The sequence below is a fragment of the Streptomyces mutabilis genome, from assembly GCF_014649815.1.
GTDB classification, from domain to species: domain Bacteria; phylum Actinomycetota; class Actinomycetes; order Streptomycetales; family Streptomycetaceae; genus Streptomyces; species Streptomyces mutabilis.
The window spans coordinates 1-56,401 of sequence record NZ_BMTT01000008.1 but is presented as its reverse complement, the minus strand read 5'-3'; the positions used below and the strand labels follow the sequence as shown (position 1 = coordinate 56,401).

Annotated in this window: 51 protein-coding genes (1 of these 51 cut by a window edge); 23 read left to right on the top strand and 28 right to left on the bottom strand. The window is 71.6% G+C overall.

Translation table 11 applies throughout. From position 1 onward, the window contains the following. From IE142_RS18130 to IE142_RS18120, 3 genes are all read left to right on the top strand, one after another. A protein-coding gene (locus IE142_RS18130) for a 3-hydroxyacyl-CoA dehydrogenase family protein (RefSeq protein ID WP_191886753.1) crosses the window boundary here: on the top strand, window positions 1-282 show its 3' end. Its footprint begins 567 nt before the window's first position; the window shows 282 of its 849 coding nt (coding positions 568-849); its start codon lies off the left edge, out of view; the stop codon is at window positions 280-282. A gap of 210 nt (window positions 283-492) precedes the next feature. Next, on the top strand, window positions 493-816 hold the full coding sequence (locus IE142_RS18125; RefSeq protein WP_087807203.1) for an STAS domain-containing protein: 324 nt from the start codon (window positions 493-495) through the stop codon (window positions 814-816). Window positions 817-1,091: 275 nt separating this feature from the next. Next, a complete protein-coding gene (locus IE142_RS18120; RefSeq protein ID WP_191886752.1) occupies window positions 1,092-3,749 on the top strand; it encodes an ATP-binding protein in 2,658 nt (885 codons plus the stop codon). Between the two features lie 96 nt (window positions 3,750-3,845). Here IE142_RS18120 and nucS read toward each other — a convergent pair whose 3' ends face one another. Next, complete coding sequence (nucS, locus tag IE142_RS18115) at window positions 3,846-4,517, bottom strand: endonuclease NucS (protein WP_043379825.1); 672 nt, start codon at window positions 4,515-4,517, stop codon at window positions 3,846-3,848. Window positions 4,518-4,797: 280 nt separating this feature from the next. Here nucS and IE142_RS18110 point away from each other — a divergent pair, with 280 nt between their 5' ends. Then, entirely contained in the window at window positions 4,798-5,190 is a 393-nt protein-coding gene (locus tag IE142_RS18110; RefSeq protein WP_019326839.1) for an SCO5389 family protein, read from the top strand. Between the two features lie 76 nt (window positions 5,191-5,266). Here IE142_RS18110 and IE142_RS18105 read toward each other — a convergent pair whose 3' ends face one another. Beyond that, window positions 5,267-6,295, bottom strand: coding sequence for an LLM class flavin-dependent oxidoreductase (locus IE142_RS18105; protein ID WP_191886751.1), 1,029 nt, complete (start codon window positions 6,293-6,295; stop codon window positions 5,267-5,269). A gap of 253 nt (window positions 6,296-6,548) precedes the next feature. Here IE142_RS18105 and IE142_RS18100 point away from each other — a divergent pair, with 253 nt between their 5' ends. Then, window positions 6,549-6,881 (top strand): Rv1322 family protein, encoded by a 333-nt coding sequence (locus IE142_RS18100; protein ID WP_191886750.1) that lies wholly within the window; start codon window positions 6,549-6,551, stop codon window positions 6,879-6,881. Window positions 6,882-6,888: 7 nt separating this feature from the next. On the opposite strand, the gene IE142_RS18095 is transcribed toward IE142_RS18100, so the two are convergent. The 7 genes from IE142_RS18095 to mce all read right to left on the bottom strand — a co-directional run bounded on the left by IE142_RS18095 (window position 6,889) and on the right by mce (window position 16,741). Beyond that, window positions 6,889-7,758 (bottom strand): ABC-2 transporter permease, encoded by an 870-nt coding sequence (locus tag IE142_RS18095; RefSeq protein WP_191886749.1) that lies wholly within the window; start codon window positions 7,756-7,758, stop codon window positions 6,889-6,891. Next, the gene (locus IE142_RS18090; RefSeq protein ID WP_191886748.1) at window positions 7,755-8,984 is read right to left on the bottom strand and encodes an ABC transporter ATP-binding protein; all 1,230 of its coding nucleotides are present in this window, start codon (window positions 8,982-8,984) and stop codon (window positions 7,755-7,757) included. The genes IE142_RS18095 and IE142_RS18090 overlap by 4 nt, the downstream gene beginning before the upstream one ends. A 133-nt stretch (window positions 8,985-9,117) precedes the next feature. Beyond that, window positions 9,118-9,894, bottom strand: a complete 777-nt coding sequence (locus tag IE142_RS18085; protein WP_191886747.1) for an ABC transporter permease — start codon at window positions 9,892-9,894, stop codon at window positions 9,118-9,120. Continuing rightward, entirely contained in the window at window positions 9,891-10,877 is a 987-nt protein-coding gene (locus IE142_RS18080; protein ID WP_191886746.1) for an ABC transporter ATP-binding protein, read from the bottom strand. The genes IE142_RS18085 and IE142_RS18080 overlap by 4 nt, the downstream gene beginning before the upstream one ends. A 95-nt stretch (window positions 10,878-10,972) precedes the next feature. Next, entirely contained in the window at window positions 10,973-11,908 is a 936-nt protein-coding gene (locus IE142_RS18075) for a coiled-coil domain-containing protein (RefSeq protein WP_043379810.1), read from the bottom strand. Between the two features lie 206 nt (window positions 11,909-12,114). Further along, entirely contained in the window at window positions 12,115-16,065 is a 3,951-nt protein-coding gene (gene scy / locus IE142_RS18070) for a polarized growth protein Scy (protein WP_191886745.1), read from the bottom strand. A gap of 235 nt (window positions 16,066-16,300) precedes the next feature. Beyond that, on the bottom strand, window positions 16,301-16,741 hold the full coding sequence (gene mce, locus IE142_RS18065) for a methylmalonyl-CoA epimerase (RefSeq protein WP_191886744.1): 441 nt from the start codon (window positions 16,739-16,741) through the stop codon (window positions 16,301-16,303). Window positions 16,742-16,890: 149 nt separating this feature from the next. On the opposite strand from mce, the gene IE142_RS18060 reads away from it, so the two are divergent. Together IE142_RS18060 and meaB are read left to right on the top strand one after the other, a co-directional pair. Continuing rightward, a complete protein-coding gene (locus IE142_RS18060) occupies window positions 16,891-18,123 on the top strand; it encodes an acetyl-CoA C-acetyltransferase (protein ID WP_191886743.1) in 1,233 nt (410 codons plus the stop codon). Window positions 18,124-18,177: 54 nt separating this feature from the next. After that, entirely contained in the window at window positions 18,178-19,134 is a 957-nt protein-coding gene (meaB, locus tag IE142_RS18055; RefSeq protein WP_191886742.1) for a methylmalonyl Co-A mutase-associated GTPase MeaB, read from the top strand. 155 nt (window positions 19,135-19,289) lie between these two features. On the opposite strand, the gene IE142_RS18050 is transcribed toward meaB, so the two are convergent. Beyond that, complete coding sequence (locus tag IE142_RS18050) at window positions 19,290-20,018, bottom strand: PepSY domain-containing protein (protein ID WP_191886741.1); 729 nt, start codon at window positions 20,016-20,018, stop codon at window positions 19,290-19,292. 134 nt (window positions 20,019-20,152) lie between these two features. Between IE142_RS18050 and IE142_RS18045 the strand changes: the two genes are divergently transcribed. After that, window positions 20,153-20,821 carry a response regulator transcription factor gene (locus tag IE142_RS18045; RefSeq protein WP_043379800.1) on the top strand — a complete coding sequence of 223 codons (669 nt, stop codon included), beginning with the start codon at window positions 20,153-20,155 and terminating at the stop codon, window positions 20,819-20,821. Next, window positions 20,818-22,275 (top strand): ATP-binding protein, encoded by a 1,458-nt coding sequence (locus IE142_RS18040; protein WP_191886740.1) that lies wholly within the window; start codon window positions 20,818-20,820, stop codon window positions 22,273-22,275. Before IE142_RS18045 ends, IE142_RS18040 begins: the two co-directional genes overlap by 4 nt. Window positions 22,276-22,289: 14 nt before the next feature. Here IE142_RS18040 and IE142_RS18035 read toward each other — a convergent pair whose 3' ends face one another. The 4 genes from IE142_RS18035 to IE142_RS18020 all read right to left on the bottom strand — a co-directional run bounded on the left by IE142_RS18035 (window position 22,290) and on the right by IE142_RS18020 (window position 24,925). Next, window positions 22,290-22,766 (bottom strand): MarR family winged helix-turn-helix transcriptional regulator, encoded by a 477-nt coding sequence (locus IE142_RS18035; protein WP_100048255.1) that lies wholly within the window; start codon window positions 22,764-22,766, stop codon window positions 22,290-22,292. A 101-nt stretch (window positions 22,767-22,867) separates the two neighbouring features. Then, window positions 22,868-23,644, bottom strand: coding sequence for an AIM24 family protein (locus tag IE142_RS18030; protein WP_191886739.1), 777 nt, complete (start codon window positions 23,642-23,644; stop codon window positions 22,868-22,870). Then, window positions 23,641-24,291, bottom strand: coding sequence for an AIM24 family protein (locus tag IE142_RS18025; protein ID WP_191886738.1), 651 nt, complete (start codon window positions 24,289-24,291; stop codon window positions 23,641-23,643). Before IE142_RS18025 ends, IE142_RS18030 begins: the two co-directional genes overlap by 4 nt. A 1-nt stretch (window position 24,292) precedes the next feature. Then, window positions 24,293-24,925 carry an AIM24 family protein gene (locus tag IE142_RS18020; RefSeq protein WP_043379793.1) on the bottom strand — a complete coding sequence of 211 codons (633 nt, stop codon included), beginning with the start codon at window positions 24,923-24,925 and terminating at the stop codon, window positions 24,293-24,295. Window positions 24,926-25,101: 176 nt separating this feature from the next. Here IE142_RS18020 and IE142_RS18015 point away from each other — a divergent pair, with 176 nt between their 5' ends. From IE142_RS18015 to icmA, 5 genes are all read left to right on the top strand, one after another. Continuing rightward, complete coding sequence (locus IE142_RS18015; RefSeq protein ID WP_191886737.1) at window positions 25,102-25,446, top strand: DUF3817 domain-containing protein; 345 nt, start codon at window positions 25,102-25,104, stop codon at window positions 25,444-25,446. Further along, entirely contained in the window at window positions 25,443-25,736 is a 294-nt protein-coding gene (locus tag IE142_RS18010; protein WP_191886736.1) for an MTH1187 family thiamine-binding protein, read from the top strand. The genes IE142_RS18015 and IE142_RS18010 overlap by 4 nt, the downstream gene beginning before the upstream one ends. 76 nt (window positions 25,737-25,812) lie before the next feature. Continuing rightward, the gene (locus tag IE142_RS18005; protein ID WP_043379788.1) at window positions 25,813-26,322 is read left to right on the top strand and encodes a MarR family winged helix-turn-helix transcriptional regulator; all 510 of its coding nucleotides are present in this window, start codon (window positions 25,813-25,815) and stop codon (window positions 26,320-26,322) included. A gap of 56 nt (window positions 26,323-26,378) precedes the next feature. Beyond that, on the top strand, window positions 26,379-26,720 hold the full coding sequence (locus tag IE142_RS18000; protein ID WP_043379786.1) for a DUF3817 domain-containing protein: 342 nt from the start codon (window positions 26,379-26,381) through the stop codon (window positions 26,718-26,720). A 93-nt stretch (window positions 26,721-26,813) separates the two neighbouring features. After that, window positions 26,814-28,514, top strand: coding sequence for a coenzyme B12-dependent isobutyryl-CoA mutase large subunit (gene icmA, locus IE142_RS17995; RefSeq protein ID WP_191886735.1), 1,701 nt, complete (start codon window positions 26,814-26,816; stop codon window positions 28,512-28,514). Here the strand turns inward: icmA and IE142_RS17990 are convergent. Then, a complete protein-coding gene (locus IE142_RS17990) occupies window positions 28,511-28,714 on the bottom strand; it encodes a hypothetical protein (RefSeq protein WP_191886734.1) in 204 nt (67 codons plus the stop codon). The genes icmA and IE142_RS17990 overlap by 4 nt on opposite strands. A 711-nt stretch (window positions 28,715-29,425) precedes the next feature. Continuing rightward, complete coding sequence (locus tag IE142_RS17985; protein ID WP_191886733.1) at window positions 29,426-30,073, bottom strand: TetR/AcrR family transcriptional regulator; 648 nt, start codon at window positions 30,071-30,073, stop codon at window positions 29,426-29,428. 247 nt (window positions 30,074-30,320) lie between these two features. On the opposite strand from IE142_RS17985, the gene IE142_RS17980 reads away from it, so the two are divergent. The 4 genes from IE142_RS17980 (at window position 30,321) to IE142_RS17965 (ending at window position 34,674) form a co-directional block, all read left to right on the top strand. After that, window positions 30,321-31,298 (top strand): tetratricopeptide repeat protein, encoded by a 978-nt coding sequence (locus IE142_RS17980; protein ID WP_191886732.1) that lies wholly within the window; start codon window positions 30,321-30,323, stop codon window positions 31,296-31,298. Between the two features lie 654 nt (window positions 31,299-31,952). Next, window positions 31,953-32,585, top strand: coding sequence for a DUF6230 family protein (locus tag IE142_RS17975; RefSeq protein WP_043379772.1), 633 nt, complete (start codon window positions 31,953-31,955; stop codon window positions 32,583-32,585). Between the two features lie 117 nt (window positions 32,586-32,702). After that, window positions 32,703-33,290, top strand: coding sequence for a DUF6114 domain-containing protein (locus IE142_RS17970; RefSeq protein WP_191886731.1), 588 nt, complete (start codon window positions 32,703-32,705; stop codon window positions 33,288-33,290). Next, on the top strand, window positions 33,280-34,674 hold the full coding sequence (locus tag IE142_RS17965) for an ICP22 family protein (protein WP_191886730.1): 1,395 nt from the start codon (window positions 33,280-33,282) through the stop codon (window positions 34,672-34,674). Before IE142_RS17970 ends, IE142_RS17965 begins: the two co-directional genes overlap by 11 nt. A 96-nt stretch (window positions 34,675-34,770) precedes the next feature. On the opposite strand, the gene pyk is transcribed toward IE142_RS17965, so the two are convergent. From pyk to pta, 3 genes are all read right to left on the bottom strand, one after another. Beyond that, the gene (gene pyk, locus IE142_RS17960) at window positions 34,771-36,201 is read right to left on the bottom strand and encodes a pyruvate kinase (RefSeq protein ID WP_043379764.1); all 1,431 of its coding nucleotides are present in this window, start codon (window positions 36,199-36,201) and stop codon (window positions 34,771-34,773) included. 85 nt (window positions 36,202-36,286) lie between these two features. Next, the gene (locus IE142_RS17955; RefSeq protein WP_191886729.1) at window positions 36,287-37,501 is read right to left on the bottom strand and encodes an acetate kinase; all 1,215 of its coding nucleotides are present in this window, start codon (window positions 37,499-37,501) and stop codon (window positions 36,287-36,289) included. Next, the gene (gene pta / locus IE142_RS17950) at window positions 37,498-39,588 is read right to left on the bottom strand and encodes a phosphate acetyltransferase (protein WP_191886728.1); all 2,091 of its coding nucleotides are present in this window, start codon (window positions 39,586-39,588) and stop codon (window positions 37,498-37,500) included. The genes IE142_RS17955 and pta overlap by 4 nt, the downstream gene beginning before the upstream one ends. A 219-nt stretch (window positions 39,589-39,807) precedes the next feature. Between pta and IE142_RS17945 the strand changes: the two genes are divergently transcribed. Then, a complete protein-coding gene (locus IE142_RS17945) occupies window positions 39,808-40,833 on the top strand; it encodes an ATP-dependent 6-phosphofructokinase (protein ID WP_043379758.1) in 1,026 nt (341 codons plus the stop codon). Between the two features lie 35 nt (window positions 40,834-40,868). Here the strand turns inward: IE142_RS17945 and IE142_RS17940 are convergent, their stop codons facing one another. From IE142_RS17940 to IE142_RS17915, 6 genes are all read right to left on the bottom strand, one after another. Continuing rightward, window positions 40,869-41,582, bottom strand: a complete 714-nt coding sequence (locus IE142_RS17940; protein WP_191886727.1) for a helix-turn-helix domain-containing protein — start codon at window positions 41,580-41,582, stop codon at window positions 40,869-40,871. Between the two features lie 89 nt (window positions 41,583-41,671). Further along, a complete protein-coding gene (locus tag IE142_RS17935; protein WP_191886726.1) occupies window positions 41,672-42,538 on the bottom strand; it encodes a carbohydrate ABC transporter permease in 867 nt (288 codons plus the stop codon). A gap of 4 nt (window positions 42,539-42,542) precedes the next feature. Then, window positions 42,543-43,496, bottom strand: a complete 954-nt coding sequence (locus tag IE142_RS17930) for a carbohydrate ABC transporter permease (RefSeq protein ID WP_191886725.1) — start codon at window positions 43,494-43,496, stop codon at window positions 42,543-42,545. After that, the gene (locus tag IE142_RS17925; RefSeq protein ID WP_191886724.1) at window positions 43,493-44,872 is read right to left on the bottom strand and encodes an extracellular solute-binding protein; all 1,380 of its coding nucleotides are present in this window, start codon (window positions 44,870-44,872) and stop codon (window positions 43,493-43,495) included. Before IE142_RS17925 ends, IE142_RS17930 begins: the two co-directional genes overlap by 4 nt. A gap of 106 nt (window positions 44,873-44,978) precedes the next feature. Continuing rightward, window positions 44,979-45,680 carry a response regulator gene (locus IE142_RS17920; RefSeq protein WP_191886723.1) on the bottom strand — a complete coding sequence of 234 codons (702 nt, stop codon included), beginning with the start codon at window positions 45,678-45,680 and terminating at the stop codon, window positions 44,979-44,981. Continuing rightward, window positions 45,677-47,371 carry a sensor histidine kinase gene (locus IE142_RS17915; RefSeq protein WP_191886722.1) on the bottom strand — a complete coding sequence of 565 codons (1,695 nt, stop codon included), beginning with the start codon at window positions 47,369-47,371 and terminating at the stop codon, window positions 45,677-45,679. The genes IE142_RS17920 and IE142_RS17915 overlap by 4 nt, the downstream gene beginning before the upstream one ends. A gap of 154 nt (window positions 47,372-47,525) precedes the next feature. Here IE142_RS17915 and IE142_RS17910 point away from each other — a divergent pair, with 154 nt between their 5' ends. From IE142_RS17910 to IE142_RS17895, 4 genes are all read left to right on the top strand, one after another. Next, on the top strand, window positions 47,526-48,914 hold the full coding sequence (locus tag IE142_RS17910) for a cation:dicarboxylate symporter family transporter (RefSeq protein ID WP_191886721.1): 1,389 nt from the start codon (window positions 47,526-47,528) through the stop codon (window positions 48,912-48,914). 130 nt (window positions 48,915-49,044) lie between these two features. Then, window positions 49,045-49,443, top strand: a complete 399-nt coding sequence (locus tag IE142_RS17905; RefSeq protein WP_191886720.1) for a MerR family transcriptional regulator — start codon at window positions 49,045-49,047, stop codon at window positions 49,441-49,443. Between the two features lie 14 nt (window positions 49,444-49,457). Further along, window positions 49,458-49,772: a thioredoxin family protein gene (locus IE142_RS17900; protein WP_191886908.1), complete on the top strand. Its 315-nt coding sequence runs from the start codon at window positions 49,458-49,460 to the stop codon at window positions 49,770-49,772. A gap of 120 nt (window positions 49,773-49,892) precedes the next feature. Continuing rightward, window positions 49,893-52,157: a HelD family protein gene (locus IE142_RS17895; protein ID WP_191886719.1), complete on the top strand. Its 2,265-nt coding sequence runs from the start codon at window positions 49,893-49,895 to the stop codon at window positions 52,155-52,157. Here the strand turns inward: IE142_RS17895 and glgB are convergent. The 3 genes from glgB to IE142_RS17880 all read right to left on the bottom strand — a co-directional run. Further along, a complete protein-coding gene (gene glgB / locus IE142_RS17890; protein ID WP_191886718.1) occupies window positions 52,154-54,634 on the bottom strand; it encodes a 1,4-alpha-glucan branching enzyme in 2,481 nt (826 codons plus the stop codon). The genes IE142_RS17895 and glgB overlap by 4 nt on opposite strands. Window positions 54,635-54,683: 49 nt before the next feature. After that, window positions 54,684-56,072 (bottom strand): maltokinase N-terminal cap-like domain-containing protein, encoded by a 1,389-nt coding sequence (locus tag IE142_RS17885; RefSeq protein ID WP_191886717.1) that lies wholly within the window; start codon window positions 56,070-56,072, stop codon window positions 54,684-54,686. A 98-nt stretch (window positions 56,073-56,170) separates the two neighbouring features. Next, a partial coding sequence (locus IE142_RS17880) for an alpha-glucosidase C-terminal domain-containing protein (protein ID WP_191886716.1) occupies window positions 56,171-56,401 on the bottom strand: 231 nt, incomplete at its 5' end.

Below are 56,401 nucleotides of genomic sequence, written 5' to 3'. Positions count from 1 at the left end.
ACCCGGCTCATCTCCGCCCTCGTCGTCGAGGCCGCGAAGCTGTACGAGTCGGGCGTCGCCACCGCCGAGGACATCGACCTCGCCTGCAAGCTGGGCTTCGGCCACGCCATGGGACCGCTGGCCACCGCCGACCTCACGGGCGTCGACATCCTGCTGCACGCCACCGGCAACATCTACACCGAGTCCCAGGACGAGAAGTTCGCCCCGCCGGAGCTGATGCGCCGGATGGTGGACGCCGGTGACATCGGCCGCAAGAGCGGGCAGGGCTTCTACAAGCACTGAGGTCGCATCAGCCCCTGGGGACATCACACGGCGGGGTGAATTCGGTATCGGTTCGCTTACAGGCGGCAACCTCCGATCGTTTCGGCCAGTCAGAGGTTGCAACACCTGCTACCGCCGAGAGATCACGACGTACGGCCGCGACGCACAGCCGCGACGCGCAGAGCGCAACGCAGACGAGACGACGAAGAAGACGCACGCCGGGGAGCGCATATGCACATCAGGGGCGACCACGTCGAGCTGGTCGTCGGGGGCCGCCTCGACGTCCGCAGCGCGGCGGACGCCCGTACGGTCCTGCACTCGGCCGTCGACGACGGAGCCGGCGACCTGGTGCTGGACCTGTCCGAACTGGACTCCTGGGACGCCACCGGACTCGGAGTGATCATGGGAGCCCACCGGCGGGCCGGCCGCTGCGGCCGACGGCTGGTGCTGCGCGGTGTACCGCCGCAGATGCAGCGCCTCCTGGTCGCGACCCGGCTGCACCGGATCCTCGCCATCGAGGGCGGCATCGGCGTGGAGACCCTGCCCCGGGTGTGACGCCGCTGACCCGTGTGGCCCGGTGGGCCGGGGAGGCCCGGACACCGCTCGGCGAACCCCCGGCACACGCAATCCTCACGAGACCGTGACGTCTCGGACGGGTCGGTACCCCGGACTGTCGGAGATACTGAGCGAAGGTTTAAGGTCTGGCTGCCCGCCCTTTCGCGACCCACCGGCGGGCCCGGACCAGAAGCGACAGCGCGGTGTGCGGCAAGGCCGGGAGGGTGGTCCCGACCGGGGGACCGGCACACGACGCTTTTGGGGGGCTTGAACCCATGGACCCGAACAACCGGGGACCCGAGGAGCACGGCCACGACGGCGACACGCCGCGCCCGCGCCCGCCCAGGGACTCCCTGACAGCCGACTTCGGACAGCACGCGCCCGCGCTCGCCCGTACGGTGCAGCTCGTCTCCGGCGACTTCCTGCTCACCGTCAACCCCGTCGACGGCAGCGAGATCGAGGTCTGCCCGCCCGCCGAGCGCCCCGCCCGGCCCGAGAAGCTCACCGCCGCCGAACGCGCCGAGGTGAGCCGCAACGCCCGGCCGCCCGTCCCGCCGGGCCCGACCCGCACCGTACTCGGGCTGCTGGCCCGCGACGACGAGCGCGAACGCCTGGTGCGGCTGCTCGCCCGCGGCCGTTCCGTCCGCCTCACCGGCCCGGCGGGCTCCGGCCGCAGCAGCCTCCTCGACGTCGTCGCCGAGGACTGCGCGGGCATCGCGCCCGACGGCGTCATCCGTCTGAGCGGCTTCCACCGCACGGCCGACGACCTCCTCCACGACCTCTTCTACGCCGTCCACCGCGCCCCCCTGCACCGCCCGGACCGCGAGGAACTGCTCGGCCGGCTCCGGGAGGTCGGCGCCGTCGTCGTCCTGGACGACGTCGAGTTCGGCGGCTCCGCCCTGGACGAGCTGCTGGACGCCACCCCCGAGTGCGCCTGGATCTTCGGCGCCACCCCGGACGTGCCCGCACCCTCCACCGACTCGTCCGTCGAGGAGGTCTTCCTCACCGGCCTGGACCGCGCGGACGGCGTGGAACTGCTGGCGCGCGCCGCCGGCCGGACCCTCACCGAGGACGAGGCCAACTGGGCCGGCGACCTCTGGTTCGAGTCCGAGGGCCTGCCGCTGCGCTTCGTCCAGGCCGGTGCCCTGCTGCGCCGGCGCGACCGGCAGCGGGCCGGCGCCGACGCCGTCGACGAGTTCGGCGTCTTCACCGACGCCCGCCCCGACGACGCCGGCCCGGCCGACGACACGCCCTACGACGCCGCCGAGAGCGACGACGCACCCCTGCCGTCCCTCGGCGAGGCCGCGGCGCCCGCCCCGCTGCTAGCCTCCCGGCTCAGCGCCTCGGCCCGCACCGCCCTCGAGCTCGCCGTCGCGCTCGGCGGCGAGGTGCCGCACCAGGCGCACCTGCCCGCACTGGTCGGCGACACCCACGCGGACGCCGCCCTCGGTGAGCTGGCCGACTGCGGACTGGTCTCGCCGGTCGGCTCCCGCTACCGGCTCGCCGCCGGGGTGCTCACCCAGCTGGAGGGCGCCGGGTACGGCGACGGCGCGGGGGAGCGGGCGTCGACCGCCGCCCAGCACTACGCCTGGTGGGCCGGGCACCCCTCGGTCGCCCCGGAGCGGGTCTGCGCCGAGGCCGACGCGGTACTGGCCGCCCTCGCCGTGCTGGTGCCGACGACCACCCCGCCCGCGGACGGCGAGGAGAGCCCTGCCGTCCAGCTGGCCCGCGCCGCGGCGCCCGCGTTCGCCGCCGGGCTGCACTGGAGCGCCTGGGAGCGGGCGCTGCGCTCCGGCGCCGAGGCGTCCCGGCTCGCCGGTGACGTCGCCGAGCAGGCCTACTTCCACCATGAACTCGGCGTCCTCGCGCTGTGCGAGGGACAGCTCGACCGGGCCCGCGCCGAACTGGAAGCCTCCATCGGGCTGCGCGGTGCCCTGTCCGACAAGCGGGGAGCCGTCGCCGGCCGCCGTGCCCTGGCCCTGGTCGCCGACCGCTCCGGGGACACCCCCGGACCGGGCATCGGCGCGGGGGCGTTCGGCGCCCCGGGGGCCGCTGCCGGACTCGGCGTCGTCGGTGTGGGCCTCGGCCTCGGCCCGACCGCGGGGGAGGAGGTGCCCGACGCCCGCAACGAGGAGTCGGTGTCGCCGTCCGCGGGCGTCCCCGCGCCCTTCCCGCCGCTGAAGCCCTCCCCGCAGTCCCCGACCCTGGTCACCAGCCGGGAACCCGCCACGGAGCGGTCCCGGACGGTCGGCGGCGGCATCAAGGGCTTCGCACGGCGCAACCTCGTGGCCGCCGGAGCCGGCGCACTGCTCGTCGCCGTGCTCGGCACGGTGGTGACGCTCGGCGCCACCTCCGAGAACGACGCCGGCAAGCCCTCCGACGAGGTCGGCGTCAACCCGTCGGCCAGCCAGGGCGTCGACGACGGCAGCCTGGGCGCCGACCGGCCGTCGGACGACGGCGCCGCCCCGGGGGACACCGACCGGCCCACCGACCCGGGCCCGGACGGCACCCCCGGCACGTCGGACGACCCGACCCCGAGCGAGTCGGCGCGGCCTTCGGACGACTCGAGTGCCTCGGGCGAGCCCGACGACCCGAGCTCGCCGGACCCGGGCGACTCGGACGAGCCGGACGCCCCGTCGTCGTCCTCCAAGCCGCCCACGACCAGCGACCCGGACCCGGACCCGACCACGCCGAAGCCCACTGACACCGAGCCGGACCCCGACCCCACCACGCCGACCGAAGAGCCCAGCAGCCCCGGCACGCCCACCGAAACGGACCCGCCGGCCCCCTCGACACCGGAGACGTCCAACAGCGCAAGCGGCCCGGGCACACCGCCCGCAGCCGCCGGTTCCCCCGCCGGCAGCCCCTCCACCGCCACGCAGAGCAGCACCGCGAGCACCGGCACGGGATCGGCGACGGGTCAGATCATCTGAGACGGCCCGGACGGGTCGGATCACCTGAGACGAACATCGGGAGGGTTGGGTCCGCTCCGCGGACCCAACCCTCCCGATGTGGTACGTGACGCCCGCTCAGAACAGCCGCAGCTTGTCGTCCTCGATGCCCCGCAGGGCGTCGTAGTCCAGCACCTGGCAGCCGATCCCGCGGTCCGTGGCGAGCACGCGGGCCTGCGGCTTGATCTCCTGGGCGGCGAAGACGCCGCGCACCGGGGCGAGGTGGGGATCACGGTTCAACAGCTCGAGGTAGCGCGTGAGTTGTTCCACGCCGTCGATCTCGCCGCGCCGCTTGATTTCGACCGCGACGGTCCCGCCCTCGGCGTCCCGGCACAGGATGTCGACGGGGCCGATGGCGGTCATGTACTCGCGGCGGATGAGGGTGTAGCCCTCGCCGAGCGTCTCGATGCGGTCGGCGAGCAGCTCCTGGAGGTGCGCTTCCACGCCGTCCTTGATCAGGCCCGGGTCGACGCCCAGCTCGTGCGAGGAGTCGTGGAGGACCTCCTCCATCGTGATGATGAGCTTCTCGCCCGCCTTGTTGACGACGGTCCAGACGCCCTCCTCGTCGCCCGTGCCCTCCTTGAGCGTGCAGGGCGGCGACATCCAGTTGAGGGGCTTGTAGGCCCGGTCGTCGGCGTGGATCGAGACGCTGCCGTCCGCCTTGACCAGGATCAGGCGGGGAGCCGAGGGAAGATGGGCGGTGAGCCGCCCGGCGTAGTCGACCGAGCAGCGGGCAATGACGAGACGCATGGTCGGCAACGCTACTCGACGCGCCCCGCCCGACGCGATTCGCCCGTGCCGGGGCGACCGCGCGCTCCGTCCCACTTGCCCTATTGGCACCGTCTTGCTCACTGGCCGATTGTGTGCCTATCGGGTGGTGCCCATCTAGGCATTCTCCTAGTGCGGTCACGATCGGTTGCTTACGGTATTGAACGGGAGGTCGCGAGGTGTGTACGCAGCGTGTTCGGAATCGCGCACTCCCCTAACTGTCCGGCAACCCCTGTCAGTCGGGGGTGCGAGAGGAGAACCCATGTCGCTCGACGTCTCACCGGCCCTACTCGAACAGGCCGAGCGAGGCGAGGTCGACGAAGCAGCATTCGTCGACTGCGTCCGGACTTCCCTGCCTTACGCATGGGAGATGGTCAGCTCCCTGGTGGCACAGCTGAAGGTCGACGGCGGTGCGTTCGCCGACAACCAGACGCCCCCGCCGGACGAGCAGGCGCGCGGCCAGCTGCTGCGTGCGCTGGCGAGTGACGCCATACGCGGTGCACTGCAGCGGCACTTCGGTGTGCGGCTGGCCTTCCAGAACTGCCACCGGGTGGCGGTGTTCCCGTTGGACTCCTCCGTCGACGAGACGCTGACCCGTTTCACCTCGGTACGCAGCCAGGTGCTGAACCAGTCGCCCGAGTTCCGCGACTGCTGACGACGATCGTTCGCTTGCCGCTCCGTACGCGGGAGGTGCTGTTCGTACCGGAGCGGCAGGCTCGCCGCCGGCTCCCTCAGCCGAGCTGGGGGAGCACCTCGACCCCGAGCCGCCGTACGTTCTCCTCGGTCGCGGCGAGGTCCCCTGACCCCTCGACGAGGAGGGCGAAGCGGTCGATGCCGGTGCGCTCGCCGGTCGCCGCGAGCCGGTCGGCGCACAGGCGGGGCGTGCCGACCGGGTGCAGTCCGCAGAGGAGTTCGGTGTAGGCGTACGGGTCGCGCATCCGCCGGGCGCGGCCGTCCACCGTGACGTGGGCGCCCAGCCCCTGACGCAGCCAGCCCGGCATGGCCTTGAGCAGGGTCTCGGCCGCGTCCGTGCGCCGGTCGGCGATCTGGCAGACGCCGGCCGACACATGGGCGGCGCCGTGGATCTCGTCCGACGGCCGCCCGGCGGCCCGGGCGTGCTGCCGCCACAGGGCGATCATCTCGGCCTTCTCTTCGTCGCCGACGTGCATCCCGAGCAGCATCGGCAGCCCCCGCTCGGCCGCCGTGCGCACGCTCGAGGGGGACGTGCAGGCGACGACGACCTCCGGACCCGGTTCCTCCGTCAGGGACTCCGAGGGGCGCGGGACGACGGGCACTTCGCGGAACCGGAAGCGGTCCCCGCAGGCGCCGACGGCCGGTTCGCGCAGCCAGCGCACCAGCAGATCGAGTGACTCCGGGAACTGCTTCTCGTACGCCTCGAGGCTCGCGCCGAACACCTCCAGGTCGACCCACGGGCCACCCCGGCCGACGCCCAGCGTGAACCGGCCGCCGGACGTGACGTGCAGCAGCGCGGCCTGTTCGCCGAGCGCGACGGGGTGGGCGGTGGGCAGCACGCTGACCGCGGTGCCGACCCGGATGCGGCGGGTGCGTCCCAGCAGCAGCGCGGCCAGGGTCACCGCCGATGGGCAGGTGCCGTACGGGACGAAGTGGTGTTCGGCCAGCCAGACCGCGTCCAGCCCCGCCTCCTCGGCGACCTCGGCCGAGCGGACCGCGCGGTGCAGCGCCTCCCCGTGACCCTGGCCCGGGAACTGGGCGCCCAACACGAAACATCCAACGCGCATTGCTCTTCCTGCTTCCTCGGCTCCGACACGGAGCTCCCCCGGAGGGCATAACCGTCTGACACGTGCCGAGGACACGGTCGGGCGAAGGGATTTGCGGATTGTCTGCAGAATCGGCCGTCATGGTGGACGCCGACGGCCCCCGCGGGGATCCGCACGGGGCAGTTGTGATGATTGGCGCCGTACGCGTACCCCGGCCCGTCCCGCGTAGGCTGGACGCGGCCCCTACTCCCTGTATAGCTCCGTGAGGTGTCCTGTGTCCCCGCGTCGCAACCGACCCAAGGGAACCGGTTCGTCCGGCCGCAGCGCCGAGGACGACGGCTCCGGGCGCTACGGCGGCTGGCAGTCGTCGGAGAGCTGGCGGGGCGAGGACTGGAGCGTACGGCACGTGGCGGGCGCGAGCGCACAGGGGAAGTCGTACCGTTGCCCGGGCTGCGACCAACTGATCCCGGACGGCGTCCCGCACGTGGTGGCCTGGCCGGCGCACTCGGGCGTCGACGAGCGCCGCCACTGGCACAAGTCCTGCTGGAACGCGAAGGACCGCCGCACCACGCGGGTGCAGCGGTCCCGTAACGCGCCGAGGTTCTGAGGGCCGGCTACACGTCCCGCTTCTCCAGCAGGGCGAAGGCGCCGGCGAACGCGACCGCCGTCACGCCGAGCATGATCCACAGCGGGTCCCAGCCGGACGGGCCGGAGTCGCTGAGCGAGTTGGCGTAGAAGACGCTCATCTGGTTCGGGATCGAGTACTCGAACAGCGCCTGCTGCACGTCCCTCAGGGACTCCGAGAACATGAACAGCGCGATCACCAGCGGGGCGAGCAGGGCCCCGATCATGATGGTGATGGCGCCCGCCGAGTGGCGGATGATCGAGCCGATGGCCAGCGACAGCATGCCGAGCAGCGCCACGTAGAGCGAGACGCCGACGGTGCCTTTCAGCCACTCGCTACCGGTGGGCTCGCCGGCCCCGCTGCCCTCCAGCATGGTCACGTGCATCAGGCCGACGAGTGTGGCGGACACCAGGGTCACCACGAACGCCACGAGGAAGAACACGATCGCCTTGGCCGCGAGGACCCGGCCGCGGCTCGGGCATGCGGTCATCGTGGTGCGCACCATGCCGGTGCCGTACTCCGAGGCGGTGGTCAGCACACCGAGGGTGATCAGGCAGATGCTGCCGAGCAGCAGTCCGAAGAAGCCGAGGGCGAGCGGGCTCTCGCCGTCCACGACGGTGTCCGAACTGGCCACCACCGCGCCGGTGAGCAGGCCCAGGCCGAGGACCAGGAGGACGAACACGCCCAGCGTCCACATCGTCGAGCGCACCGACTTGATCTTCGTCCACTCGGAGGCGATCGCGTGCCCGAGGTGCGTGCGCACCACCGGGATCGGCGACGTGTACGTGGGGTAGGGCGAACCGGGCGCCGCCTGCCAGTCTGGCGCGGCCTGCGGCATCGGGGGCTGGGGCGTGCTCATCGGGCGTCCTCGGACTCGGTCGGGTCGGTGACGGGCGCGGGGGAGGGCTGCTGGACCGGCTGTGCCCGCGGGGGCTGCTGCGCCGCGTACGGGTTGGCGGGCTGTCCGCCCGGCAGCGCGCCGGGCGCCGCCGGGGCACCGTACGGTCCCGCCGGGGCCTGACCCGGCGCGCCCTGCGGCGCCGCGAAGGGCTGACCGCCCTGCTGGGGCGGCGGCGGGGCGTACCAGCCGGGCTGGCCCTGCCCGGGCACCGGCATAGGCGGCTGCGCGCCGGGCGGCAGCGGCTGCTGGAGCCCCGCCTTCTGGTCGTCGGTCGACCGGTAGTCGACGGCGCCCTGCGTCATCCGCATGTACGCCTCCTCCAGCGAGGCCTGGTGCGGCGACAGCTCCCACAGCCGTACGTCGGTGTCGTGCGCGATGTCGCTGATCCGGGGGAGCGCCAGCCCGGTCACCCGCAGCGCGCCGTCCTGCTCGGGCAGCACGTGCCCGCCCGCCTCGGTCAGCGCCGACGTCAGCTTCTCGCGCAGCTGCGGCTCCGTGTCCGGCGTCCGCACCCGTGCGAAGTCGGCGGAGTTGGCCGAGATGAAGTCCGTCACGCTCATGTCGGCCAGCAACTGGCCCCGACCGATGACGATCAGGTGGTCGGCGGTCAGCGCCATCTCGCTCATCAGGTGCGAGGAGACGAAGACCGTACGGCCCTCCGCAGCGAGCGTCTTCATCAGGTTGCGCACCCAGTGGATGCCCTCGGGGTCGAGGCCGTTGACCGGTTCGTCGAAGAGCAGCACCTGGGGGTCGCCGAGCAGGGCCGCGGCGATGCCGAGCCGCTGGCCCATGCCGAGCGAGAACCCCTTGGAGCGCCGCTTGGCCACGTCCTGGAGGCCGACCACGCCGAGCACCTCGTCCACGCGCCGGGCCGGGATGCCCGAGAGCTGGGCCAGGCTCAGCAGGTGGTTGCGGGCGGACCGGCCGCCGTGCACCGCCTTGGCGTCGAGCAGAGCGCCCACCTGACGGGGGGCGTTCGGCAGCTTGCGGTACGGGTGGCCGCCGATCGTGACGCTTCCCGCGGTGGGGTTGTCCAGGCCGAGGATCATGCGCATCGTCGTCGACTTGCCCGAGCCGTTGGGCCCGAGGAAGCCGGTGACGGCGCCTGGCCGCACCTGGAAGGACAGATTGTGCACTGCGGTCTTGTCGCCGTAGCGCTTGGTCAGGCCGACAGCCTCGATCATGCTCCGCACCCATCGGAAGGTTCAGGACAGCAGGGCGCACGCCCCCGTAAGGGTTAGGAGGATATCGAGGCGCTGACGGTTCCGTTCAAGCCCGGGCAAAATCCGACGCCCCGTGAAACCCGCGGGACAGACCCTAAGCGTCCCGCCTCTTCAGCACCACGTACCCGCCGACGAGGGCCGCGATCACCCACAATGCCATGATCCCGAGTCCGCCCCACGGCCCGTACGGCACGTCGTCGTCGAGCGGCGTGACCACCTGCATGATCTTGCTGCCGGCCTGGTCGGGCAGGAACCGGCCGACCTTCTCCGTGGCCGGGACGTTGCCCAGGATGTTGGAGATCAGGAAGAAGAACGGCATCAGGATGCCCAGGGACAGCATCGGCGAGCGCAGCATCGCCGCGACGCCCATCGAGAACATCGCGATGAGCGTCATGTAGAGCCCACCGCCGATGACCGCGCGCAGCACTCCCGGGTCGCCGATCGACGCCTTGAGGTCGCCGAGCATCGCCTGTCCGAGGAAGAAGGTGGCGAAGCTGGTGATCATGCTGACGACCAGTGCGAGGGCGGTGGCCACCGCGATCTTGCTGAACAGGAAGGTGCCGCGCTTCGGCACGGCGGCCAGCGAGGTGCGGATCATGCCGGTGCTGTACTCGTTCGCCACCACCAGCACGCCGAACACGATCATCGCCAACTGGCCGAGACTCGTCCCGGCGAAGCTGATGAAGGTCGGGTCGAAGGTGAGCTGGTCCTCCCGGCCCATGGTGTCGAACTCGCTCTTCGACAGCGCCGAGATCAGCATGCCGAGGGCGATCGTGACGACCACGGCGAGGCCCAGCGTCCACACCGTGGACGCCACCGACCGGATCTTGGTCCACTCGGACCGGACGACCTGTGTCGCCGCCATGCTCATCCCTTCCTCCAGTCGCTGCCCCACTGCTGTTGCTGTTGCTGTTGCTGTTGCTGCTGCGGCACCGGACCGGCCGGCTGCCCGTCGTGCGCGTGGTACTCCACCGACTCCGCCGTCAGCTGCATGAACGCCTCCTCCAGCGAGGCCCGCTGCGGGCTCAGCTCGTGCAGCACCACCTGGTGCCGTGCCGCCAGTTCACCGACGGCCTCCGCCTTGTCGCCGTCCACCTCCAGCACCTCGGCGCCGGGCTCCACGACCGTGATGCCTTCGCCGTGCAGCATGTCGAGCAGCCGCTCGCGCTGCGGGGTGCGGATGCGGACGTAGCTGCGTGAGTTCTCCGCGATGAAGTCGGCCATCGAGGTGTCCGCCAGCAACCTGCCCTGGCCGATTACCACCAGGTGGTCCGCCGTCAGTGCCATCTCGCTCATCAGGTGGGAGGAGACGAAGACAGTACGGCCCTGGGAGGCCAGTGTCTTCATCAGGTTGCGGATCCAGTGGATGCCCTCGGGGTCGAGCCCGTTGACCGGTTCGTCGAACATCAGGATCCGTGGGTCGCCCAGCAGCGCCGCGGCGATGCCCAGCCGCTGGCCCATGCCGAGCGAGAACCCCTTCGTCTTCTTCTTGGCCACCGCCGTGAGTCCGACCGTGTCCAGGACCTCATGCACCCGCCGCGACGGGATGCCGTTGCTCTGCGCGAGGCACAGCAGGTGGTTGTAGGCGCTGCGCCCGCCGTGCCAGGCCTTGGCCTCCAGCAACGCGCCGATGTACGTCAGCGGGTCCTTGAGCTGGTCGTAGTGCTTGCCGTCGATCCGGACGTCCCCGGCCGTCGGTCGGTCCAGGCCCAGCACCATGCGCATGGTGGTCGACTTGCCCGCGCCGTTGGGGCCGAGGAACCCCGTGATGATGCCCGGTCTGACGGTGAAGGAGAGATTGTTGACCGCCACCTTCTCGCCGTACCGCTTGGTCAGCCCCTCGAGCTCGATCATGCGCCCACGCTAGAACGGGACGAAGCCCTCTGCCACCCCGGTGACAGAAGGCTTCGTCCGTGTTCCGTGCTTGTCCGGCCGGCGTACGCCCCGCGTCAGCGGGACTGCTGGGCCGGCACCCCGCGGGAGACCGGCTCTTCGTCGGCCGGGGTGCCGGCGGCGGCCACCGCGGCGCCCGTGAGGGTCGCCAGCATCTCGCGCACGTTGGTCAGCTGCGCGTTGATGGAGTCGCGGCGGTTGGTGAGGGCGGCGAGCTCGCGCTCCGATTCCGAACGGATGCGGTCGGCCTTGGCGTTGGCGTCGGCCACGATGTCCTCGGCCTGGCGCTGCGCCGTCTCGACGGTCTGGCGGGCGCGGCGCTCGGCGTCCGTGCGCAGCTTCTCCGCCTCCAGGCGCAGCTGCTCCGCGCGGTGCTCGATCTCCGCGAGCCGCTTCTCGGCCTTGGCCTGACGGGAGGCCAGATCGCGCTCGGACTGCTCGCGGCGCTTGGCGAGGTTCGTCTCGAAGTCGGCGGCGGCCTGTGCGGCCTTCGCGCGGGTCTCCTCGAAGAGGGCGTCCGCCTCCTCGCGCTTGGACTGCGCGTCCTTCTGCGCCTCGGAGCGCAGCTGGGCGGCGTCGCCCTTGGCCTGCTCGACGATCCGGACGCCCTCGTCCTCGGCCTTGGCCTTGCGCTCCGCGGCGTACGACTCCGCGTCGTTGCGCACCTGCTGGGCCGACGACTCGGCGAGCTCGCGGTGCTGCTCGGCCGCGCGCCGGGCCTCCTCGCGCAGGTCCTTCGCCTCTTCCTCGGCGAGGCGCAGGATCTTCTCGACCCGGGCACCGAGACCGGCGTACGACGGCTCTGCGTCGTTGACCTGGGCCTGGGCGTTCTGGGTCTCGAGGTGGAGCTCCTCGATGCGCTTCTCCAGAGCGGTGATGCGGGCGAGAGCGCTGTCACGGTCGGAGACGAGCTTGGAGATGCGTTCGTCCACCTGAGCGCGGTCGTACCCACGCCGCACAAGCTCGAAGCCGTAGGGGGAAGTGTCGCTCATGGGGTTCCTGTCGAAAGAGACCGGGTGAGGTGATAGAGGGAATCCTAGGCGCCGATGCGGTGTGTCATCGAGCGGATGCACGTTTGATACGGAGAATGACACCTCTTTCGAGTGGCTGACACGCGGACGACTTGCAAATGTTCTGGTCAAGGTTTCGTCCCGGCGCACGCCAAAGGTTCCAGCAGACACCGAATCCGCTCCGGACGCTAGCCGTCTGACGACTTGCCACCCGAACGTGGGGCACCCACCGTGGCCGAGGCCTTGACCCCGTTGTCCTTGCCGCCGCCCGTGGGCGCCTCGAAGGACTCCAGCGCCTCCAGCACGTCCTGCACCCGGGAGATCTCGGCGTTGATGTCCTCACGGCGCCGCACCAGGACCTCCAGCTCGCGCTTGCCCTCCTCGACCGTGTTCCGGGCCTCCCGGACGGCCTCGGCCTTGAGCTCCTCGGCCTCCCGGACCAGTGTGGCCTTCTTCTGTTCGGCCTCCTTGAGCAGGCCCTCGGCCTTCTTGACGGCGGCGATGCGCACCTTGCCGGCCTCGGAGTTGGCCTCCGACACCAGCTCCTTGGCCTTCGCCTCGGCCTTGGCGAGCTGTTCCTCGGCGGCCTTGACGAGCGCGTCGCAGCGGTCGCCGGCCGACTTCATCGTCTCGGCGGCCTCGCGGCGGGCGCGTTCGTGCAGTTCCTCGATCTCGGTGGTGAGGCGTTCGCGCAACTCCTCCGCGCGCTCCCTTATGGCGGTCGCGTCCCGGCGGGCGCCGACCAGCAGCTCGTCCGCGTCCGTACGGGCCTTCTCCACCCGGGTGTTGCCCTGGACCGTCGCCTCCGAGACGATCCGCTCGGCCTCCGCGCGGGCCGCGCCCACCATCGTGTCGGCCTGCGACTCGGCGTCCGCGGTGGTCTTCTGGGCCTGCTGCTGGGCCTCGGTGAGCAGCTTGTCGGCCTCGGCCGTGGTCTCGGTGATGAGCGTGTCGACCTGCTCGGCCGCCTCCGAACGCCGCTTGTTGGCGTCCTTGCGGGCCTCGTCGAGGGTGCGCTCGGCCTCCTCGCGGGCGGCCGCGGTGACCCGCTCGGCCTCCGCCGCCGCCTCGGCCCGGACCCGTTCCGCCTCGGTGCGGACGCGCTCGGCGTGCTGCTGGGCGGAGCCGACCGTCTCGGCGGCCTCGGCACGCAGCCGCTCGGCCTCGCCGGTGGCGTCCGAGAGCAGCTGCTCGGCCCGGGCGCTCGCCTCGGCCCGGACCCGGTCGGCCTCGGCCTCCGACTCCGACCGCAGGCGCTCCGCCTCGTTCGCCGCCTCGGTGCGGACGCGCTCCGCCTCCGCGATCGTCTCCGTCCGGATCCGGTCGGTCTCCGCGGCCGTCTCGGTGGTCAGCCGTTCCGCCTCGGAACGCGCCTCGGTGATCAGGGTGTCCGCCTGCGTCGCCGCGTCGGACCGGATGCGGTTGGCGTCCTCGCGGGCGTCGGCCCGGGTGCGGGCCGCGGACTGCTCGGCCTCGGCGATGGCGTCGGAGGCCTCCGTGCGCACCCGCTGGGCGTGCTCGGAGACGTCCGCGCGGATGCGCTCGGCCTCCGTGATGGCCTCGGAGACCGTCCGCTCGGCCAGCGCCTTGGCGGCCTCCGTCTCCTCCCGCGCCTCGCGCCTGAGGCGCCCGGCGTCCTCGCTCGCCCGCTCCCGCTCGGCGTAGGCGTCGGCGCGGACCCGGTCCGCCTCCTCCTCGGCCTCGCGCCGGGTGCGCTCCGCCGCGTGCTCGGCGGCGCTGCGCAGCCCGGTGATCTCCTCCTGCGCCTGCTCGTGCAGCCCGGCGACCGACTCCCGCACCTGCGTCGCGTGCTGCTCGGCGGCCGACACCATCTCGGTGGCGCGCCGGTCGGCCTCCTCGACCAGCCGGGTCGCCTCGGCCTGTGCCTCGTCCACGCGTTTGCGCGCCGAGGCCAGCAGCTCCTCGCTCTGCTCGCGGGCCCGCTCGCGCTCCTGGTCGGCCTCCTGCCGGGCGTCGCGGAGCAGTTCCTCGGCCTCGCGGCGGCGCCGGGCGGCCTCCTCCTGGGCGGCGGCCAGCGTCTCGGAGGCCTCGGCGGCGATGCGTTCGGCGGCGCTCTGCGCCTCCGCCCGTACCCGGTCGGCGCTCTCCTGCGCCTCCGACTTCAGCCGCTCCGCCTCGTTCGACGCCTCGGACCTCAGGCGTACGGCGACGGCCTCGCCCTCCGCGCGGGAGGCGGAGGCGTCCGCGGCGGCCTCGGTGCGCAGCCGCTCCGCCTCCGTCTCGGCCTGCTGCTGGAGCGTACGGATGCGCTCGGCGGCCTCGGTGCGCAGCCGCTCGCTCTCCTCCGCGGCCTCGCGGCGGATCCGCTCGCCCTCCTCGCGGGCCTCGGTCAGCGCCCGCTCGGCGGCCGTGCGGCGTTCCTCGGCCTCCTCCTGGAGCCGGGTCAGCTCCGCGGCGGCCTCCTCCCGGCGGGCCTCGACGGCGCGCTCGGTCTCCTCGCGCAGCTCGCGGGCGGCCCGCTCGGCCTCCGCCTGGAGCTCCTCGGCCCGCTCGGCGGCCTCCGCGCGGTGCCGCTCGGCCTCCGCGCGGGTGCGCTCCAGGGTCTCCTCGGCCTGCCGGCGCAGGGTCGTCGCCCGCTCGATAGCCTCGGCACGGACCTTCTCGCCGTCCGCCGCGGCGGTCTGCCGCAGCTCGTCCGCGTCGGCCTTCGCCTTGGCGAGCAGTTCCTCGGCGGTCTTCGCCGCCTCCTCGATCTGCGCCACGGCCTCCTTGCGGGCCTCCGCGCGGATCTTCTCGCCCTCTTCGACCGCGTCGGCCCGCAACTGCTCGGCCTCGCCGCGCAGCCGGCGCGCCTCCTCCTGGAGCTCGACCGTCTTGGCGCGGTACTCCTTGGTGTCGTCCTTCGCCGCGCCCTTGAGCTGCTCGGCGATGTCGTGCGCCTCACCGCGCAGCCGGTCCGCCTCGGCCTCGGCCTCGCTGCGGATCCGCTCGGCCTCCTCGGCGGCGGCCTTCGTGGTGCGCTTGGCTTCCTCGGACGCCTTGTTCAGCACGTCCTCGGCGGTCTTGGCCGCCTTGGAGAGCTGGGTCGCCGACTCCTCGGCGGTGATCGTACGGGCCTTCTCTGCGGCCTCGGCGACGATCTTCTCGGCCTCGGCGCGGGCGTCCGCGACCAGCTGCTCGGCCTCGGACTTCGTCGACTCGGCGTTCTTCGTGGCCTCGTTGACCAGCCGGGCGACCTGCTCCTTGGCGGTGCGGGTGCGCTGCTCGTTGGTCTGCTCGGCGCTCGCGAGGGCCTTGGCCGCCGCCTCCCTGGCCTCGGTGACGACCTTCTCGGCCTCGGTCTGCGCCTTGCGCAGCGCCTCCTCGGCCTCGGCCATCCGCTGCTCGGCGGTCCGGCTCAGCTCCTGGGCCCGACGCCGGGCCTCCTCGGACTCGGTGGCCGTGGAGGTGCGCAGCTGTTCGGCGTGGTCGGTGGCCTCCTGGGCCTGCGTGGAGGCGGCGTTCAGCAGCCGCTCGGCGTCGGCTCGGGCCCGGCGCAGGATCTGCTCGGCCTCGGCGCGGGCGTTCTCGGCGTCGCTCTGCAGCCGCTGCCGGGCCTCGGTGGTCAGCCGCTCGGCCTCCGCGCGGGCCGCGGCCAGGGACTGCTCGGCCTCCGCGCGGGACTCGTCGAGCAGTCGACGGGCCTGCTGCTCGGTGCGGGCGCGCAGCTGCTCCGCCCACGCCACGTTCTCGTTGACGTGCGACTCGACGGTCTGCCGGCGCTCGGCAAGCTCCTGGTCGAGCTGCTGGCGCCGGGTCACCGCCTCCTGATGCAGCTCCGCCTGGAGCCGGGCCGCCTGTTCGGCGTGCTCCTGGAGGATGCGCTGCGTCTGCGCCCGGGCCTGGCTCAGCTCCCGCTCGGCGTCCGCGCGCAGCTGGTCGGCCTGCGTCTGCGCGTTGCGCAGCAACTGCTCGGCCTGGTACCCGATGTCGCCGCCGTCGAAGGCGGGCCGGGACATGATGGTGCGCCGCGCCTCGTGCAGCTTGGCGCGCAGCACCTCGACCTGGTAGCCGAGGTCCTCGGCGTGCTGGATCGCCTTTTCCCGCTCGGTCTTCAGCCGCTTCATCTCGGCCTCGAACCGAGAGAGGTGGTCGACGTCAGCCGCCGGCTCTCGCTCCTGGCTCTCGTAGCCCCGCACTGCGCGGTCCCATCCGTCCCCTGGTCGCAAATAACTCCGAACGAGCTCCGTCCGTCGACCGGACGGGGCCCCCGGGGGAATGGTGTCAGATCAACGGCGGAGCACGCGCTTCTGCCCCGGCGTTCGCCCCCCGAAACACGGACCCCGGCAGTCCCGCCACCGCAGGCGGCAGGACCGGGTCGCCCCGGACTGAGCGGCGACCGCGCCCAACCCTACCGGCCCATATGTACGAGGGTCAGTGGTCAGGTGACTCAACGGCCGCCGAAGTGACGAGTTCTGTCAGAACGCCATGGCAGTCCTTGGGGTGCAGGAAGGTGATCCGCGACCCCATGGAACCGCGCCGGGGCTCGTCGTACAGAACGCGTACGCCCTTGCCCCGGATGTCCGCGGCGTCCGCGTCCACGTCCGCCGTACCGAAGGCGATGTGGTGGACGCCCTCGCCGTTCTTGGCGAGCCACTTGCCGACCGCGGAGTCCTCCCGGGTCGGCTCCAGAAGCTGCAGGTACGAAGCCCCGCCGTCCGACGTATCGTTGATCCTGAGCATGGCCTCGCGCACGCCCTGCTCCTCGTTGACCTCGGTGTGGAACACCTCGAAGCCGTAGGTGGCACGGTAGAACTCGACGGTCGTGTCGAGGTCGTGACAGGCGATTCCGATGTGGTCGATTCGCGTCAGCATGGATTCAGTGCAGCGCTCCGGAGGTGGTTACGCAACGTGCGCGCGATCACACCGACCGCCGGGTGACGGGCGGCATACCGCTCAGTACATTCGAGTAAACCCTCGTTCACTCCTCGGCCTGTGCGGGCCGGAAAAGGGGATCGCAGCTCATGTCTTCTGGAACCGCTGAAACCTCTGGAACCTCTGGAAAGAACGGCACGACCTCCGTCATCGTCGCGGGTGCCCGCACCCCGATGGGCCGGCTCCTCGGCTCGCTCAAGTCCTTCTCCGGCGCCGACCTCGGCGGCTTCGCGATCAAGGCCGCGCTCGACCGTGCCGGGATCGGCGGCGACCAGGTCCAGTACGTGATCATGGGGCAGGTGCTCCAGGCCGGCGCCGGGCAGATCCCGGCACGCCAGGCCGCCGTGAAGGCCGGCATCCCCATGAACGTCCCGGCGCTCACGATCAACAAGGTGTGCCTCTCGGGCCTGGACGCGATCGCGCTCGCCGACCAGCTCATTCGCGCCGGCGAATTCGACGTGATCGTCGCCGGCGGCCAGGAGTCCATGACCAACGCTCCGCACCTGCTGCCGAAGACCCGCGAGGGTTACAAGTACGGCGCGGTCCAGATGCTCGACGCCATGGCGCACGACGGTCTGACCGACTCCTTCGAGGGCATCGCCATGGGCGAGTCCACCGAGAAGCACAACACCCGCCTCGGCATCGGGCGCCCCGCCCAGGACGAGATCGCCGCCCTCTCCCACCAGCGCGCGGCCGCCGCCCAGAAGAACGGGATCTTCGAGGCCGAGATCACCCCGGTGGAGATCCCGCAGCGCAAGGGCGAGCCGGTGGTGTTCAGCGAGGACGAGGGCATCCGCGGCGACACCACCGCCGAGTCGCTGGGCAAGCTGCGCCCGGCGTTCTCCAAGGACGGCACGATCACCGCGGGCTCCTCCTCGCAGATCTCCGACGGCGCCGCGGCCGTGGTCGTGATGAGCAAGGCCAAGGCCGAGGAACTGGGCCTGGAGTGGATCGCGGAGATCGGCGCCCACGGCAACGTGGCCGGCCCGGACAACTCTTTGCAGTCGCAGCCGTCGAACGCCATCCAGCACGCGCTGAAGAAGGAAGGGCTGGAGGTGCCGGACCTCGACCTGATCGAGATCAACGAGGCATTCGCCGCCGTCGCCGTGCAGTCAATGAAGGACCTCGGCGTCTCCACCGAAAAGGTGAACGTCAACGGCGGGGCCATCGCCCTGGGACACCCCATCGGCATGTCCGGCGCCCGCCTCGTGCTGCACCTGGCGCTGGAGCTGAAGCGGCGCGGCGGCGGGGTCGGCGCGGCGGCGCTGTGCGGCGGTGGCGGCCAGGGCGACGCGCTGATCGTGCGGGTGCCGCAGGCCTGACCTCGGTCACCGGGTACGGACCCGGGTGACGACTTCTCACTGAACGGAGCTGTGATGCAGGACGTCTCCTCGCTGGTGGCCCAGGCCAGGGAAGGCCGGCCCCGGGCCGTGGCCCGGCTGATCTCGCTGGTGGAGGGGGCGTCTCCGCAGCTCAGGGAGGTCATGGCGGCCCTCGCGCCGCTCACGGGGAGCGCGTACGTGGTCGGCCTGACCGGCTCGCCGGGCGTCGGCAAGTCCACCTCCACCTCGGCGCTGGTGACGGCGTACCGCAAGCAGGGCAAGCGGGTCGGCGTCCTGGCCGTCGACCCGTCCTCACCGTTCTCCGGCGGCGCCCTGCTCGGCGACCGTGTCCGGATGTCGGAGCACGCCTCCGACCCCGGCGTCTACATCCGCTCGATGGCGACCCGCGGCCACCTCGGTGGCCTCGCATGGGCGGCCCCGCAGGCGATCCGCGTCCTCGACGCGGCGGGCTGCGACGTGATCCTGGTCGAGACGGTCGGCGTCGGTCAGTCGGAGGTGGAGATCGCCTCGCAGGCCGACACCTCCGTCGTCCTCCTCGCCCCGGGCATGGGCGACGGCATCCAGGCCGCCAAGGCCGGGATCCTGGAGATCGGCGACGTCTACGTCGTCAACAAGGCCGACCGCGACGGCGCGGACGCCACCGCCCGCGAGCTGAACCACATGCTGGGCCTCGGCGAGGCCCGCGGCCCCGGCGACTGGCGCCCGCCCATCGTCAAGACGGTCGCCGCGCGCGGCGAGGGCGTCGACGAGGTCGTCGAGGCGCTGGAGAAGCACCGCGCGTGGATGGAGGAGCGCGGAGTACTGGCCGAACGCCGCCGCGCCCGCGCCGCCCGCGAGGTCGAGACCATCGCCGTCACCACCCTGCGCGAACGCATCGGCGATCTCCACGGCGACCGCCGCCTCGGTGCCCTCGCGGAGCGCATCGCCACGGGCGAGCTGGACCCGTACCGCGCGGCGGACGAACTGGTGGCGGGGCTGACGAAGGGCTGACGCCGGCCCGGTACGGGCGCGGTGACGGCCGGCGGGAGGGCACGGTCGGCCGGTGCCGGCCGCGCGTCGTGGCGCCGGGCCGCAGCGCGGTCGTCGGCGTCCGGCGCGGGCGCCGGGGCGCCGCCACCGAGGGGCCGCCGGGCGGCCGGGGGACGTCAGTCGTCGTCCGGGCCGGAGTCGTCGGCGTCGTCGGCGTCGTCGGAGTCCGAGTGGTGCGAGCGGTCGGCGGTGACCTTGCCGGAGTCCAGGTCGACGCGCCAGTCCTGCTCGCCCTTGCCGGAGGACGTGGTCTCGACCTCCCAGGCGGCCTCGCCGTCACCGTGGTAGCCGTCCTCGTCCAGTTCCACGGAGGTCACGGTCCCGCGGCCGGCGGCGGCCTTCGCGGCCTCGGCGGCGTTCACGCCGGTGCCCTTCAGCGCGGCCCGCACCTCGTCGGTGTCGTCCTCGTCGTCCGTCTCGGAGCCGAGCACCTTGCCGGTGCCCGGGTCGATCCGCACGCTGTGCCAGGTGCCGTCGCCGGCGAGGACGTCGACCTCCCAGACCGCACGCTCGCGGCCGTCGTCGCCGTCCTCCTCGTCCACTTCGACGGAGACTGCGGTGCCCGGGGCCTCCTTCAGGGCGGCGGCGACGGCCTCGGCGGCCGTCACCTCCGCGGAGGACGCGCGGGCGTCGTCACGGTCGTCGCGACGGGAATCGTCCCGGTCGTCCGCGTCGTCGTCCGAGCCGGAGTCGTCGGCGTCGTCCCGCGCGTCGTCCCGGTCCCGGACGTCCGACTGGCGCGTCGTTCCCGGGTCGTCGTCCCCCGTGGTCGCCAGGGCCGTCGCCGTACCGCCTCCGATCAGTGCGGCGGCGGTGACGGCGGCGAGCACGATGTTGCGCTTCATCCGGATTCCTCCCGAGTCGTATGGAGTCGTTGGCGTCGGCGTGATGTCGACGTCCTCACTGTCACCGGCCGACGCTGAGGCCAGGCTGAAGCCGCCTGAAGGGTTCTTCAGCTTCGTTTTGCGACCCTTGGGCCATGCGCCTGTTGATCGTGGAGGACGAGAAGCGCCTCGCCGTGTCGCTCGCCAAGGGCCTCACCGCCGAGGGTTACGCCGTGGACGTCGTCCACGACGGCCGGGAGGGCCTGCACCGGGCCGGCGAGGGCGTGTACGACCTCGTCATCCTCGACATCATGCTGCCGGGCCTCAACGGCTACCGGGTCTGCGCCGCCCTGCGCGCCGCCGGTCACGACGTGCCGATCCTGATGCTCACCGCCAAGGACGGCGAGTACGACGAGGCGGAGGGCCTGGACACGGGCGCGGACGACTACCTCACCAAGCCCTTCTCGTACGTCGTCCTCGTCGCCCGCGTGAAGGCCCTGCTGCGGCGCAGGGCGCAGGGCGCCGGAGCCTCGCCCGTGCACGTCCACGGGGACCTGAAGGTCGACACCGCCGCCCGCCGGGTCTTCCTCGGCGAGCGCGAAGCCACCCTCACGGCGAAGGAGTTCGCCGTGCTGGAACAGTTGGTGCTGAGGGCCGGGCAGGTCGTGTCCAAGGCCGAGATCCTGGAGCACGTCTGGGACTTCGCCTACGACGGCGACCCCAACATCGTCGAGGTCTACGTCAGCGCCCTGCGGCGCAAGCTGCGCGCCGCGCTCATCCGGACCGTGCGCGGGGCCGGCTACCGGCTGGAGGCCGAGCGATGAGCCGTCTCCTGGGGTCGGTACGGGCCCGCGCCACGCTCGGCGCCACCCTCGTGGTCGCCGTCGCCCTGGTCGCGGCCGGCACCGCGGTCCTGCTGTCCCTGCGCTCCAACCTGCTCGGCGAGGCCGGCACCCAGGCGGAACGCTCCGCGCGCGAGGTCGCCACCGAACTGGCCATCGGCACGCCGTACGGCGAACTGTCCCTGGACGTCGACGACCGCCCGTTGCAGATCGTCGACGAGGACGGCAGGCTCGTCGCCGCCAGCGAGGACCTGGAACGGATCAGCGGCACCGGGGTCGACGCGGTGAAGCCGCGGCCGGCCTCCGCCGGCGACGACGCCGACGCAGGCGACTCGGACGATGACGACGACTCCGGCGAGTCGCTCGAAGCCGGTGAGATCGGCGAGCGGATCACCGTCAGCGACGGTTCGGCGACGATCGACGGCGACACGGAGGACTACCGCTTCGCCGCCGTGCCCGTCGAGACCGACCGGCAGGGGCGGCTCACCGTCTGGGCGGGCGCCCCGCTGTCCGCCGAGCACGGCGCCGTGAACACCGCGCTGACCGTCATGCTGACCGGCTTCCCGCTGCTGCTCGTGGTCGTCGCGTGGGTGACCTGGCTGGTCACCGGGCGGGCGCTGCGCCCGGTGGAGGGCATCCGCAGGGAGATGGCCGCGATCACCGCCAGCGAGGACCTCGCGCGCCGCGTCCCGGTGCCGGGCACGCACGACGAGGTGGCCCGGCTCGCCTCGACCACCAACGAGACGCTGGCCGCCCTGGAGTCCTCGGTGGAGCGGCAGCGGCGTTTCGTCGCCGACGCCTCGCACGAGCTGCGCAGCCCGATCGCATCGCTGCGCACCCAGCTAGAGGTGGCCGCCGCCCACCCGGAACTGCTCGACCTGGACGGCGCCGTGGAGGACACCGTACGGCTGCAGCGGCTCGCCGCCGACCTGTTGCTGCTGGCCAGACTGGACGCTGGGGAGCGGCCCGCCGACGCGCGCGTCGACCTCGGGGAGCTCGCGCGGGAGGAGGCCGGGGGCCGGGACGCGGTGCGGGTGCGGGCCGAGGACGACGTGACGGTCGCCGGGTCGCGCGGGCAGCTGGGGCGGGTGCTGGCCAACCTGCTGGACAACGGCCGGCGGCACGCCCGCTCGGCGGTGGAGGTGTCCGTGCGGCGGGACGGGGAGGCGGCCGTGGTCGCGGTGGCCGACGACGGGGAGGGCGTGCCGGCGGCCGACCGGGAGCGGATCTTCGAGCGGTTCGTACGGCTGGACGCCGCCCGCAGCCGCGACGACGGCGGGGCGGGGCTGGGCCTGGCCATCGCCCGCGACGTCGCCGTACGGCACGGTGGCACGCTCACGGTCCACGACGCGCCGGCAGGCGGCGCCCTGTTCGAGCTCCGCCTGCCGGGTGCCTGGTCCTCGACCGTTTCGACGGAGGAGATCAGGCGGACGTGATCAGGCGGACGTGATCAGGGACGACCGCGCTGCCCCCGCAGGTGTTCCGCGATCGGCCTGAGCGCCTTGTCGAGCTCCGTCAGAGCCTCGGGGGCCAACAGGTCGATGAAGTGTCGGCGGACGGACGCGACGTGGTGCGGCGCGACCTTCCGCATCGTCTCCAGGCCGTGCTCGGTGAGGACGGCGTAGAGCCCGCGGCGGTCGGACTCGCAGTTCTCCCGTCGGACCAGGTCCGCGTTCTCCATGCGGGTGATCTGGTGGGAGAGGCGGCTCTTGGACTGCATCGTGGCGGTGGCCAGGTCGCTCATCCGCATGCGGTCGCCCTCCGACTCGGAGAGATTCACCAGGATCTCGTAGTCGTTGATCGTCAGTCCGAACGGCTGCAGGTCCTTCTCGAGCTGGTGCGTCAACAGCCTGTTGACCTCCAGGTGGGTGCGCCAAGCACACTGCTCCGTATCGGTCAGCCAGCGGGTGGCCGTCTCGGTCTCCATGTATGAAGTCTACCTAAAATGTTGAAAGGCTAACTAGTGAGGGGTGGTCCGTGACGGTGACGGTGCGCACGCGTTCGACGTCACACTCCGCAGATTACCGCTCACAGCCCGAAGCGGCGCTGGAGGTTCCCCAGCTGTCCGGGAAGCCCCGGTGCCCCCGACCGGCCTCCCGGGGCTCCGGGAGTACCGCCTCCGGGCACCCCCGCCTGCTGCGGTGCGACCCCCGCGGCCTGCTCCGTCATCAGCGCCTCGCTCGACTGCAGCAGTACCGTCCCCGCTCCCGCGAACTCGAACTGGTGCTCCTCCCCGGAGGCCCCGCCCAGGCCCGTCATCGCACGTAGACCGCCCAGCAGGCCGGTCATGTACCCGTGGTCGTAGTGATGGCACGGTGACGGGCAGTCGGCCCAGCCGACCAGGGCCTGAGGGTCGACCCGGATCGGGGGCTCCATGAACACCACCGGTCCGTTCGACGCGGCCACGAACTTTCCGGTTCCGATCAGTGTCAGAAAACCCGGCACGATCGACTGCTTGAGAGCGAGACTTGGCTGAAAAGCAAGCAAGTTGCCCGAGCGAATGGTCAGGTTGCCCTCTTCGAGGTCGTACGAATTCACATCGAATGCCCGGTCGGCGAGGAGCATCTTGCCCGAGCCCTCGGCGACGACCCAGTCGCTCGCGTGCAGAGGCGAATGGAACGAAGTGCGCATCAGGCGGTCCAGCCGCCCGTGCCCGATCCCGTTGAACTCGATCGTCCCGTAGTAGGCGATCATCTTTCCCTTCTGCAGGAACCACTGGCCTCCCTTGAGCTCCACGCAGAAGGTGTACGGATTGACGTTGTCGTCCGCCGGCAGGGTCGCCGGGTCGTGGTGGACGGTGCTCACAGCTTCTCCTCCGACGCCTGGACGAACACGGTGCCGCTGCCGCTGAGCTCCAGCTGGAACGCCTCGCCGGAGCCGCGCCCGACCATGTCCCGCCAGCCCAGCGCGGTGGACAGCTTGTTGCGGACGTCGCCATAGTGGGCGACGTAGGCCTGCGGGTCGACGCGCACCGGCCGCTGCGGGGTGATCGGGATCTCGAAGACGCCCCCGTGGGCCATCACCGCCACCGAGCCGTGGCCCCTCAGTGTCGTCGTGAACAACCCCTGTCCGCTCACCTGACCGCGCACCATGCCCATGACCCCGCCCTGCGAGCCCAGGAACACCGTGCTCTGCTCCAGGGTGCCCTCGAAGGCGAGGAGCCGGTCCGCCTCCACGTACAGCGTGTCGCCGGAGAGGCCGATCACCTGGACGTGGTGGCCGCCGTGCCCGAAGAGCACCGTGCCGCTGCCCTCGACGGTCATCAGCGGGGTGTCCTCGTTCGCCACCCGGCGCCCGATCATCGACACCACACCGCCCTGACCGCCGCGCATGTTCGGGGTGAAGGACACGTCCCCCTGGTAGGCGAGCATCGCCCCGCGCTGACTGAACAGCCGCTGCCCGGGCGCCACGGTCGCCTGGACCATCTTGGAATTGATCTCCCGGAAGGCCATCTCACACATCCCCCGCGATCGTGTTCCGCTCGCTCGGCTGCACGTACACCAGTCCGTCGCCCTCGAAGCGGATCTGGAAGGCCTCCCCGCCCCCCTCCCCGAACAGCGTGCGGAAGGTCACACCCGACTGGAAGGACTGCCGCAGGTTCCCCTGGTGCGCGACGTACGCACCCGGGTCGACCGTCAGCGGGTACTGCGCGCTGACCCGCAGCACCACCGCCGGTCCGTCCGACATGATCGCCACCTGCCCGTGCCCCTCCACGGTCGTGGTGAACAGCCCGTTGCCCTGCGAGGCGCCGCGCGCCCCCGTGAAACCGGTGCCGGTCCGCAACCCTGCGTCGGCCGCCAGGAAGTTGCTCGATTCGACGTACAGCTTGTCGCCCTGGAGGCCGACGAGGTTGATCTCCGAGGCCCGGTCGGCGAACCAGCAGGTCCCCTGCCCTCTCACCTCCATCACCGTCATCTGCTCGCCGGTGATCCGCCGGGTCACCATGCCCCGGATGCCCTCACCGCCGCCGCTCAGCTTCTTGAAGGCCATTTCCCCGTCGTACGCGACCATCGAGCCGTTCTTCGCCTTCACGGCGTCCCCGGTCATGTCGACGGCGAGTACCTTGCTTCCTTGAAGTCGGAACATCGCCACAAATGTGACGGTAGCCCGCCGGGCGGGCGCGCCGACAGGTCTCCGACCCCCTGGCCCGGGCGCGTCGGGGGTTTGCCACAATGGACGCGCGCTTGTGCGTTCGTTCACAAACCGCCGGCTCGCCGAGCGTGCCCGAGTACCGATCGATTCCCTCTGACCGAAGGTGACCCGTGGACCTCAAGACCGCCTCCGCCCTTCGCCGCCTCCGCCTGGTCTCCGGCCCCGAGGCGATCTCGTTCCTGCTGCTCCTGGTGTGCTCCGTGCTGAAGCGGACCACCGACTTCAACGCGGTGCCCGTGATGGGCATGGTGCACGGCGTCCTCTTCGTGCTGTACGTGATCTTCTGGGCGGACGCCTGGAGCCGCGCCAAGTGGTCCTTCGGCACCGCCGCCTTCTACTTCGTCATGTCGGTCCTGCCGACCGGCGGCTTCTTCGCCGAGCGCAAGCTCAAGCGTGAGGCCGAGAGCGCGGTCATCGCCTCCCGCGCCCGTCAGGAAGGGATCGTCAACGCATGATCGTCGCCTTCTCCGTGACGCCGCTCGGTGTCGGCGAGGACGTGGGGGAGTACGTCGCCGACGCCGTCCGGGTGGTCCGCGAGTCGGGCCTGCCCAGCCGCACCGACGCGATGTTCACCTCCGTCGAGGGCGAGTGGGACGAGGTCATGGATGTCGTCCGGCGGGCCGTCGCCGCCGTCGAGGCCCGGGCGCCGCGCGTCTCCCTGGTGCTCAAGGCGGACATCCGGCCGGGCGTGACGGACGGTCTCACCTCGAAGGTGGAGACGGTGGAACGGCACCTCGCCGAGTAGCCGTCCGGCGCGGGCGTCGGTTCGAAAGACGAGACGGGGCTGACCGGGATATGACCGGCCGGTAGGGTCTGATGCCGTGCCGAAGCCCCTCAGTCTCTCCTTCGACCCCATCGCCCGCGCCGACGAACTGTGGAAACAGCGCTGGGGCGGCGTGCCGTCCATGGCCGCGATCACCTCGATCATGCGGGCGCACCAGATTCTGCTGGCCGAGGTGGACGCGGTGGTCAAGCCGTACGGGCTGACCTTCGCACGCTACGAGGCGCTGGTGCTGCTGACCTTCTCCAAGTCGGGCGAGCTGCCGATGTCCAAGATCGGCGAGCGCCTCATGGTGCACCCCACCTCCGTGACGAACACCGTCGACCGGCTGGTGAAGTCCGGCCTGGTCGACAAGCGCCCCAACCCCAACGACGGCCGCGGCACGCTCGCCACCATCACCGACAAGGGCCGCGAGGTCGTCGAGTCGGCCACCCGTGACCTCATGGCGATGGACTTCGGCCTGGGCGCGTACGACGCCGAGGAGTGCGGGGAGATCTTCGCGATGCTCCGGCCGCTGCGAGTGGCCGCCGGCGACTTCGAGGAATCCTGAGCGAGTCGCCGGGCCCGCCCGAAGATCGCGCGAAACGGACGGTTACGCTCGTTCCCATGAAAAAGAGCGTGCTGACCCGCTACCGGGTCATGGCGTACGTCACCGGTGTGCTGCTGATCCTGCTCTGCCTCGGCATGATCGCCAAGTACCTGCTGGACATGGACGGCGCGGCCGACTTCACCCGCGTCGTCAGCATCGCGCACGGCTGGCTGTACGTGATCTACCTGGTCTTCGCCTTCGACCTGGGCGCCAAGGCGAAGTGGAAGGTCAGCAAGCAGCTGTGGGTGCTGCTGGCCGGGACCATCCCGACCGCCGCTTTCTTCGTGGAACGCAAGGTCAGCCAGGAGCTCGACGCCAAGGTCGCCGCGACCGAGGCGCCCGCCGCCGCCAAGGCGTAGCCGGCTCTTTCCGGGCCTTTCCACCGCCGTACGGACACCCGTACGGCGGTTCCCCATCGACATTTACTTGGACGTCCTAGTAAATTCGAGGGTATGGACGCTCACGCCATAGAGGAGGGCCGCCTTCGCTGGCAGGCCCGGTACGACGCGGCGCGCAAGCGCGACGCGGACTTCACGACGCTCTCCGGCGACCCCGTGGAGCCGGTGTACGGGCCCCGGCCCGGTGACGCCTACGAGGGCTTCGAGCGGATCGGCTGGCCGGGGGAGTACCCCTTCACCCGCGGCCTGCATCCGACCGGGTACCGGGGGCGGACCTGGACCATCCGGCAGTTCGCCGGGTTCGGCAACGCCGAGCAGACCAACGAGCGCTACAAGATGATCCTCCGCAACGGCGGCGGCGGGCTCTCGGTCGCCTTCGACATGCCGACCCTGATGGGCCGCGACTCCGACGACCCGCGCTCGCTCGGCGAGGTCGGGCACTGCGGCGTGGCCATCGACTCGGCCGCCGACATGGAGGTGCTGTTCAAGGACATCCCGCTCGGTGACGTGACGACCTCCATGACGATCAGCGGGCCGGCCGTGCCCGTGTTCTGCATGTACCTGGTCGCCGCCGAACGCCAGGGCGTGGACGCGTCCGTGCTCAACGGCACGCTCCAGACCGACATCTTCAAGGAGTACATCGCGCAGAAGGAGTGGCTCTTCCAGCCCGAGCCGCACCTGCGCCTGATCGGCGACCTGATGGAGTACTGCGCGGCCGGCATCCCCGCCTACAAGCCGCTCTCCGTCTCCGGGTACCACATCCGCGAGGCCGGGGCGACGGCCGCGCAGGAGCTGGCCTACACGCTGGCGGACGGCTTCGGGTACGTGGAGCTGGGGCTCAGTCGCGGGCTGGACGTGGACCTCTTCGCGCCGGGGCTGTCCTTCTTCTTCGACGCGCACCTCGACTTCTTCGAGGAGATCGCCAAGTTCCGCGCGGCCCGCAGGATCTGGGCTCGGTGGATGCGGGACGTGTACGGGGCGAAGACCGACAAGGCGCAGTGGCTGCGCTTCCACACGCAGACCGCCGGTGTCTCGCTCACCGCGCAGCAGCCGTACAACAACGTGGTGCGTACGGCGGTGGAGGCGCTGGCGGCGGTGCTCGGCGGGACGAACTCCCTGCACACCAACGCCCTGGACGAGACCCTCGCGCTGCCCAGCGAGCAGGCCGCGGAGATCGCCCTGCGCACCCAGCAGGTGCTCATGGAGGAGACCGGTGTCGCCAACGTCGCCGACCCGCTGGGCGGCTCGTGGTTCATCGAGCAGCTGACGGACCGGATCGAGGCCGACGCGGAGAAGATCTTCGAGCAGATCAAGGAGCGGGGGCTCAGGGCCCACCCCGACGGGCAGCACCCCGTCGGGCCGATCACCTCCGGCCTCCTGCGCGGCATCGAGGACGGCTGGTTCACCGGTGAGATCGCCGAGTCCGCCTTCCGGTACCAGCAGGCCCTGGAGAAGGACGAGAAGAAGGTCGTCGGCGTCAACGTCCACACCGGTTCCGTCACCGGGGACCTGGAGATCCTGCGGGTCAGCCACGAGGTGGAGCGCGAGCAGGTGCGGGTGCTGGGCGAACGCAAGGCGGCCCGGGACGACGCGGCCGTGCGCGGTGCCCTGGACGGCATGCTCGCCGCGGCCCGCTCCGGCGGGAACATGATCGAGCCGATGCTGGACGCGGTGCGCGCGGAGGCCACGCTGGGTGAGATCTGCGGGGTGCTGCGGGACGAGTGGGGGGTGTACACGGAACCGGCGGGGTTCTAGGGAACGACCTCGTACAGCATCCGGTGGAGACCGGGCAGGCTGTCGGCCGTGACGGTGCCGGCCAGGTCGGACAGGGTGGGCAGGGGCCGTCCGCCGCCGGCACGAGCAGGCGGCGGAACCCCGGGCGGGCTCGACGCCGCCGTCGCCGAGGTTCGCTCCGCCCAGCACGTGTGCGCCAGCCGCTGGGCGGCGGCGGCCATATGGCCGCGGTGGCCGGGTTCCCAGGTGAGCGGGCACTGGTCACCGCGGGGGGCTGCTGCCCCGGACCTCGGCGATGTCACCGGCCCCGCTGCGCTGCCGATCACCCATTCGACGGCTTCCGGCCCTGTGCCGCGTGGTAATGGTGCGCGCGGCTGATCATCTCGGGGACCGTCGTCCGGTGCAGCGAGGGAGCCGCTCGTGACACGGGTCCCGACCACCGTGGGCCTGGCTTCCGGGGAGCCGCTCGTCCACGTAGGCGGCGGCTGCACGCTCTGGCCGTCGTCTCCGGTGCCGGGGGCCAGCAACAGGGCCGGCACCGGAAAGGCGTCGAGCGGCGGCACGTCGGTATGCGTCCGGCCGCGAGCCGGACACCGGCCGCTTCCCCGGCGCGGACCTCGCGGGCCGGGGGCCGGAACGGCCGGGCACGCAGGCCCTCGTCCCGGCCTCGGACGCGTCTCCCGCCCACGTATGCCTCGCCGGGCCGTGCGCGACGAACGTGCCCCCGTCCGGCAGAGCCGAGGGGACCGACGAAAGCCTCCCCGGGGTGGGGGACGCGGCCCCGGGGCTGCCGCTTCCCCCGGCCACCGCCGGACAGGACACGGGTGACGTCGCCGGGCTGGGCGTCCTCGTGGCGGACCGGGACGCCGCCGTCGCCGCCTGGCTCACGGGGCTCCTGCGGGAGGCCGGAGCCGGTGATGGTCCTCATCGTCCTACTCAGGATCCTGCGGGAGACCTGGCTGGTGAGGCAGTGAGGCCAGCCCCCACAGCAGTACCCGCGCGAAGCTCCGCACCCACTCACCGTCCGCCGCTTCCGCGCTGACCAGCGTGCGGTGGACCACCGCGCCCGCCACCACGTCGAAGATGAGGTCCGCCGTGCGGGCGGCCTCCACCGGGTCCGGCTCCACAGGCAGCTCGCCCCTGGCCTGGGCGCGGGCCCTGCCCTCCAGCACCAACCGCTTCTGCCGCTCCACGATCGACGTACGGATGCGCTCGCGCAGCGCCGCGTCGCGCGTGGACTCGGCGACCACCGCCATCAGACCGCTCTTCGCCTCCGGGCGGGCCAGGATCGCCGCGAACTGGAGCACCACGCCCTCGATGTCGGCGGCGAGGGAGCCCCGGTCGGGCAGCCGGAGCTCGTCGAAGAGCTCGGCGACCGCGTCGACGACCAGCTCGTTCTTGCCCACCCACCGGCGGTACAGCGTCGTCTTGGCAACCCCGGCGCGCGTGGCCACGTCCTGCAGGGTGAGCTTCGACCAGCCCAGGTCCACCAGGGCCGCCCGCGTCGCGGCCAGGATCGCGGTGTCCGCCGCGGCACTGCGCGGGCGCCCGGCACGGCCGGCGGGGGTGCTGCTCTGCATTCCCCGACCTTAACCGGCGGGTAACGAAGGGCGTCCGTGAGGCAGATCACCGAGGAGGGCTGTTCCGACGGGCCGTCTCGGCATTACGCTACGGGGCGTAGCGAAAGCGCGGGCCCGCCCGTGCCCCAGCGACGACCACGGGCGTGGGGTGGGGACCCGGCGCCGGCAGGACCGGCAACAGCACACTTCCAGGCGGGCTTTCACCCCGCTTTTCACGCACGAGCGCGGTACGGGGGAGGATAGACCCATGCAGCCACGGAACATGTCCATGAGCGGGGTCGTCGACCTCGCCGCGGTGAAGCAGGCCCAGGAAGCCAAGGCCAAGGCGGAGCAGGCGCGCGCCGAGGCGGCCCGCAACGGCGGGACGGGCGCCGTCTCCCCGGCCGACCTCGTCATCGACGTCGACGAGGCCCGCTTCGAGAGCGATGTCCTTCAGCGGTCCACCGAGGTCCCGGTAGTCATCGACTTCTGGGCCGAGTGGTGCGAGCCCTGCAAGCAGTTGAGCCCGGTCCTGGAGCGGCTCGCCGTCGAGTACAACGGGCGCTTCCTCCTCGCCAAGATCGATGTCGACGCCAACCAGATGCTGATGCAGCAGTTCGGCGTCCAGGGCATCCCGGCCGTGTTCGCGGTCGTGGCCGGACAGGCACTGCCGCTCTTCCAGGGTGCCGCCGGCGAGGCGCAGATCCGCCAGACCCTGGACCAGCTGGTGCAGGTCGCCGAGGAACGGTTCGGGCTGACCGGTCTCGCCGTCGACCCCGAGGCGGAGCCGGGTGCGGCACCGGCCGCCGCCCCCGAGCGCCCGGCCGGCCCGCACGACGCGGCGCTGGAGGCCGCCGTGCGGGCGCTGGACGCCGGCGACCTGGGCGGCGCCGTCCAGGCGTACAAGAACGTGCTGGCCGAGGACCCGGGCAACACGGAGGCCAAGCTGGGCCTCGCCCAGGCCGAGTTGCTCCAGCGCGTGCAGGACGCCGACCCGCAGAAGGTCCGTCAGGACGCCGCCGACAAGCCGGGCGACGCGCAGGCCCAGATCGCCGCCGCCGACCTGGACCTGGTGGGCGGGCACGTGGAGGACGCCTTCGGGCGCCTGATCGACACGGTGCGCGTCACGGCCGGGGACGACCGGGACGCCGTACGGCTGCGGCTGCTGGAACTGTTCGAGGTCGTCGGCGCCGAGGACCCGCGGGTGGCCGCGGCGCGCAGGGCGCTGGCCCGCGCCCTGTTCTAGCGCGCGGTCGGGCCGCCCGGACCGACCGGTCTTCGACCGTTCGTCCGGGTGGCGCCCGAGTGAAAGAGCTGCCGACGGAAAGCCAGTGCGGCCGCGCTTTACCGAATCTTGGTAATCGCGGCCGCTGTTACTGCCAGTAAGTCGACGGCGGCGGTCTGTCGGTTTCTGTCCGACGATCAACAGCTATGTTCCGCCCTCGTGGCACACCGAGCGTCGCCGTTCGGGATCGGTGTGTCGTCCTGCGGTTATCCGGCCGTTACTAGTGAGTAACGAACCCCCTTGTGCCGACGGCGAGAATGCACCACGATCGGCGACGCTCGGTCCATTCCCGTACCCCGAAAGCCAGTCGGGTCGCGGGGGTTCCTGGGTCCCCACCGAGCAGAGTCGGCGGCAGTGGCGCCGGCTCTTGGGCAGGGGGGTCTTCGTCCACCCGGCGAAGCCTGCCCAGCAGGGTTGTGCGTGATGCGTGTCAGGCGCGACCAGTGGTTGTCGCTCGGGGGTGATCGCCGGTGATTCGGGCTCGTTCCATACGTGCCGCCGAGCGCGGGCGCTCTCCTTCCCGAGGACGTAGCACTTCTCCCATCCCTGCCAGGTTCGGCCGCCGATCCGGGGGCCGGCCGAGGCCAGGAGATGTACGTCCGAGAAGGAGGAAATATGGAGTCCCAGGTGCGTGGCGGGACCAGATGGAAGCGGTTCGCTGTGGTGATGGTGCCCAGCGTTGCCGCCACGGCGGCGATAGGCGTCGCGCTGGGGCAGGGTGCCCTGGCGGCTTCGTTCAGCGTCTCCGGTCAGTCGTTCAAGGTGACGGCGGACCGGCTCGACGGTACGGGTTTCTCCCAGTACGGGGCCATTGACTCGGGATACACGCTGAAGGGCGAGAAGACGGCTCACCCCGTCGCCGTCTCGGCGTTCCGGTCCGCGACCATCAAGGGCATGTGCCAGTCCGTGGTCACGCCGGACGTCCCGCTGCTCGGTTCGGTCAGCCTCATGCTCACGGCGGGCGGCGGCGACAAGCCGGTCGAGGCGAAGAACCTGTACATCGACATCGAGCAGCTCGAGGCCGATGCCACCTTCCGCGGCATCGACATCGGTGTGGCCGCCAAGGACGCCAACAAGGGTCCCGGCATCCAGAAGGGCGACACCGCGAACCCGAACGGATTCGCGCAGCAGGCCGACTCGGCCACGCTGACCGACGTGAAGCAGACGGCGTGGGCCACCACCGCCGGAACCTTCAAGCTCAGCGGTCTGAAGATGTCGCTGTCCAAGGGTGTCAAGGAGTGCTACTAAGCACCCCATTGACGGGCGGGGGAGCCAGCGGCGCCCCCGCCCGTCCACTTCCGGCCGTGTCGTCGCACACGGTCCACATCTCCACCACAGCAAAGCCGTACCAGGGAGCTGTTTTCCATGAGCGCCGAGACTCCTGCCGCCGCAGCCGGCCAGTTCACCCGCCGGAGGCTGCAGTTCCGTGCCTGGCGAGGCACGCGGCCGTTCTGGGCCGGCCTGTTCGTCGCGCTCGGCGGACTCCCCATCGCCTACTTCCCGTACGCGAACCTCCAGATCGGGCACCTGACGCTGGCGATGGCCACCACCGCGGGCTCCGGTTCCCTGATCATCGGCGTGCTGCTGGTCGTCCTGGGCGTCAGCCTGTGGTTCCAGAAGCACGTCCGGGTCTTCGCGGGCGTGGCGGCGATCCTGCTGGCGCTGGTGTCGATCCCCGTGTCCAATCTGGGCGGATTCCTCATCGGCTTCCTGCTCGCCATGATCGGCGGGGCCATGGCCGTGTCGTGGGTGCCGGGCGAGCCGCCGCAGGCCGAGCCGCCGCTGGAGGGCAAGGGAACGGGCGACGCGCCCGAGAGCGTGGTCCCCGCGGACCTCGGCACCCAGGTGCCCGACGCCACGGTGCCGCAGCCGCGCGACGCGGCGGGTGAGCCCAAGGATCTGTCAGGAACGAGCCCGGCCAACGGGGCGAACGGGAGGCACAGTGCCGGCTGACGAGGTGACCCGCGGGACTGACGTGGAGTCGTTCCGTGTGAGAACCGGGCCGCGCCACGCGGCACCCAAGAAGCCGTTGTTCACCAGGTTCCACATGCCGGCCGGGAAGGCGATCGCCCTGGCGGCGATGCCCACGGCCGTCCTCATGGGGATGGGGTTCACTCCGACGCTGGCCATCGCCGACGGCAACGACGCGGCGAAGCCGACATCCAACAGCCTGACCGCCGACGAGTACAAAGCGTGCGTGGAGGCATTGGAGGACGCCGAGAAGGGCGCGTCCGCGTCGTCCTCGCCCTCGGCGACCGGCTCGGAGGGCGAGGACGGCAAGGACAAGGGCGGTGCGACGGAGTCCGGTTCCCCGGACTCCGCGGGCGGCGCGGGCAAGGACGGCAAGGGTACGGGCGAGTCCTCTTCGTCGGATTCAGGTTCCGACGACGAGGACGGGAACGACGCCGGCCGGGCCGACCCAACCCCGAGCCCCTCCGCTTCCCAGGATCCCGGAGGCCGGGATGCGTCCGGCGCGGACGCCGCCGAACCGTCCCCGTCCCCGTCCGCGTCGGAGTCCGGCGGCGCGCTGGAGGGCCTCGGCGACGCCATCGAGGGCATCTTCACCGGCGACAAGGCCGAGGAGGCCCCGAGCCCCACGCCGACCCCCTCGGCGTCGGCGAGCGCCGGCGACGACGCGTCCGACCCGGCGGAGGAGACCGCCGACAAGGTCACCGGCACCGCGAAGGACAGCACCGGGGACCCGGCCGACGCGGCGTCGAAGGCGGCCGATGACACCGAGGAGTCGGTGGACGAGGCGGCCGGGAAGGCCGAAGAGGACGCGAAGGACAAGGCGGAGGAGGAGGCCGGGGATGTCACCGCCTCGCCCGTCCCGAGCGCCTCCGAGAGCGCCGGCACCGACCCGGAGGACTGCCCGGTCGCCACGGACGCGGAGGGCGGCGTCGACAACACGGTGCCGCTGCCTGACGACCCCTGGTACCTCAACGCCAGCTCGCTGCTGCTGAAGGGCGCCTCCTACAAGGGCGTCGTCGAGGTGAAGACGGCCAACGGCACCACCAAGAAGGTGCTCAAGTACGTCATCTCGGGCGGCACCGACATCGGCGACCTGCACCAGACGGTGAAGGACGAGCAGGCCGGCAAGACCTACCACGTGCAGGCGGCCGAGGGCTCGACGTCCACGATCCGCGACGGCGACACGGTGATGTACACCGAGAGCATCTCGGGCAACCTGCTCGGGCTGATCCCGATCACCTTCGACCCGGAGCACCCGCCGCCGCTGGACATCCCGCTCATCTACTTCACGAAGGTGACGGTCGTCCAGGCCGGCCAGTTCGGCGGCACGCTCCACATCCCCGGGCTGCACCAGTACACGACCTGAGCCCGCCCCCGGGCGCGTTCGGGAGCCGCGACAACCGCCGAGGGCGCCCCCTGTCGAGGGGGCGCCCTCAGCGCCGTACGGAAGCGGGTGCGGGTGTCAGCCGCGCCGCGTCTCGCCCAGGTGCAGCACCCGGACCATGTTGGTGGTGCCGGGCACGCCGGGGGGCGAACCGGCGGTGATCACGACGATGTCGCCGTCGCTGAACCGGCCGAGGCGGGCGGTCTCCTGGTCCACCAGGTCGACCATCTCGTCGGTGGAGTTCACGAACGGCACCACGTGCGGCTCCACACCCCAGCTGAGCGCCAGCTGGTTGCGGGTGGACTCGTCGGTGGTGAAGGCGAGGATCGGCTGGGCCGCGCGGTAGCGGGAGAGCCGGCGGGCGGTGTCACCGGACTGGGTGAAGGCCACCAGGCCCTTGCCGCCCAGGAAGTCGGCGATCTCGGCGGCGGCACGGGCCACCGAACCGCCCTGCGTGCGCGGCTTCTTGCCCGGCACCAGCGGCTGCAGGCCCTTGGACAGCAGCTCCTGCTCGGCGGCGGAGACGATCTTCGACATGGTCTTGACGGTCTCGATCGGGTACGCGCCCACCGACGACTCCGCGGAGAGCATGACCGCGTCGGCCCCGTCCAGGATCGCGTTGGCCACGTCGGAGGCCTCGGCGCGGGTCGGACGGGAGTTGGTGATCATCGACTCCATCATCTGGGTCGCGACGATCACCGGCTTGGCGTTGCGCCGGCACAGCTCGATCAGGCGCTTCTGCACCATGGGGACCTTCTCGAGCGGGTACTCGACGGCCAGGTCGCCGCGGGCGACCATGACGGCGTCGAAGGCCGCGACGACGTCCTCCATGTTCTCGACCGCCTGCGGCTTCTCCACCTTGGCGATGACGGGGACCCGACGGCCCTCCTCGTCCATCACGCGGTGCACGTCGGCCACGTCCTTGGCGTCCCGCACGAAGGAGAGGGCGACCAGGTCGCAGCCCATCCGCAGCGCGAACCGCAGGTCCTCGACGTCCTTCTCGCTCAGCGCGGGGACGTTGACCGCGGCACCGGGCAGGTTGATGCCCTTGTGGTCGGAGATGACGCCGCCCTCGATGACGATCGTCCTCACCCGCGGGCCCTCGACCTCGGTGACCTTCAGCTCGACGTTGCCGTCGTTGATGAGCACCTGGTCGCCCTTGGTGACGTCGCCGGGCAGGCCCTTGTACGTCGTGCCGCAGATCGTCCGGTCGCCCGGCACGTCCTCGGTGGTGATGGTGAACTCGTCACCGCGCACCAGCTCGACGGGACCCTCCGCGAAGGTCTCCAGACGGATCTTCGGGCCCTGCAGGTCGGCGAGGACACCGATGGCCCGGCCGGTCTCCTTGGCGGCGGCCCGGACACGGTCGTAACGGCCCTGGTGCTCGGCGTGCGTGCCGTGGCTGAAGTTGAAGCGGGCCACGTTCATGCCGGCCTCGATCAGCGCTACGAGCTGCTCGTGGGAGTCGACCGCGGGGCCGAGGGTACAGACGATTTTCGAACGGCGCATGGGGCGATCCTATCGGTTTGTTTCGCTCCGGAATATTCCGCCAGGCGGAAGCTACATATGGGCGCGGGCATGCTCACAAGTGAATTCATCGGCTGTTCTTTTCGACCAGTGCGTACGTTTGTGTCGCGATCTCCAATTCCTCGTCGGTCGGCACCACGGCCACCTTCACCCGGGCGTCCTCGGGGGAGATCAGCCGGGGATCGTCGCCGCGAGCGCCGTTCAGCCCGGCGTCGACCGCCAGGCCCAGCCCCTCCAGGCCCGCCACGGCCGCTTCCCGCACCGGTGCCGCATTCTCGCCGACCCCGGCCGTGAAGGCGACCGCGTCCACTCGGCCGAGGACCGCGTAATAGGCGCCGATGTACTTCTTCAGGCGGTGAATGTAGATGTCGAAGGCGAGCCGCGCCTCTTCGTCACCCTCGTCGACGCGGCGCCGGATCTCCCGCATGTCATTGTCGCCGCACAGACCGAACAGGCCGCTCCTCTTGTTGAGGAGAGTGTCGATCTCGTCGGTGGACATTCCGCCAACCCGCTCCAAATGGAAGATGACCGCCGGGTCCAGGTCTCCGGACCGCGTACCCATCACGAGTCCCTCCAAAGGCGTCAGCCCCATGGAGGTGTCCACGCACCGGCCGCCCTCGACCGCCGAGGCCGAGGCGCCGTTGCCGAGGTGCAGCACGATGACGTTCACCTCGGACGGGTCCTTGCCCAGCAGCCGCGCGGTCTCCCGGGAGACGTAGGCGTGCGAGGTGCCGTGGAAGCCGTAGCGGCGGATGCGGTGACGGTCGGCGATCTTCGGGTCGATCGCGTAGCGCGCCGCCGGCTCGGGCATCGTCGTGTGGAACGCCGTGTCGAAGACGGCCACCTGGGGCAGGTCGGGGCGCATCCCCCGGGCAGTGCGGATGCCGGTGAGGTTGGCCGGGTTGTGCAGCGGGGCGACGGGGATCAGCCGCTCGATCTCGGTGAGCACGCCCTCGTCGATCAGGGTGGGCTCGGTGAAGAACATGCCGCCGTGCACCACCCGGTGCCCGATCGCGGCCAGCTCCGGGGAGTCCAGGCCCAGACCGTCCCGGGCCAGCTCCTGCGCGACGGCCTTGAGGGCGGCCTCGTGATCGGCGATCGGCCCGTTCTGCTCGCGGGTGTCGCCGCCGGTCACGCACGTGTGCTTCAGCCGGGAGGTCTGCTCACCGATGCGCTCGACCAGCCCCACCGCCAGCCGGCTGCGGTCCCGCATGTCCAGGAGCTGGTACTTCACCGACGAGGAGCCGGAGTTGAGGACGAGGACACGGGTGGGGGAGGTCACTGCTCGGACGCCTTCTCGCTCGGGTTCTGGGCCTGGATCGCCGTGATGGCGACGGTGTTGACGATGTCCTGGACGAGCGCGCCCCGCGACAGGTCGTTGACCGGCTTGCGCAGCCCCTGGAGGACCGGGCCGACGGCGATCGCGCCGGCCGAGCGCTGCACGGCCTTGTAGGTGTTGTTGCCGGTGTTCAGGTCCGGGAAGATCAGCACGCTGGCCTGCCCGGCCACCTCGGACCCGGGCAGCTTGGTCGCGGCGACCGACGGCTCCACGGCCGCGTCGTACTGGATCGGCCCCTCGACGCGCAGGTCGGGACGGTTCGCGCGGACCAGCTCCGTCGCCTCGCGCACCTTGTCGACGTCGGCGCCGGACCCGGACGTGCCCGTCGAGTACGACAGCATCGCGATCCGCGGATCCACCCCGAACCGCGCCGCCGTGGACGCCGACTGCGTGGCGATGTCGGCCAGCTGCTCGGCGTTAGGGTCCGGGTTGACCGCGCAGTCGCCGTAGACCAGCACCTTGTCGGCCAGGCACATGAAGAACACGGACGACACGATCGACGCGTCCGGCTTGGTCTTGATGATCTCGAAGGCCGGCCGGATCGTCGCCGCCGTCGAGTGCACCGACCCCGACACCATCCCGTCGGCGAACCCTTCCTGCACCATCAGCGTGCCGAAGTAGTTCACGTCGGAGACCACGTCGTACGCCAGCTCCACGGTGACGCCCTTGTGGGCGCGCAGGGCCGCGTACTTCTCGGCGAAGGAGTCCCGCAGCTCGGACACCGCCGGGTCGATCAGCTCGGCGCCTGCGAGGTCGATGCCCAGGTCGGCGGCCTTCTTGCGGATCTGCTCGACCGGCCCCAGCAGGGTCAGCTCGCACACCCCCCGGCGCAGCAGCACCTCCGCCGCGTGCAGCACCCGCTCCTCGGTCCCCTCCGGCAGCACGACCCGGCGCAGGTCGGAGCGGGCCTGCTCCAGCAGCTTGTGCTCGAACATCATCGGCGTGACCCGGTCGCTGCTCGGCGCGGAGACCCGCTTGCTGAGGTCGGCGGTGTCGACGTAGCGCTCGAAGAGGCCGAGGGCGGTCTCCGCCTTGCGCGGGGTGGCCGCGTTCAGCTTCCCCTCCAGGGAGAACAGCCGCTCGGCGGTGGGGAAGCTGTTGCCGGTCACCGAGAGCACCGGGGTGCCGGGCGCGAGGCGGTCGGCGAGGGTGAGGATGCCGTCGCCGGGCACCTCGTTCAGCGTCAGCAGCACGCCGGCTATCGGCGGGGTGCCGGCGCTGTGCGCGGCGAGGGTGCCGATCACCAGGTCGGCGCGGTCCCCGGGCGTGATCACCAGGCAGCCCGGGGTCAGGGCGCTCAGCAGGTTGGGCAGCATGGCCCCGCCGAAGACGAAGTCCAGCGCGTCCCGGGCGAGCCCCGAGTCGTCGCCGAGGACCACCTGGGCGCCGAGGGTGTGCGCGATCTGCGAGACGGTCGGCGCGGACAGCGCGGGCTCGTCCGGCACCACCCAGCACGGCACCGGCAGCCGGTCCGTGAGCCGCTCGGCGATCTCGTCCCGGTCCTCGCGGGTGACCCGGTTGGTCACCATGGCCAGGACGTCGCAGCCCAGCCCGTCGTAGGCGCGGAAGGCGTTGACGGTCTCGGCGAGCACGGACTCGGCGGCCTGCCCCCGTCCGCCCACGACCGGGACGACCGACGCGCCGAACTCGTTGGCGAGCCGCGCGTTAAGGGACAGTTCGTCCGGGAACTGGGTGTCGGCGAAGTCGGTGCCGAGGACGAGCATGACGTCGTAGTCCCGGGCGGCCAGGTGGAACCGGTCGACCAGCGCGGACACCAGTTCGTCCGTGCCCTGCTCGGCCTGGAGGGCGGACGCCTCCTGGTGGTCCAGGCCGTAGACGGTCGCGGGATCCTGCGAGAGCCGGTAACGGGCCCGCAGCAGTTCGAAGAGCCGGTCGGGTCCGTCGTGGACCAGGGGACGGAAGACGCCGACCCGGTCGACCTGCCGGGTCAGGAGCTCCATGACCCCCAGTTCGACGACCTGGCGGCCGTCGCCGCGGTCGATACCGGTCACGTACACGCTGCGCGTCACGCGTGTTCTCCGTTTCGTCTGGTGGCTGCTGTCCCGTGCACATGGTGGCGGCTGTCCCGTGCACAAAAATCGCCCACCGGGGTGAGCGGAACCCTCTTGACAATACCTCCGGGTATGGATAAGGCGCCCGTCAACAATCGTCAGTCCCCACCCGTGCCCGGACCGTGAAACAATTGGATCGGCTCACCGGTGTCAACAGCGAGCAGGAGACACAGCACGATGCGTATCGGCGTACTCACCGCAGGCGGCGACTGCCCCGGCCTGAACGCAGTGATCCGGTCGGTCGTGCACCGAGCGGTCGACAACTACGGCGACGAGGTCATCGGCTTCGAGGACGGTTACGCCGGTCTGCTCGACGGCCGCTACCGCACCCTCGACCTCAACGCGGTCAGCGGCATCCTGGCCCGCGGCGGCACCATCCTCGGCTCCTCCCGCCTCGAGCGCGACCGGCTCCGCGAGGCCTGCGAGAACGCCGGCGACATGATCCAGAGCTTCGGCATCGACGCGCTGATCCCGATCGGCGGCGAGGGCACCCTGACGGCCGCCCGGATGCTCTCCGACGCCGGTCTCCCCGTGGTAGGCGTGCCGAAGACCATCGACAACGACATCTCCTCCACGGACCGCACCTTCGGCTTCGACACGGCCGTCGGCGTCGCGACCGAGGCGATGGACCGCCTCAAGACCACCGCCGAGTCCCACCAGCGGGTGATGGTCGTCGAGGTCATGGGCCGCCACGCCGGCTGGATCGCCCTGGAGTCCGGCATGGCCGCAGGCGCCCACGGCATCTGCCTGCCCGAGCGCCCCTTCGACCCCGCCGACCTGGTGAAGATGGTCGAGGAGCGGTTCTCCCGCGGCAAGAAGTTCGCCGTGGTCTGCGTGGCCGAGGGCGCCCACCCCGTCGAGGGCTCCATGGACTACGGCAAGGGCGCCATCGACAAGTTCGGCCACGAGCGCTTCCAGGGCATCGGCACCGCCCTCGCGTACGAGCTGGAGCGCCGGCTCGGCAAGGAGGCCAAGCCGGTCATCCTCGGCCACGTCCAGCGCGGCGGCGTGCCCACCGCGTACGACCGGGTGCTCGCCACCCGCTTCGGCTGGCACGCGGTGGAGGCCGCGCACCGGGGCGAGTTCGGCCGCATGACGGCGCTGCGCGGCACGGACGTCGTCATGGTCCCGCTGGCGGAGGCGGTCACCGAGCTGAAGACGGTGCCGAAGGACCGGATGGACGAGGCCGAGTCGGTCTTCTAGGCACCGGACGCCCCGCCGGCCCGTGCCACGACGGCTCACGGGTGCTTCTCGACGGCCGCCCAGAAGTGCTCCACGATCCGGTCGAGGAAGTCACGCCCCGCCGCGCTGGAGTCGGGGCCGCCGCCGCCCCAGCTGAGGGTGGCGGTCATGTGCCCCTGGTAGTCCTGGTGCAGCACCTGGAGGACGTTCTCCAGAACCCGCCGGTCCAGTGGCGCGACCTTGGCGACCGGGCGCACGTACCCCTGCCATCGGGTGGTGACGGCGCTGGTCAGCAGCTCGGCGAGTTTCTTCTCGCGCCCCGTGACGGCCACGAAGTCCGGCAACGCCAGGTCGAGCACGTGGGCGAGCGCGGCCGACTGGCGGTCGTTGCCGCGCCAGCCGTCCGTCTCCTCCATCCGCAGGTAGGCGGTGAGCGCGACTCCGGCGGCACGGGCCACGTCCTCGGGCGCCAGACCGCGGGCGACGCGGTGCTCGCGCAGGGTCTGCGGTCGGCCGATCAGGTCACCGGGCGAGCACCACAGCACGCCCGCGAGCGCGGTGAGTTCAGAGGCGGCGGGGGAAGCGACTCCGCGCTCCCAGGCGATGACGTGGTCGGGGGAGACGTACGGCAGTCCGTACGACACCCGCATGCCGTGGGCGACGTGTTCGGGTCCCATGCCGAGCGCGGCCCGGAGCCGGCGGGCGGCGAGGGCGTTGAACGGGGGACCCGACTGGTTCGGGTGAGGTGAGGGTCGGCGCACGCGCCACACCGTAGGGGTCCGGGCAGTCCTTGACTACGGGCTGCTCAGCCAGCGATACGGATCGTAGGAACCTACGGGCTCACCCGGACGGAGCCCGCTCACCCCTTGACCGCCCCGCCCAGCGCGAACCCGCCGCCCAGCCGCCGCGAGATCAGCACGTACAGCAGGATGACAGGCGTCGAGTAGACGATCGAGAACGCCGCCAGCTGCCCGTACGCCACCATGCCCCGGTTGCCGAAGAAGTCGTTGATGCTCACCGAGGCCGGCATCTGGTCCGGGGAGAGCAGCAGCATGAACGGGACGAAGAAGTTCCCCCACATCATCACGAACGAGAACACGGTCACCACCGCCACCCCCGGCCCCATCAGCGGCAGCACGATCCGCAGCAGCGACTGGAAGGACGACGCCCCGTCCGTCCACGCCGCCTCCTCCAGCTCCTTGGGCACGCCGTCCATGAAGTTCTTCATCAGCCAGATGGCGAACGGGAGCTGGGAGGCGGCGAAGAAGAAGATCGTCCCCTGCATGGTGTCGATCATGTTCACCCGCACGAACAGCGCGTAGACCGGCACCATGATCGCCGTGATCGGCAGGCTGGTCGCGAACAGGATCGTCAGCAGGAACGGCCGGTTCAGCCGCGACCGGAAACGGGAGAGCGGATACGCCGCGAGCGCCGCGCACGCCACCGTCAGCGCCGTCGCGCCGCCGCACAGGACCAGGCTGTTGAGCAGCGGCGTGAAGGTGATCTCCGGGGTGAGGATCGCGTCGAAGTTGTCCAGCGTCACTCCGTCGGGGACCTTCACCCGCAGGCTCGCGTGCGGGTCCAGGGCGGACAGCACCACCCAGGCCAGCGGCAGCACGAACGCGGCGGCGGCCACCAGCAGCCCGGCGTCGGCGGCCAGCCGGCGCGTCGTACGACGCCGGGCGGGCGTGCGGGGCACGGGTGGTGTGGATGCCGTGGGGGCCATGGGGTCAGACCTCCGTCCGCAGCAGGCGCAGGTACACGACCGAGAACAGGGAGCCGATCAGCAACAGCAGCAGCGCCACCGCCGTGCCGTACCCGATCAGACTGTTCTGGAAGGCCTGCTCGTACATGAACAGCGGCAGCGTCTGGCTCTTGCCGCTCGGGCCGCCCCGCGTCATCACCCAGATCAGCCCGAAGACCGACAGGGTCTGCAGGGTGTTGAGCATGAGGTTGGTGCCGATGGAACGCCGGATCATCGGCAGCGTGATGTGCCACATCCGGCGCCAGCCGCTCGCCCCGTCCACCTCGGCGGCCTCGGTGACCTCCTTGGGGATCTCGTTGAGCGCCGCCGAGTACACCAGCATCGAGAACGCCGTGCCCCGCCACACGTTGGCGAAGGACACCGCGAGGATCGGCAGCGTGAACAGCCAGTTCTGGGACGGCAGATGGAGCCAGTCCAGGATCGCGTTGAGGGTGCCCTCGCGGCGGAAGAAGGCGTAGAGCAGGAAGCCCGCCACCACCTCCGGCAGCACCCACGCCGTGACAACGATGCCGCCGGCGAGCGTACGGACCGGCTTCGAGGCCCGCTGCATCAGCGAGGCCAGCGCCAGGCCCAGGGTGTTCTGCCCGATCAGCGACGACAACACCGTGAACACCAGCGTCAGCCACACGGCGTTCAGGAACGCCTCGTCCTGGAACGCCCGCCGGAAGTTCTCGAAGCCGACGAAGGACGACTGTGCCTGCCCGGTGAGCTGGAGGTCGGAGAAGGCGATGACCACGCAGTACCCGATCGGGCCGGCCAGGAAGAGCAGCAGCAGGACGACGGCGGGGGAGACGGGCAGGGCCCGGAACAGGGAGCGGCGCGCGCCGACGGACCTCGCGGGGCGGGCCGGCCCGACGGGCGGGCCCGGCGGCGTCTCGCGGAGCTCCGGGCCCGGGTGCGGCGGCGTGGCAGCGGTCACTTGGCGACCACCTGGTCGTCGGTGGCCTCCTTGAGCGCCTCGTCGTAATCGCGGGCCGCCTCCTCGACCGACTTGTCGCCGGTCGTCACCCCCTCCATCGCCTCCTGGATGGCGACGGACACCTTCGGGTACGCCGGGTAGGCGGGCCGGTAGTGGGTGCTCCCGACGAGGTCGGTGAAGAACTCGATGCCGGGCTGGGCGTCGACGTAGGCCGGGTCGTTCGCCACGTCCTCGCGGACCGCGATGCCGGAGTTGGCGACGTACCACTTACGGGCGTTGGCCTTAGTCTGCATCGTCTTGATGAACTCGAAGGCCAGGTCCGGGTTGCCCGCCTTGGCCGGGATCGACCAGGTCCAGCCGCCGGACATGCTCACCTTGCCGGGCGCCTGGCCGTTCTGCGTCGGCATGGCGGCCAGCCCCAGCTCCTTCGACCACTCGGGCCACTCGTGCCCGCTGCCCTCCAGCCAGTCCTGCGGCAGCCAGGAGCCGTCCAGCGCGATCCCGAGCTTGCCCTGTGGAAGCAGCTCACCGCGCACCTTGGTCCCGAAGTTGGGGTCGAGCGCGTCGGACACCTCCGGGCCGAGCTTCTCCTTGAACACGGTCTCGACGAAGGCTAGGGAGTCCTCGAACCCCTGCCCCGCCGTGATCCACTTCTTGCTGCCCTTGTCGTACAGCGGGTCCGTGGTCCCGTCGTTCGTGCCGTACAGCAGCATCTGGAAGCCCTGCATGGCGGCGGCCTCACCGGCGGGTTTGCCGGTGTACACGTTGAGCGGCGTGACTCCGGGCACCTTCTCCTTGATGGTGCGGGCGGCGTCGAGGACCTCGTCCCAGGTCTTCGGCTGCCAGTCGGCGGGCAGCCCGGCCTCGGCGAACACGTCCTTGCTGAACCACAGCCCCCGGGTGTCCGTCCCGTCCGGGACGCCGTACGTCTTGCCGTCCTCGCCCCTGGCCGCCGCCTTCGCGGTGTCGATGAACCGGTCCCAGTCCTTCCACTTCGCCAGGTACTCGTCGAGGGGCTTCAAGTAGCCGCTGGTGATGTCGGAGTTGATGAGGAAGGTGTCCTCGTAGACCAGATCCGGCGCGGTCTTGGGGGAGCGGAGCATCTGCTGGAGCTTGGTGTAGTACTCCGAGTCCGGGGCCTTGATCGGTACGAGCTCGACCTTCTTCCCCGGGTTGGCCTTCTCGAACTGCTTCTTGATGTCGGCGAGATAGGTGTCCATCACCTTGATGGAGTTGTCCGTCGACTGCTTGAAGGAGACCTTCACCGTGTCCGGATCGTCGCCGGAACCGCTGCCGCAGGCGGCGAGGGCGGTGGAGGCGAGCGCGGTGAGGGTGAACAGGGCGGTGAACCGGACGGACCGGACGGTGGGACGCACGGGCAAGACCTCCTACGGGCACGACGCTGTGGCCGGGACGGCTGCTCGGCGAAGTTAAGAGGAGTGGTCTAGTCAGGTCAATGCGTGTGCGGTGGACAACTCGTGTTCATCGGCCCCGCTCGCTCTCCCGCACCCACCGGTACACCAACTCGGGGCGCCCCACCTGCCCGTAGAGCGGGCGTCGCCCCGCCCGTCCCGCGTCCACCAGGTGCTCCAGGTAACGCCGGGCGGTGATCCGCGAGATGCCGACGGCATCGGCCACCCCGGCCGCCGTGAGACCCTCGTCCGACCCGCGCAGCGCGCCCGTCACCCGCTCCAGCGTCGGCGCGCTCAGCCCCTTCGGCAGCGCGGCCGGGCCGGGCGCCCGCAGCGTGGCGAGCGCCCGGTCCACCTCGTCCTGGCCGCTCGCCTCCCCGGCGGCGCCCCGGAACTCGGCGTACCGCACCAGCCGGTCGCGCAGGGTGGCGAAGGTGAAGGGCTTCAGCACGTACTGCACGACGCCCAGCGACACGCCCTCGCGCACGACCGTCAGGTCCCGCGCCGACGTCACCGCTATCACGTCGGTGTGGTGCCCGGCCGCCCGCAGCGAACGGGCCAGCTGCAGCCCGTGCACGTCAGGCAGGTGCAGGTCGAGCAGGAGCAGGTCCACCGGCGTACGGTCCAGCGTGCGCCGGGCCTCGGCGCCGGTGTGCGCCTTGCCGACGGCCGTGAACCCCGGCACCCGGCCGACGTACATCAGGTGCGCGTCGGCGGCGACCGGGTCGTCCTCGACGACCAGGACCCGGATGGGGTGCTCGGCGCTGTTCATATGGCGCCCCCGGACTCCGGTCTGCCCACCAGGACGTCCGGCGCCGGTGCGCGGTCCCCGGGGTCGTCCAGCGGCAGCCGCGCCTCGAAACGGGCGCCGCCGCCGTCCGCCTCCGTCACCGTCAGGGTGCCGCCGTGCCGCTGCACCGCCTGGCTGACCAGCGCCAGCCCCAGGCCCCGACCGCCCTCGCCGGCCGGCTTGGTCGAGAAGCCGCGCTGGAAGACCAGGTCGGCATGGGCGGGGGCGACGCCGGCGCCGGTGTCCGACACGCGCAGCACCAGCTCGGAGCCGCCGCCCACGGCCGTCCGCGGGTCCCCGTCCCCGGCCGTCTCGGTGTACGCCGCCACCGTGACCCGCGAGGGCACCCGGCCCTGGGCCGCGTCCACCGCGTTGTCGACCAGGTTGCCCAGGATCGTCACCAGGTCCCGGGCGGGCAGGGACGGCGGCAGCAGCCCGTCGTCCAGTCGGCTGTCCTGCGACACCACCAGCTCCACTCCCCGCTCGTTGGCCTGCGCCGTCTTGCCCAGCAGCAGCGCGGCCAGCACCGGCTCGCTCACCGCCGCCACCACCTGGTCGGTCAGCGCCTGCGCCAGTTCCAGTTCGGCCGTCGCGAAGTCCACCGCCTCCTCCGCGCGCCCCAGCTCGATCAGCGAGACGACCGTGTGCAGCCGGTTGGCCGCCTCGTGCGCCTGCGAGCGCAGCGCCTGCGTGAAGCCGCGCTCCGAGTTCAGCTCGCCCATCAGCGACTGCAGCTCGGTCACGTCCCGCAGCGTCACCACCGTGCCCCGGCGCTCGCCGCCGGAGACCGGCGAGGTGTTCACCACCAGCACCCGCCGGTCGGTCAGATGCACCTCGTCCACCCGTGGCTCCGACGCCAGCAGCGCCCCGGTCAGCTGCGCCGGCAGCCCCAGGTCCGCGACGGAGGCGCCCACCACGTCACCGGTCACGCCGAGCAGCTCCCGTCCGCCGTCGTTGATCAACGCGACACGGTACTGCCCGTCCAGCATCAGCAGCCCCTCGCGCACCGCGTGCAGCGCCGCCTGATGGTAGTCGTGCATCCGGCTGAGCTCGTCCGCGTTCATCCCGTGCGTGTGGCGGCGCAGCCGCGCGTTGATCACGTACGTGCCGACCGCGCCGAGCAGCAGCGCCCCGGCCGCCACCCCGAGCAGGGCCGTCAGCTGCTCCTGCGCCCGCTTGCTGATCTCCTCGACCTTGATCCCGGCGCTGACCAGCCCGACCGTCCGACCGCCGTCCCGCACCGGCGTCACCGCCCGCACCGACGGCCCGAGCGTGCCCGTGTAGGTCTCGGTGAAGGTCTGGCCCCGCTGCGCGCGCTCGATGTGCCCGCGGAAGGGGCGGCCGATCTGCTCCGGGTCCGGGTGGGTCCAGCGAATGCCCTCCGGGTTCATGATCGTCACGAAGTCCACGTCGGTGTCCCGCATGACCCGCACCGCGTACGGCTGGAGCCGCGCCGTCGGGTCGGGGGCGCGGATGGCCTCCAGCACGGACGGCGAGTCGGCGATCGCCAGCGACACCGCCCTGGCCTGCCGCCCGGCCGCGTCCTGCGCCTGCCCCCGGTCGCTGATGTAGGTGAACAGTGCGTATCCGGCCACGACGACGGCTATCAGCACGGCCTGCATGGCGAAGAGCTGACCGGCCAGGCTACGGGGTCCCGGGACGCGGAGGTGCATGCCGCAAGTCTCCCCCTGGCTGGATTGCGAACTAAATGAACGAAAGGGTGACCGTGCTCACAACGCAGGAGATAGTCGCCGCATCCCCGAAACAAACTCCCCGGACGTGAGCCGCACGCCGGTGATGCCGACGACGTCGTCAAGGAGGGCCGCCGTGACCAGCAACGCCGCTACGGCACCTGCCGCACCCAAAGCCAAGCGCGATCGCACGCACTACCTCTACATCGCGGTGATCATCGCGGTCGCCCTCGGTATCACCGTCGGTCTCGCCGCCCCCGACTTCGCGACCGAGCTGAAACCGCTCGGTACCGGCTTCGTGAACCTGATCAAGATGATGATCTCGCCGATCATCTTCTGCACGATCGTGCTGGGCATCGGTTCCGTGCGCAAGGCCGCCAAGGTCGGTGCGGTCGGCGGTATCGCGCTGGTCTACTTCCTGGTGATGTCGCTGGTGGCCCTCGCCATCGGCCTGGTCGTCGGCAACATCCTGGACCCGGGCACGGGCCTCGCGGTCACCGACGCCGTCAAGGAGACCGGTCAGGCGCAGGTCGACGCGGAGGCCAAGGGCACCGTCGACTTCCTGATGGGCATCATCCCGACCACGATCGTGTCGGCGTTCACCTCGGGCGAGGTACTGCAGACCCTGCTGATCGCCCTGCTGTGCGGCTTCGCCCTGCAGGCCATGGGCAACGCTGGGCAGCCGATCCTGCGCGGCATCGAGCACATCCAGCGGCTGGTCTTCCGCGTCCTTGCGATGATCATGTGGGCCGCACCGGTCGGCGCCTTCGGTGCCATCGCCGCCGTCACCGGCTCGGCCGGTGTCGACGCCCTCAAGAGCCTGGCCGTCCTGATGCTCGGCTTCTACGTGACCTGTGTGCTCTTCCTCTTCCTGGTGCTCGGCACGCTGCTGCGCGTCATCGCCGGCGTCAACGTTCTCTCGCTCTTCAAGTACCTCGGCCGCGAGTTCCTGCTGATCCTGTCCACGTCCTCCTCGGAGTCGGCGTTGCCCCGCCTCATCGCGAAGATGGAGCACCTGGGCGTCAGCAAGCCGGTGGTCGGCATCACCGTCCCGACCGGCTACTCCTTCAACCTCGACGGCACCATGATCTACATGACCATGGCCTCGCTGTTCATCGCCGACGCCATGGGCACGCCGATGTCGATCGGCGAGCAGATCCCGCTGCTGCTCTTCCTCCTGGTCGCCTCGAAGGGCGCGGCCGGTGTCTCCGGCGCCGGCCTGGCCACGCTGGCCGGCGGTCTCTCCTCGCACAAGCCCGCCCTGGTGGACGGCATCGGCCTGATCGTCGGCATCGACCGCTTCATGAGCGAGGCCCGCGCGCTGACGAACTTCGGCGGCAACGCCGTGGCCACCGTCCTGATCGGCACCTGGACCAAGGAGATCGACAAGGACCGCGTGACCGAGGTGCTGGCCGGCCGGATCCCGTTCGACGAGAAGACCCTGCTGGACGATCACCACGGCGCCGACGACGACGCGCCGGAGCTGCCCGAGCAGGGCGGCGAGAAGGAGCTGGCGCGGGCCTGACCGCGCCGCGGATCCCGGGCGGCTGAGGTGCTCCCCCCGTTGCTCAGCCGCCCGGTCCCCCGAAGCCCCGCGCCCCCCCGGCGCGGGGCTTCTTGCCTTGACGCCCGCGTCAAGGCTTACGTTCGTCCGCATGCGAATCGGCGAGCTGGCCGCACGGGCCGGGACCACGACGCGGACGCTGCGGTACTACGAGACGCGGGGCCTGCTGACCGCGCGGCGCACCGGCAACGGCTACCGGACCTACGACGAGGACGACCTGAAGCTGCTGCGGCAGATCAGGACGCTCCAGGACTTCGGGTTCGACCTGGAGGAGACCCGCCCCTTCGTGGAGTGCCTGCGCGCCGGGCACCCCGAGGGCGACTCCTGTCCGGCCTCCCTCGTGGTCTACCGCCGCAAGCTGGCGGAGCTGGACGCGCTGATCGAGCAGCTCACGTCGGTGCGGGCGCAGGTGGGTGCGCAGCTGGCGCGGGCCGAGGCGGCGGTTCCGGGGGGTCCGGAGCCCAAGTGCGAACTGGGAGGGCACGCATGACGACGGACAACGGTGTGACGGAGGTGACGGACGCGGAGTTCGGCACCCGGGTGCTGGGCAGCGAGCTGCCGGTGCTGGTGGAGTTCACCGCGGACTGGTGCCCGCCGTGCCGGCAGATGGCCCCGGTGCTCGGCGCCGTGGCCGCGGAGGAGGCCGGCCGACTGAGGGTGATGCAGTTGAACGTCGACCGGAACCCGGCGACCACGAACGCGTACAAGGTGTTGTCGATGCCGACGTTCATGGTCTTCCGCGACGGCGAGCCGGTGAAGTCGATGGTGGGCTCCCGGCCCAAGCGGCGGCTGCTGGAGGAACTGGCCGACATCGTCTGACCGGCCCGGCAAAACGCAGAATCCCCCGAGCAATTGCGCTCGGGGGATTTCATTGCGTATATTCGATGATTCGTGACTTCAAGGAAATGAGGTCGCGAAGAAGTTCAGTAGGCACAGTATATGCGGCCGGGAGTGGAATTGTCAAACACCGAATTTCCGGACGATGAATTGCGGCACGAGCAGGAATTCATCGACGGGCTGTACGCGCGTGTGGACGCGCTGCGCGGCGACGCCGAGGTCTCGGTCACCGAGGCGCTCGCGCAGGGCAACACCCCCCAGCAGGCCCGGCTGGAGCGGGACATCCTGGTCGCCGAGCGCTCCGGGCTGCTCGCCGCGCTCAACGCGGTGGACGGCTCCCTCTGCTTCGGCCGGATCGACCTCACCTCCGGGGTCGGCCACCACATCGGCCGCATCGGCCTGCGCGCCGACGACGCCGAGCGCACCCCGGTCCTCATCGACTGGCGGGCCGACGTCGCCCGCCCCTTCTACCTGGCCACCGGCCACACCCCGATGGGTCTGCGCCGCCGCCGGCACATCGCGAGCGAGGGCCGCAGGGTCACCGCCCTGCACGACGAGATCCTCGACCTCGGTGACGAGACGCGCACCGGCCACGAGGACCCGTCCGGCGACGCCGTGCTGCTGGCCGCGCTGAACTCCGCGCGCACCGGACGCATGGGCGACATCGTGCAGACCATCCAGGCCGACCAGGACCGCATCATCCGCGCCCCGCACCGCGGCGTCCTGGTCGTCGAGGGCGGCCCCGGCACCGGCAAGACCGCCGTCGCCCTGCACCGCGCCGCCTACCTCCTCTACGAGCACCGCGAACTGCTCGCCAAGCGCGCCGTCCTCATCGTCGGCCCCAACCCCGCCTTCCTCGGCTACATCGGCGAGGTGCTGCCCTCCCTGGGCGAGACCGGTGTGCTGCTCGCCACGGTCGGCGAGCTGTTCCCCGGCGTGAAGGCCACCGCGTCGGACAGCCCCGATGCGGCGGCGGTCAAGGGCCGCGCCGACATGGCCGGCGTCCTCGCCGAGGTGGTCCGCGACCGGCAGTCGCTGCCCGACCCGGTCATCGCGATCGAGCACGACCGCGAGGTCCTGATGCTGGACGACGGCCTGGTCGGCGTCGCCCGCGAGCGCACCCGCGCCGCGAAGCTGCCGCACAACGTCGCCCGCGAGCACTTCGAGGGCCACATCCTCAACGCCCTCACCGACATGGTCGCCGAACGCATCGGCACCGACCCCTACGACGGCTCCAACCTCCTCGACCCGAGCGACATCACCCAGATCCGCGACGAACTCGCCGAGAACCCCGAGGTCTGGTCGGCCATCGATCAACTCTGGCCCCGCCTCACCCCGCAGCGGCTCGTCGCCGACTTCCTCGCCGCCCCGGAGGCCTTCCTCCCCGCCGAGGACGCCGCCGCCGTCCGCCGCCCGGTCACCCGGCGCTGGACCGTCGCCGACGTGCCCCTGCTGGACGAGGCGGCCGAACTGCTCGGCGTGGACGACCGGGTCGCCCGCACCCGTGCCGAACGCGAACGGGAAGCGCAGATCGCCTACGCGCAGGGCGTGCTGGACGTGTCGTACGCCTCCCGGACCTACGAGTTCGAGGACAAGGACGAGGAGGACGCCGAAATCCTGCTCGCCCACGACATCATCGACGCCGAGCGGTTCGCCGAACGCCAGGAGGAGGACGACCACCGCAGCGCCGCCGAGCGCGCCGCGGCCGACCGCACCTGGGCCTTCGGGCACATCATCGTGGACGAGGCGCAGGAACTCTCCCCGATGGCCTGGCGGCTGCTGATGCGCCGCTGCCCGACCCGCTCGATGACCCTGGTCGGCGACCCGGCGCAGACCGCGGAGGCGGCCGGCGTCGGCTCCTGGTCGAAGATCCTCGCCCCCTACGTAGAGGACCGCTGGGAGCACACCCGCCTGGGCGTCAACTACCGCACCCCGGCCGAGATCATGGACGTGGCGGCGGCGGTGGTCCGGGCCGAGGACCCGTCCTTCGCACCGCCGAGTTCGGTCCGCTCCACCGGCGTACGCCCCTGGATCCGGGCCACCGACGACCTCCCGGCCGCCGTCGCCGAGGCCGCCCGTGAGCTGACCCCCGAGGAGGGCCGCCTCGCCGTCATCGCGCCGCGCGAACTGCACGGGGCGCTGGCCGCCCGGCTGGACGGCGTGACGGCCGGCGCCGAGCCGGACCTCACCCGGAGCGTCGTCCTGCTCGACCCGCGCCAGTCCAAGGGCCTGGAGTTCGACTCCGTCCTGGTCGTCGAGCCCGGCCGCTACGGCACCAGCGACCTGTACGTGGCCCTGACCCGGGCCACCCAGCGACTCGGCGTCCTGCACACCGGGCCGCTGCCGAAGGGGCTCGTGGACGCCTAGGCCGGACGCAGCCACACCGTCGCGAGGGGCGGCAGGGTCAGGCGGACGCTCGCCGCCCGGCCGTGTCGGCCCCGCGCCTCCGGCTTGACCGGGTTGGAATTGCCGACGCCACCGCCGCCGTAGCGGACCTCGTCCGTGTTGAGCACCTCGTGCCAGGCGGGCACGTCGTCCGGGACGCCGAGGCGGTAGTCGTGCCGCACGACCGGGGCGAAGTGCGACACCGCGAGCAGTGGGGCGCCGTCGGCGTCCAGCCGCAGGAACGCGAGGACGTTGTCCTCGGCGGCGTCGCCGACCACCCACGCGAAGCCGGAGGGGTGGGTGTCGCACCGCCACAGGGCGGGCGTCGCCCGGTACGCGGTGTTGAGGTCGCGGACCAGGTCCCGCACGCCGAGGTGGTCCGCCGCCGCCCCGTACTCCGGGTCCAGCAGCCACCAGTCGGGACCGTGCGCCTCGGACCACTCGGCGCCCTGCGCGAACTCCTGCCCCATGAAGAGGAGCTGCTTGCCGGGGTGGGCCCACATGAAGCCCAGGTACGCCCGCACGTTCGCCCGCTGCTGCCACCAGTCGCCCGGCATCTTGGACACCAGCGACTTCTTGCCGTGCACCACCTCGTCGTGCGATATCGGCAGCACGTAGTTCTCGCTGTACGCGTACACCATGGAGAAGGTCATCTCCCCGTGGTGGTACTTGCGGTGCACCGGCTCGTGGCTGATGTACTGGAGCGAGTCGTGCATCCAGCCCATGTTCCACTTCAGCCCGAACCCGAGCCCGCCGAAGCCGCTCGGCCCCTTGTGGTGGGTGGCCCGGGTGACCCCGTCCCAGGCCGTCGACTCCTCCGCGACCGTCACGACGCCCGGCACCCGCCGGTACACCGTCGCGTTCATCTCCTGGAGGAACGCCACCGCGTCCAGGTTCTCCCGGCCGCCGTGCTCGTTCGGCGTCCACTGGCCCGGCTCGCGCGAGTAGTCCAGGTAGAGCATCGAGGCGACCGCGTCGACCCGCAGCCCGTCGATGTGGAACTCCTCGCACCAGTACACGGCGTTGGCGACGAGGAAGTTGCGCACCTCCCGGCGCCCGAAGTCGAACTCCAGGGTGCCCCAGTCCGGGTGCGCGGCCCGCAGCGGGTCGGAGTGCTCGTACAGCGGACGCCCGTCGAACTCGGCCAGCGCCCAGTCGTCGCGCGGGAAGTGCGCCGGCACCCAGTCCATCAGGACGCCGATGCCCGCCTGGTGGAGCCGGTCGACCAGGTACTTGAAGTCGTCCGGGTCGCCGAGGCGGGCCGTGGGCGCGTAGAAGCCGGTGACCTGATAGCCCCAGGAGCCGCCGAACGGGTGCTCGGCGACCGGCATCAGTTCGACGTGCGTGAAGCCCAGGTCGCTGACGTACGCGGGGAGCTGTTCGGCCAGTTCCCGGTACGTCAGTCCCGGTCGCCAGGACGGCAGGTGGACCTCGTACACCGACATCGGCGCCTCGTGGGCGGGCACTTCCGCGCGGCGGGCCAGCCACTGGGCGTCGCCCCAGGTGTAGTCCGAGCTGTGCACGACCGAGGAGGTGGCCGGCGGGACCTCGGTGCGGCGGGCCAGCGGGTCGGCGCGGAAGGTGCGCGAGCCGTCCGGCCGGGTGATCTCGAACTTGTACAGCTCGCCCGCGCCGATCCCGGGCAGGAACAGCTCCCACACGCCGGTGGCGCCGAGCGAGCGCATCGGGTGGCCGGTGCCGTCCCAGAAGTTGAAGCCGCCGGCCACCCGCACCCCGCGCGCGTTCGGCGCCCACACCGCGAAGCGGGTGCCCGCGACGCCCTCGTGGACCGTCGGGTGCGCGCCCAGCGCCTGCCACAGCTGCTCGTGCCGGCCTTCGCCGATCAGGTGCAGGTCCAGGTCGCCCAGCGTGGGCAGGAAGCGGTACGGGTCCTCCGTCTCCTGGACCGTCTCCTCGTACGTCACCAGCAGCCGGTAGACCGGGACCTCGACCAGCGGCAGCAGCCCCGAGAAGAAGCCGTCCCCGTCGTCGCGCAGCTCGGTCCGCAGTTCCCCGGTGAGTACGCTCACCGCCAGGGCGTAGGGCCTGAAGACGCGGAAGGCCACCCCGTCGGGCACCGGGTGGGCGCCCAGCACCGTGTGCGGGTCGTGATGCGTGCCGGTCAGCAGCCGCTCCCGGTCACCGGCGTCCAGGGAGGGGGAGTCGGCGACCTCGGCGGGGCGGACGGGGCCGGGCACGGCCTTCGCGGCGGCGGTCTTCTTCGCGGCGGTGACGGCCTTCTTCCCGGCCGCCTTCCTCGCGGTCGTGTTCTTGGCGGTCGTGCGATCGGGGGCGGTCTTCTTCGCGGCCGCGCCCTCGGCGGCTGTCTCCTGCGCGGCAGGACTCTTCGCGGCCGTCTTCCTGCCGGTCGCCTTCTCACCGGTCGTCTTCTTCGCGGCCGCCTTCTTGGCGGCCGTCTCCTCCGGGTCGGGACCGCTGGACGAGGGGCGGGGGGTCACGGGCGGGGCCTCCTTGGCGTTCCTGGGCGCAGTGCGATCAAGAGGGGCGTCATGCCGGTTCGGGCGCGGACAGGCGGCGCACCGCGGACAGGGGCACCGCCAGCCAGTCGGGACGGTGCCGAGTCTCGTACAGGACCTCGTAGACCGCCTTGTCCGTCTCGCAGGCGCGGAGCATCACCGGGTCGGTGCGCGGGTCGTGGCCGCCGGCCTCGGCGTACCCGGTGCAGTACGCGGCCCGGCAGGACTCGGCCCAGCCGGGCGCCGGGGCACCGGCCGAGTGCGCGGCGTAGTCGAAGGAGCGCAGCATGCCGGCGACGTCCCGCACCGGCGGCTGCGGTATCCGGCGCTCGGCCAGTGGCTTGGCGGGTTCCCCCTCGAAGTCGATCAGCGACCACTGTCCGGAGGGCGAGCGCAGGCACTGGCCGAGGTGCAGGTCGCCGTGGACGCGCTGGGCGGTCCAGGTACGGCCCTCGGCGGCCAGGTCGCCCAGCGCGGTGAACGCCGTGCGCAGCGCGGGGGCGTACGGCCGCAGTACGGGCACCGCCCGCGCCGCCTCCTCCAGCCGGCCGATCATGCCGTCGGCGAGCTGCCGGATCCGGCCGTGCCCGAGGGTGACGGTCGGCAGCGTGCGGGCCAGCGCGGTGTGCACCTCGGCGGTGGCCCGCCCCAGCGCCCGCGCCTCGGCGACGAAGTCCTCGCCCTTCGCCAGCTCCCGCAGGGCCAGCTCCCAGCCGTCGGTCGCGCCCTGCACGTAGGGCTGCAGCACGCCCAGCACCCAGGTCCGGTCGGCCAGGTCGGCGACCATCCACCCGGCCGGCGCGGGCACCCGGGCGCACCCCTCGCGGGCCAGCGCCAGGGGCAGCTCCAAGTCGGGGTTGACGCCCGGCACGATCCGGCGCAACAGCTTCAGAATAAACGTATCTCCATACACGACCGACGAGTTCGACTGCTCCGCGGTCATCAGCCGGGGCACCAGCCCCGTACGTATCTCCTGCTCCCCTTCCCGTTCGAAGCGGAGGCCGCCGATGCGGGCCCCGGTGCGCAGCGCCTCCAGGAGCACCTCGGCGGGCCGGGTGTCGTACAGGGCGTCGTAGGCGGTGCGGCCGGCCAGCGGGCCCTGGGTCACGTGTCCGATCAGCGCGGGCGCCAGCCGGGGCGGCAGCGCCTCGCGCGTGCCTATGAGGAGCTGGTAGCAGTCGCCGGGCTCCTCGGGCGCGGCGGCGGCCGCGACGGGCTGCTGGTGGGCGCGGACCAGCAGGTGGTGGAGGCCGAGGCGGGCCTCGGAGGGGAGCAGGTCGGTGGCCGCGACCAGGGAGAACCCGGTGACCGGACTCCCCTTGCCGGCGTACCAGCGCTGCCGGGGCAGCCAGTCCCGCAGGAGTGGATCGAGTGACGCAAGGAGGCTCGGCGGGCTCGTGCTCGTGACGGCTTCCGACATGGCGTCGCGTCCCTTCCCCGGGTCGTCGGGGTGTTACTGATGCGTGCCCCGGGCGGGGCGGCGGAAACCGCCCCGCGCCGGGGATCGGGCCCTGTGGGCTAGACGGCGTCCTTTCGGAGCCGGAACCAGTAGAAGCCGTGCCCACCGAGGGTCAGCAGGTACGGCAGCCCGCCGACGGCCGGGAAGCGGACCCCGCCGAACAACTCGACCGGATGGCGACCCTCGAAGGCGCTCAGGTCCAGCTCGGTGGGCTGCGCGAACCGGGAGAAGTTGTGCACGCACAGCACCAGGTCGTCCTCGTACTCCCGCAGGAAGGCCAGTACGGCGGG

What these genes read in the sequence shown, in the direction of transcription:
- IE142_RS18020 (WP_043379793.1), bottom strand. Translation starts at nt 24,925, where the DNA reads ATGTTCCGACTTCAAGGAAGCAAGGTACTCGCCGTCGACATGACCGGG.
- IE142_RS18105 (WP_191886751.1), bottom strand. Translation starts at nt 6,295, where the DNA reads ATGCGCGTTGGATGTTTCGTGTTGGGCGCCCAGTTCCCGGGCCAGGGT.
- IE142_RS18125 (WP_087807203.1), top strand. Translation starts at nt 493, where the DNA reads ATGCACATCAGGGGCGACCACGTCGAGCTGGTCGTCGGGGGCCGCCTC.
- IE142_RS18050 (WP_191886741.1), bottom strand. Translation starts at nt 20,018, where the DNA reads ATGAAGCGCAACATCGTGCTCGCCGCCGTCACCGCCGCCGCACTGATC.
- IE142_RS18010 (WP_191886736.1), top strand. Translation starts at nt 25,443, where the DNA reads ATGATCGTCGCCTTCTCCGTGACGCCGCTCGGTGTCGGCGAGGACGTG.
- IE142_RS18110 (WP_019326839.1), top strand. Translation starts at nt 4,798, where the DNA reads ATGTCGCTCGACGTCTCACCGGCCCTACTCGAACAGGCCGAGCGAGGC.
- IE142_RS17885 (WP_191886717.1), bottom strand. Translation starts at nt 56,072, where the DNA reads ATGTCGGAAGCCGTCACGAGCACGAGCCCGCCGAGCCTCCTTGCGTCA.
- IE142_RS17895 (WP_191886719.1), top strand. Translation starts at nt 49,893, where the DNA reads ATGCGGCCGGGAGTGGAATTGTCAAACACCGAATTTCCGGACGATGAA.
- IE142_RS18085 (WP_191886747.1), bottom strand. Translation starts at nt 9,894, where the DNA reads ATGAGCATGGCGGCGACACAGGTCGTCCGGTCCGAGTGGACCAAGATC.
- IE142_RS18025 (WP_191886738.1), bottom strand. Translation starts at nt 24,291, where the DNA reads ATGGCCTTCCGGGAGATCAATTCCAAGATGGTCCAGGCGACCGTGGCG.
- IE142_RS18060 (WP_191886743.1), top strand. Translation starts at nt 16,891, where the DNA reads ATGTCTTCTGGAACCGCTGAAACCTCTGGAACCTCTGGAAAGAACGGC.
- icmA (WP_191886735.1), top strand. Translation starts at nt 26,814, where the DNA reads ATGGACGCTCACGCCATAGAGGAGGGCCGCCTTCGCTGGCAGGCCCGG.
- IE142_RS18045 (WP_043379800.1), top strand. Translation starts at nt 20,153, where the DNA reads ATGCGCCTGTTGATCGTGGAGGACGAGAAGCGCCTCGCCGTGTCGCTC.
- IE142_RS17990 (WP_191886734.1), bottom strand. Translation starts at nt 28,714, where the DNA reads ATGGCCGCCGCCGCCCAGCGGCTGGCGCACACGTGCTGGGCGGAGCGA.
- IE142_RS17920 (WP_191886723.1), bottom strand. Translation starts at nt 45,680, where the DNA reads ATGAACAGCGCCGAGCACCCCATCCGGGTCCTGGTCGTCGAGGACGAC.
- IE142_RS17980 (WP_191886732.1), top strand. Translation starts at nt 30,321, where the DNA reads ATGCAGCCACGGAACATGTCCATGAGCGGGGTCGTCGACCTCGCCGCG.
- IE142_RS18120 (WP_191886752.1), top strand. Translation starts at nt 1,092, where the DNA reads ATGGACCCGAACAACCGGGGACCCGAGGAGCACGGCCACGACGGCGAC.
- IE142_RS18000 (WP_043379786.1), top strand. Translation starts at nt 26,379, where the DNA reads ATGAAAAAGAGCGTGCTGACCCGCTACCGGGTCATGGCGTACGTCACC.
- IE142_RS17905 (WP_191886720.1), top strand. Translation starts at nt 49,045, where the DNA reads ATGCGAATCGGCGAGCTGGCCGCACGGGCCGGGACCACGACGCGGACG.
- IE142_RS17975 (WP_043379772.1), top strand. Translation starts at nt 31,953, where the DNA reads ATGGAGTCCCAGGTGCGTGGCGGGACCAGATGGAAGCGGTTCGCTGTG.
- IE142_RS17935 (WP_191886726.1), bottom strand. Translation starts at nt 42,538, where the DNA reads ATGGCCCCCACGGCATCCACACCACCCGTGCCCCGCACGCCCGCCCGG.
- IE142_RS17945 (WP_043379758.1), top strand. Translation starts at nt 39,808, where the DNA reads ATGCGTATCGGCGTACTCACCGCAGGCGGCGACTGCCCCGGCCTGAAC.
- IE142_RS18035 (WP_100048255.1), bottom strand. Translation starts at nt 22,766, where the DNA reads ATGGAGACCGAGACGGCCACCCGCTGGCTGACCGATACGGAGCAGTGT.
- meaB (WP_191886742.1), top strand. Translation starts at nt 18,178, where the DNA reads ATGCAGGACGTCTCCTCGCTGGTGGCCCAGGCCAGGGAAGGCCGGCCC.
- nucS (WP_043379825.1), bottom strand. Translation starts at nt 4,517, where the DNA reads ATGCGTCTCGTCATTGCCCGCTGCTCGGTCGACTACGCCGGGCGGCTC.
- pyk (WP_043379764.1), bottom strand. Translation starts at nt 36,201, where the DNA reads ATGCGCCGTTCGAAAATCGTCTGTACCCTCGGCCCCGCGGTCGACTCC.
- IE142_RS18090 (WP_191886748.1), bottom strand. Translation starts at nt 8,984, where the DNA reads ATGATCGAGGCTGTCGGCCTGACCAAGCGCTACGGCGACAAGACCGCA.
- IE142_RS17970 (WP_191886731.1), top strand. Translation starts at nt 32,703, where the DNA reads ATGAGCGCCGAGACTCCTGCCGCCGCAGCCGGCCAGTTCACCCGCCGG.
- IE142_RS18095 (WP_191886749.1), bottom strand. Translation starts at nt 7,758, where the DNA reads ATGAGCACGCCCCAGCCCCCGATGCCGCAGGCCGCGCCAGACTGGCAG.
- IE142_RS18075 (WP_043379810.1), bottom strand. Translation starts at nt 11,908, where the DNA reads ATGAGCGACACTTCCCCCTACGGCTTCGAGCTTGTGCGGCGTGGGTAC.
- IE142_RS17985 (WP_191886733.1), bottom strand. Translation starts at nt 30,073, where the DNA reads ATGCAGAGCAGCACCCCCGCCGGCCGTGCCGGGCGCCCGCGCAGTGCC.
- mce (WP_191886744.1), bottom strand. Translation starts at nt 16,741, where the DNA reads ATGCTGACGCGAATCGACCACATCGGAATCGCCTGTCACGACCTCGAC.
- IE142_RS18080 (WP_191886746.1), bottom strand. Translation starts at nt 10,877, where the DNA reads ATGATCGAGCTCGAGGGGCTGACCAAGCGGTACGGCGAGAAGGTGGCG.
- IE142_RS17915 (WP_191886722.1), bottom strand. Translation starts at nt 47,371, where the DNA reads ATGCACCTCCGCGTCCCGGGACCCCGTAGCCTGGCCGGTCAGCTCTTC.
- IE142_RS18040 (WP_191886740.1), top strand. Translation starts at nt 20,818, where the DNA reads ATGAGCCGTCTCCTGGGGTCGGTACGGGCCCGCGCCACGCTCGGCGCC.